This window comes from Streptomyces sp. MS191, assembly GCF_008042125.1.
Classification (GTDB): Bacteria; Actinomycetota; Actinomycetes; order Streptomycetales; family Streptomycetaceae; genus Streptomyces.
On the sequence record NZ_RDBI01000054.1, the window covers coordinates 232,662 to 276,885 of the forward strand.

At 71.5% G+C, this 44,224-nt stretch carries 41 protein-coding genes and 5 pseudogenes; 28 read left to right on the forward strand and 18 right to left on the reverse strand.

The window, feature by feature from the left end:
- The coding region (locus EAO71_RS24145; protein ID WP_147980035.1) for a sigma-70 family RNA polymerase sigma factor at positions 1–184 on the forward strand (184 nt) is incomplete at its 5' end.
- A 27-nt stretch (positions 185–211) separates the two neighbouring features.
- Here the strand turns inward: EAO71_RS24145 and EAO71_RS24150 are convergent.
- The 4 genes and pseudogenes from EAO71_RS24150 to EAO71_RS39095 all read right to left on the reverse strand — a co-directional run.
- Positions 212–769 (reverse strand): TetR/AcrR family transcriptional regulator, encoded by a 558-nt coding sequence (locus tag EAO71_RS24150; protein WP_147980036.1) that lies wholly within the window; start codon positions 767–769, stop codon positions 212–214.
- 53 nt (positions 770–822) lie between these two features.
- On the reverse strand, positions 823–1,659 hold the full coding sequence (gene whiG, locus EAO71_RS24155; RefSeq protein ID WP_147979908.1) for an RNA polymerase sigma factor WhiG: 837 nt from the start codon (positions 1,657–1,659) through the stop codon (positions 823–825).
- A 239-nt stretch (positions 1,660–1,898) separates the two neighbouring features.
- On the reverse strand, positions 1,899–3,020 hold the full coding sequence (dprA, locus tag EAO71_RS24160) for a DNA-processing protein DprA (protein ID WP_410094004.1): 1,122 nt from the start codon (positions 3,018–3,020) through the stop codon (positions 1,899–1,901).
- 2 nt (positions 3,021–3,022) lie between these two features.
- Positions 3,023–3,376: pseudogene (locus EAO71_RS39095) on the reverse strand (peptidoglycan DD-metalloendopeptidase family protein); the annotation flags it as partial.
- Between the two features lie 253 nt (positions 3,377–3,629).
- Here EAO71_RS39095 and rpsB point away from each other — a divergent pair.
- The 9 genes and pseudogenes from rpsB to EAO71_RS24205 all read left to right on the forward strand — a co-directional run bounded on the left by rpsB (position 3,630) and on the right by EAO71_RS24205 (position 12,182).
- On the forward strand, positions 3,630–4,529 hold the full coding sequence (rpsB, locus tag EAO71_RS24165) for a 30S ribosomal protein S2 (protein WP_147979910.1): 900 nt from the start codon (positions 3,630–3,632) through the stop codon (positions 4,527–4,529).
- Between the two features lie 112 nt (positions 4,530–4,641).
- A complete protein-coding gene (tsf, locus tag EAO71_RS24170; protein ID WP_147979911.1) occupies positions 4,642–5,478 on the forward strand; it encodes a translation elongation factor Ts in 837 nt (278 codons plus the stop codon).
- 158 nt (positions 5,479–5,636) lie between these two features.
- On the forward strand, positions 5,637–6,401 hold the full coding sequence (pyrH, locus tag EAO71_RS24175) for a UMP kinase (protein WP_147979912.1): 765 nt from the start codon (positions 5,637–5,639) through the stop codon (positions 6,399–6,401).
- Between the two features lie 94 nt (positions 6,402–6,495).
- Entirely contained in the window at positions 6,496–7,053 is a 558-nt protein-coding gene (frr, locus tag EAO71_RS24180) for a ribosome recycling factor (RefSeq protein WP_073819003.1), read from the forward strand.
- Positions 7,053–8,156: a phosphatidate cytidylyltransferase gene (locus EAO71_RS24185; RefSeq protein ID WP_147979913.1), complete on the forward strand. Its 1,104-nt coding sequence runs from the start codon at positions 7,053–7,055 to the stop codon at positions 8,154–8,156. The genes frr and EAO71_RS24185 overlap by 1 nt, the downstream gene beginning before the upstream one ends.
- 165 nt (positions 8,157–8,321) lie before the next feature.
- Positions 8,322–9,848: pseudogene (locus EAO71_RS24190) on the forward strand (MFS transporter); the annotation flags it as partial.
- Positions 9,793–10,350 (forward strand): annotated as a pseudogene (locus tag EAO71_RS24195) (MFS transporter); the annotation flags it as partial. The pseudogenes EAO71_RS24190 and EAO71_RS24195, both read left to right, overlap by 56 nt.
- 168 nt (positions 10,351–10,518) lie before the next feature.
- Positions 10,519–11,601, forward strand: coding sequence for a hypothetical protein (locus EAO71_RS24200; RefSeq protein WP_147979914.1), 1,083 nt, complete (start codon positions 10,519–10,521; stop codon positions 11,599–11,601).
- Between the two features lie 218 nt (positions 11,602–11,819).
- Positions 11,820–12,182 (forward strand): ArsR/SmtB family transcription factor, encoded by a 363-nt coding sequence (locus tag EAO71_RS24205; RefSeq protein ID WP_147979915.1) that lies wholly within the window; start codon positions 11,820–11,822, stop codon positions 12,180–12,182.
- 41 nt (positions 12,183–12,223) lie between these two features.
- Here the strand turns inward: EAO71_RS24205 and EAO71_RS24210 are convergent, their stop codons facing one another.
- Positions 12,224–12,997 (reverse strand): aquaporin, encoded by a 774-nt coding sequence (locus EAO71_RS24210; RefSeq protein WP_147979916.1) that lies wholly within the window; start codon positions 12,995–12,997, stop codon positions 12,224–12,226.
- A gap of 33 nt (positions 12,998–13,030) precedes the next feature.
- Positions 13,031–13,339, reverse strand: a complete 309-nt coding sequence (locus EAO71_RS24215) for an ArsR/SmtB family transcription factor (protein ID WP_147979917.1) — start codon at positions 13,337–13,339, stop codon at positions 13,031–13,033.
- A gap of 108 nt (positions 13,340–13,447) precedes the next feature.
- Here EAO71_RS24215 and EAO71_RS24220 point away from each other — a divergent pair, with 108 nt between their 5' ends.
- From EAO71_RS24220 to EAO71_RS24240, 5 genes are all read left to right on the forward strand, one after another.
- The gene (locus tag EAO71_RS24220) at positions 13,448–13,864 is read left to right on the forward strand and encodes an arsenate reductase ArsC (protein ID WP_147979918.1); all 417 of its coding nucleotides are present in this window, start codon (positions 13,448–13,450) and stop codon (positions 13,862–13,864) included.
- A 154-nt stretch (positions 13,865–14,018) separates the two neighbouring features.
- Positions 14,019–15,125: a dual-specificity RNA methyltransferase RlmN gene (rlmN, locus tag EAO71_RS24225; protein WP_147979919.1), complete on the forward strand. Its 1,107-nt coding sequence runs from the start codon at positions 14,019–14,021 to the stop codon at positions 15,123–15,125.
- Between the two features lie 241 nt (positions 15,126–15,366).
- Entirely contained in the window at positions 15,367–16,434 is a 1,068-nt protein-coding gene (locus EAO71_RS24230; protein ID WP_147980038.1) for a thiamine ABC transporter substrate-binding protein, read from the forward strand.
- Positions 16,435–16,487: 53 nt separating this feature from the next.
- Positions 16,488–18,101 carry an ABC transporter permease gene (locus EAO71_RS24235; RefSeq protein ID WP_187282802.1) on the forward strand — a complete coding sequence of 538 codons (1,614 nt, stop codon included), beginning with the start codon at positions 16,488–16,490 and terminating at the stop codon, positions 18,099–18,101.
- Entirely contained in the window at positions 18,101–19,132 is a 1,032-nt protein-coding gene (locus tag EAO71_RS24240) for an ABC transporter ATP-binding protein (RefSeq protein ID WP_147979921.1), read from the forward strand. Before EAO71_RS24235 ends, EAO71_RS24240 begins: the two co-directional genes overlap by 1 nt.
- A gap of 76 nt (positions 19,133–19,208) precedes the next feature.
- Here the strand turns inward: EAO71_RS24240 and EAO71_RS24245 are convergent, their stop codons facing one another.
- The 5 genes from EAO71_RS24245 to EAO71_RS24265 all read right to left on the reverse strand — a co-directional run bounded on the left by EAO71_RS24245 (position 19,209) and on the right by EAO71_RS24265 (position 24,326).
- Entirely contained in the window at positions 19,209–20,156 is a 948-nt protein-coding gene (locus EAO71_RS24245; RefSeq protein ID WP_261992317.1) for a DMT family protein, read from the reverse strand.
- A 196-nt stretch (positions 20,157–20,352) separates the two neighbouring features.
- Complete coding sequence (locus tag EAO71_RS24250) at positions 20,353–21,495, reverse strand: hypothetical protein (RefSeq protein ID WP_147979922.1); 1,143 nt, start codon at positions 21,493–21,495, stop codon at positions 20,353–20,355.
- Positions 21,477–22,211 carry an ABC transporter ATP-binding protein gene (locus EAO71_RS24255; protein ID WP_147979923.1) on the reverse strand — a complete coding sequence of 245 codons (735 nt, stop codon included), beginning with the start codon at positions 22,209–22,211 and terminating at the stop codon, positions 21,477–21,479. Before EAO71_RS24255 ends, EAO71_RS24250 begins: the two co-directional genes overlap by 19 nt.
- A gap of 235 nt (positions 22,212–22,446) precedes the next feature.
- Complete coding sequence (locus EAO71_RS24260) at positions 22,447–23,835, reverse strand: aspartate aminotransferase family protein (protein WP_147979924.1); 1,389 nt, start codon at positions 23,833–23,835, stop codon at positions 22,447–22,449.
- Positions 23,820–24,326 carry an Lrp/AsnC family transcriptional regulator gene (locus EAO71_RS24265; RefSeq protein WP_147979925.1) on the reverse strand — a complete coding sequence of 169 codons (507 nt, stop codon included), beginning with the start codon at positions 24,324–24,326 and terminating at the stop codon, positions 23,820–23,822. The genes EAO71_RS24260 and EAO71_RS24265 overlap by 16 nt, the downstream gene beginning before the upstream one ends.
- Before the next feature lie 178 nt (positions 24,327–24,504).
- Here EAO71_RS24265 and EAO71_RS24270 point away from each other — a divergent pair, with 178 nt between their 5' ends.
- From EAO71_RS24270 to EAO71_RS24285, 4 genes are all read left to right on the forward strand, one after another.
- A complete protein-coding gene (locus EAO71_RS24270) occupies positions 24,505–25,941 on the forward strand; it encodes a gamma-aminobutyraldehyde dehydrogenase (protein WP_147979926.1) in 1,437 nt (478 codons plus the stop codon).
- Between the two features lie 216 nt (positions 25,942–26,157).
- The gene (locus EAO71_RS24275) at positions 26,158–27,318 is read left to right on the forward strand and encodes a polyamine ABC transporter substrate-binding protein (protein WP_147979927.1); all 1,161 of its coding nucleotides are present in this window, start codon (positions 26,158–26,160) and stop codon (positions 27,316–27,318) included.
- Positions 27,315–27,845: an HXXEE domain-containing protein gene (locus EAO71_RS24280; protein ID WP_261992318.1), complete on the forward strand. Its 531-nt coding sequence runs from the start codon at positions 27,315–27,317 to the stop codon at positions 27,843–27,845. Before EAO71_RS24275 ends, EAO71_RS24280 begins: the two co-directional genes overlap by 4 nt.
- A gap of 106 nt (positions 27,846–27,951) precedes the next feature.
- Positions 27,952–28,500: a hypothetical protein gene (locus tag EAO71_RS24285; RefSeq protein ID WP_147979928.1), complete on the forward strand. Its 549-nt coding sequence runs from the start codon at positions 27,952–27,954 to the stop codon at positions 28,498–28,500.
- Positions 28,501–28,564: 64 nt separating this feature from the next.
- Here the strand turns inward: EAO71_RS24285 and EAO71_RS24290 are convergent, their stop codons facing one another.
- From EAO71_RS24290 to EAO71_RS24300, 3 genes are all read right to left on the reverse strand, one after another.
- Positions 28,565–29,740 carry a serine hydrolase domain-containing protein gene (locus EAO71_RS24290; RefSeq protein WP_147979929.1) on the reverse strand — a complete coding sequence of 392 codons (1,176 nt, stop codon included), beginning with the start codon at positions 29,738–29,740 and terminating at the stop codon, positions 28,565–28,567.
- A 95-nt stretch (positions 29,741–29,835) separates the two neighbouring features.
- The gene (locus tag EAO71_RS24295) at positions 29,836–30,552 is read right to left on the reverse strand and encodes a response regulator (RefSeq protein ID WP_147979930.1); all 717 of its coding nucleotides are present in this window, start codon (positions 30,550–30,552) and stop codon (positions 29,836–29,838) included.
- Positions 30,549–31,619 carry a sensor histidine kinase gene (locus EAO71_RS24300; protein ID WP_261992324.1) on the reverse strand — a complete coding sequence of 357 codons (1,071 nt, stop codon included), beginning with the start codon at positions 31,617–31,619 and terminating at the stop codon, positions 30,549–30,551. Before EAO71_RS24300 ends, EAO71_RS24295 begins: the two co-directional genes overlap by 4 nt.
- 30 nt (positions 31,620–31,649) lie before the next feature.
- Here EAO71_RS24300 and EAO71_RS40095 point away from each other — a divergent pair.
- Both EAO71_RS40095 and EAO71_RS40100 read left to right on the forward strand, forming a co-directional pair.
- Positions 31,650–31,838 (forward strand): annotated as a pseudogene (locus EAO71_RS40095) (response regulator transcription factor); the annotation flags it as partial.
- A gap of 59 nt (positions 31,839–31,897) precedes the next feature.
- A complete protein-coding gene (locus EAO71_RS40100; RefSeq protein WP_187282812.1) occupies positions 31,898–32,170 on the forward strand; it encodes a hypothetical protein in 273 nt (90 codons plus the stop codon).
- A 16-nt stretch (positions 32,171–32,186) separates the two neighbouring features.
- On the opposite strand, the pseudogene EAO71_RS40105 reads toward EAO71_RS40100, so the two are convergent.
- Positions 32,187–32,372 (reverse strand): annotated as a pseudogene (locus tag EAO71_RS40105) (glycerophosphodiester phosphodiesterase); the annotation flags it as partial.
- A 79-nt stretch (positions 32,373–32,451) separates the two neighbouring features.
- Positions 32,452–33,477, reverse strand: coding sequence for an adenosine deaminase (locus EAO71_RS24315; RefSeq protein ID WP_147979931.1), 1,026 nt, complete (start codon positions 33,475–33,477; stop codon positions 32,452–32,454).
- Positions 33,478–33,552: 75 nt separating this feature from the next.
- Here EAO71_RS24315 and EAO71_RS24320 point away from each other — a divergent pair, with 75 nt between their 5' ends.
- Entirely contained in the window at positions 33,553–34,185 is a 633-nt protein-coding gene (locus EAO71_RS24320; protein ID WP_147979932.1) for a DUF4190 domain-containing protein, read from the forward strand.
- 103 nt (positions 34,186–34,288) lie between these two features.
- On the opposite strand, the gene EAO71_RS24325 is transcribed toward EAO71_RS24320, so the two are convergent.
- The gene (locus tag EAO71_RS24325; protein WP_147979933.1) at positions 34,289–34,840 is read right to left on the reverse strand and encodes an NADAR family protein; all 552 of its coding nucleotides are present in this window, start codon (positions 34,838–34,840) and stop codon (positions 34,289–34,291) included.
- A 175-nt stretch (positions 34,841–35,015) separates the two neighbouring features.
- On the opposite strand from EAO71_RS24325, the gene EAO71_RS24330 reads away from it, so the two are divergent.
- The 6 genes from EAO71_RS24330 (at position 35,016) to EAO71_RS24355 (ending at position 42,242) form a co-directional block, all read left to right on the forward strand.
- Positions 35,016–36,530 (forward strand): gamma-aminobutyraldehyde dehydrogenase, encoded by a 1,515-nt coding sequence (locus EAO71_RS24330; protein WP_147979934.1) that lies wholly within the window; start codon positions 35,016–35,018, stop codon positions 36,528–36,530.
- 50 nt (positions 36,531–36,580) lie between these two features.
- Positions 36,581–37,828 (forward strand): ABC transporter substrate-binding protein, encoded by a 1,248-nt coding sequence (locus EAO71_RS24335; protein ID WP_147979935.1) that lies wholly within the window; start codon positions 36,581–36,583, stop codon positions 37,826–37,828.
- Positions 37,829–37,908: 80 nt separating this feature from the next.
- Complete coding sequence (locus EAO71_RS24340; RefSeq protein WP_147979936.1) at positions 37,909–39,060, forward strand: ABC transporter ATP-binding protein; 1,152 nt, start codon at positions 37,909–37,911, stop codon at positions 39,058–39,060.
- Positions 39,057–39,992, forward strand: a complete 936-nt coding sequence (locus EAO71_RS24345; RefSeq protein ID WP_147979937.1) for an ABC transporter permease — start codon at positions 39,057–39,059, stop codon at positions 39,990–39,992. The genes EAO71_RS24340 and EAO71_RS24345 overlap by 4 nt, the downstream gene beginning before the upstream one ends.
- Positions 39,992–40,786 (forward strand): ABC transporter permease, encoded by a 795-nt coding sequence (locus EAO71_RS24350; RefSeq protein WP_147979938.1) that lies wholly within the window; start codon positions 39,992–39,994, stop codon positions 40,784–40,786. Before EAO71_RS24345 ends, EAO71_RS24350 begins: the two co-directional genes overlap by 1 nt.
- A gap of 37 nt (positions 40,787–40,823) precedes the next feature.
- Positions 40,824–42,242 (forward strand): NAD(P)/FAD-dependent oxidoreductase, encoded by a 1,419-nt coding sequence (locus EAO71_RS24355; RefSeq protein WP_147979939.1) that lies wholly within the window; start codon positions 40,824–40,826, stop codon positions 42,240–42,242.
- Positions 42,243–42,339: 97 nt separating this feature from the next.
- On the opposite strand, the gene EAO71_RS24360 is transcribed toward EAO71_RS24355, so the two are convergent.
- Positions 42,340–44,224 (reverse strand): MMPL family transporter (locus EAO71_RS24360; RefSeq protein WP_147980041.1); only part of this gene is annotated, 1,885 nt, incomplete at its 5' end.

Genomic DNA, 44,224 nt, shown 5'->3' on the forward strand with positions numbered 1-44,224 from the left:
CCTCGCCCGCGCCATCAACACCCTCCCCGAACGGGAGAAGACCGTCGTCACGCTCTACTACTACGAGGGCCTCACCCTCGCCGAGATCGGCCACGTCCTCGGCGTCACCGAGAGCCGCGTCAGCCAGATCCACACCAAGTCCGTCCTGCAGCTCCGCGCCAAGCTGGCCGATGTAGGGCGCTGAGTCCGGAGGGCCCCCGGAAGCGTGTGGTCAGCCGCGGACGCCGCGGAGCGCCATCGCGACCGCTGCCTCGGTGATCCGTTCCGGGTCCTCGGCGGCGCCGAGCTCGATGCGGCGCACGGCCGCGTCGACGACGCCCTGGAGGAGCATCGCGCCGAGGCGGGGCTGCTCCTGGCCGAGGCCGCCGAGGGCTTCGACGATCATGGTGACGAGTCCGCCGTGCGCGGCGCGGATCTTCTCGCGGGCTCCGTCGTCCAGCTCGCTCACGGAGATCGCGACGACGGCCCGGTGGCGGCGGTCCCCGACGAGCTCCAGCTGCTTGCGGACGTAGGCCTCGACCTTGCCCTCGGAGGTCGCGGCGCCGGCCATGGCGGCTTCGACCTCCGCCGCCCAGACGGGGAAGTCGACGGCGCACAGCTCCTCGACGACGGCGGCGCGGGAGCGGAAGTACTCGTACACCGAGGACCGGGCGAGGCCCGTGCGCTCGGCGAGGGCGGGGAAGGTCAGCGCCTCCGTACCGCCTTCGGACAGCAGGGATCGCGCGGCGTCCAGCAGGGCGCCGCGCTGCATCGTCCGGTGCTCGGCCACACTGGCCGCTCGAATCCTGGGCACGGCTCCACTGTACGACCGGCCCTCCGGACTCAGCGCCCTACATCGGCCAGCTTGGCGCGGAGCTGCAGGACGGACTTGGTGTGGATCTGGCTGACGCGGCTCTCGGTGACGCCGAGGACGTGGCCGATCTCGGCGAGGGTGAGGCCCTCGTAGTAGTAGAGCGTGACGACGGTCTTCTCCCGTTCGGGGAGGGTGTTGATGGCGCGGGCGAGGAGTCTTCGCAGTTCGCGGTCCTCGGCGACCTCGACCGGGTTGTCGGCGGCGGTGTCCTCGAGGGTGTCCATGAGGGACAGGCGGTCGCCGCCCTCGCCGCCGACGTGCAGGAGCTCTTCGAGGGCGACGACGTTCGCCAGGGACAACTGGCTGAAAACGGTGTGCAGTTCCTCGAGGGTGATCTCCATCTCCGCGGCGACCTCGCTCTCGGAGGGTGTGCGGCGGAGCTGGGCTTCGAGGGTGGCGTAGGCGCGCTCCACGTTGCGGGCCTTCTGGCGTACGGAGCGCGGGATCCAGTCGAGGGCGCGCAGTTCGTCGATCATCGCGCCGCGGATGCGGGTGATGGCGTAGGTCTCGAACTTGATCGCGCGTTCGACGTCGAACTTCTCGATGGCGTCGATGAGTCCGAAGACTCCGGAGGACACGAAGTCGGCCTGTTCGACGTTGGACGGCAGACCGACGCTGACCCGGCCGGCGACGTACTTGACGAGGGGCGAGTAGTGCAGGATCAGCTGTTCGCGCAGTCGCTCGTCGCCCGTGTCCTTGTACGACCGCCACAGCTCGTCGAGCGATGTCGGTGCGGGCGGTCGCACGATGCCCCGGGCTGCTGGGGGCACCGCAGCGCGGTCAGACCCGGAGGTGTGCTGGGGCATGCGTTGCCTTGAGCCGTTCTGCCGTGGAGTGAGTCTGGCTGTGTGTCCGGTAGGGAATCCTGGTGAGCGTAGCGTGACTGGACTGTTGCGGTGAGCGAACCTCTGCGGATCGCACCGGTCCGGGGGGACGTGCTCGCCCACATCTTCGAACCCGGGCCGTGGCGCGTGTCGGCCCCTCGGGTGCGGCCGAGAGAACTCGTTTGTTCATCGGCATCACCTTTTCACCCGAATGCTCCAGGTCAAGTACCGCCTCGCCGGGCGTTCGGCCGCTGTATGGCGCGGGTCGTCAACTTCCAGTCGTCCGTGTGCCGTTCGACGAACCCGAGGGAGTGGAGTTCGTACAGCCGGGCGAGGGTGTCGTCGGGTGAGGTGCCGGCTCGGCGGGCGATCTCGGCGGCGGGGATGGCGTGGCGGGCGGGGAGGGCTTCGAGGACACGGGTGCAGCCGGGGTCGAGGAGGTCTCTGGGGACGACGGGGCCGCGTCGTTCGGGGGCGAGTTCGCCCATGTCGCCGATGAGTTCGACGATGTCGTCGACGTCGGTGACGAGGGTGGCGTCGGTGCGCAGGAGTTCGTGGACGCCTGCGGAGAGGCCGCTGCTGACGGGGCCCGGGACGCCCATGGTGTGGCGGCCGAGGCGTCGGGCGGCGCGGGCGGTGACGAGGGAGCCGCTGCGGTGTTCGGCTTCGACGACGACGGTGCCGCGGGTGAGGGCGGCGATGACCCGGTTGCGGAGGATGAAGCGGCTGGGGGTGGGGTGGCTGCCGGGCGGGAGTTCGCCGATGACCAGGCCCTGTTCGGTGATGCGTCGGATGAGGCCGGCGTGGCCGCGAGGGTAGGGGGTGTCGACGCCGCAGGCGAGGACGGCGACGGTGGCTCCCCGGGCGGCGAGTGCTCCTCGGTGGGCGGCGCCGTCGATGCCGTAGGCGGCTCCGGAGACGACGACCCAGCCGCGTTCGGCGAGGTCGGACGCGAGGGTGGTGGCGGTGTGGGCTCCGTAGGGCGTGCAGGCGCGGGCGCCGACGAGGGCGACGGAGCGCAGGGCCCAGGTGCGGAGGTCGGCTCTACCGTGGATCCAGAGGCCGATGGGCCGGGTGTCGCCGAGGTCGTCGAGTTGCCGGGGCCATTCGGTGTCGCCGGGGATGACGAGTCGGCCGCCGTGGGCGTGGATGGCGTCGAGGTCGTGTTCGGGTCGGGTGTCGGCGGCGCGTCGTCGCCAGCCGTCGAGGCGTCTGTCGCTGGTGCCGGGGAACGGTGTCGCGCCGGTGGCCGGGGGCGGATCGGGGGCCGCTGGAGGAGGAGCAGGGGGTTCAGGTAGGTGTCGCCTCTCAGCAGGCCCCAGTGCAGGCAGGACCGCGGGCAGTGCGGTGCGGTGTCCGGGAGTGGGGTGGCGACCGTGGCCACCACCTGGCCGCGGGTGACGGTGTCGCCGCGGGTGACGAGGGGCGACACCGGTCCGTAGGTGGTGCGCAGGGGTGGGTCGCCGCTGCCGGGCAGGGTGATCGTGAGGACGCCGCGGCCGGCGACGGGGCCCGCGAACGTGACCAGGCCGGGCGTCGTCGCGCGGACGTCGGTGCCCGGGGGTGCGGCGAGGTCGACGCCGCGGTGGCCCGGGGCGTACGGCCCGGCGGGTGGTTCCCAGCCGTGGAGGACGTCCGGGGGTGCGGGGCCGACGGGCCACGTGAGGGCGAGGGTGAGGATCCATGTCGTGAGGTGCATGGGGAAACGGTCTCGCGGCGGGGGGATTCGTGGGGATCATGGCGGATATCTGTGGACTACCGGCCGGCTGTGGACAGTGCCGTCACCCGGGACGCCCGGGGTCCCGTACACTTCCTATGGCGACCCGGGTCACCGGGTCGACTTCGCACGCCCCGCCTCCACCTTCACCGGTCGTGGCAGCGCCTTTCGGTCCTTCGTGGCACGGCGCGTCGGGGCGTCAGGACATAACCGAGAAACCCAAGGAGATACGGCCATGGCCGTCGTCACGATGCGGGAGCTGCTGGAGAGCGGCGTCCACTTCGGTCACCAGACCCGTCGCTGGAACCCGAAGATGAAGCGCTTCATCTTCACCGAGCGCAACGGCATCTACATCATCGACCTGCTCCAGTCGCTGTCGTACATCGACCGCGCCTACGAGTTCGTCAAGGAGACCGTCGCGCACGGCGGCTCCATCATGTTCGTGGGTACGAAGAAGCAGGCCCAGGAGGCCATCGCCGAGCAGGCGACGCGCGTCGGCATGCCGTACGTCAACCAGCGTTGGCTCGGTGGCATGCTCACCAACTTCTCCACCGTCTACAAGCGTCTGCAGCGCCTCAAGGAGCTCGAGCAGATCGACTTCGAGGATGTGGCCGCGTCCGGCCTCACCAAGAAGGAGCTCCTGGTCCTCTCCCGCGAGAAGGCCAAGCTGGAGAAGACCCTCGGTGGTATCCGCGAGATGCAGAAGGTGCCGAGCGCCGTCTGGATCGTCGACACCAAGAAGGAGCACATCGCCGTCGGTGAGGCGCGCAAGCTCCACATCCCGGTCGTCGCGATCCTCGACACCAACTGCGACCCCGACGAGGTCGACTACAAGATCCCGGGCAACGACGACGCGATCCGCTCCGTCACCCTGCTCACCCGCGTGATCGCCGACGCCGTCGCCGAGGGCCTCATCGCCCGTTCCGGCGCCGCGACCGGCGACTCGAAGCCGGGCGAGAAGGCCGCCGGCGAGCCGCTCGCCGAGTGGGAGCGCGACCTGCTCGAGGGCGAGAAGAAGGCCGACTCGGACGAGTCCGCCGAGAAGCCGGCCGAGGCTCCGGCCGCTGCCGAGGCTCCGGCCGCCGAGGCGCCCGCCGCCGAGGAGGCCCCGGCCGCCGAGGGCGAGCAGGCCTGACCCACGGCCTGACCTTCACAGGTCCGGTTGTTTCGGATGTCGACGGCGGGGGCGTGTCGCCCCCGCCGTCCACCCGTAGATCTTTCAGACTTCGAGAGAGAAACTCAGACTCATGGCGAACTACACCGCCGCTGACGTCAAGAAGCTCCGTGAGCTCACCGGCGCCGGCATGATGGACTGCAAGAAGGCGCTGGACGAGGCCGAGGGCAACGTCGACAAGGCCGTCGAGGCCCTGCGCATCAAGGGCCAGAAGGGCGTCGCCAAGCGCGAGGGCCGTTCCGCCGAGAACGGCGCGGTCGTCTCCCTCATCGCCGACGACAACACCTCCGGTGTCCTCGTCGAGCTGAAGTGCGAGACGGACTTCGTCGCCAAGGGTGACAAGTTCCAGGCCGTCGCCAACGCGCTCGCCGCGCACGTCGCCGCCACCTCCCCGGCCGACCTCGAGGCGCTTCTCGCGTCCGAGATCGAGCCCGGCAAGACCGTCCAGGCTTACGTCGACGAGGCCAACGCCAACCTCGGCGAGAAGATCGTCCTGGACCGCTTCGCGCAGTACGCCGACGGCTTCGTCTCGGCCTACATGCACCGCACCATGCCCGACCTCCCGCCGCAGATCGGTGTCCTCGTCGAGTTCGACAAGGAGAACGCCGAGATCGCCAAGGGTGTCGCGCAGCACATCGCCGCCTTCGCGCCGAAGTACCTCACCCGTGAGGACGTCCCGGCCGAGGTCGTCGAGACCGAGCGTCGCGTCGCCGAGGAGACCACCCGCGCCGAGGGCAAGCCCGAGGCCGCGCTCCCGAAGATCGTCGAGGGTCGCGTCAACGGCTTCTTCAAGGACGCCACGCTGCTCGGCCAGCCGTACGCGCTGGACAACAAGAAGTCCGTCCAGCAGATCCTGGACGAGGCCGGTGTCACCCTGAAGCGCTTCACGCGCATCAAGGTCGGCATCTGAGTCCGTACGCAACGGACGCCGGACCCCGGTAGGGTCTGAAGCGGTTGTCCGCGTTCGCGTAGGACGATCGCAGATCTGACGAGGAGGCCATTGCCGTAGGGGAAACCGCAAGGACCCACCGGCAATGGCCTTCGTCGTATGTGCACGAGGAGATCTCCATGAACCAGGGCGCCGCACAGGGCGACGACATCCACGGCAAAAAGGCCGGACGCTTCATGCTGAAGCTGTCCGGTGAGGCATTCGCCGGCGGCGGCGCACTCGGCGTCGACCCCGACGTCGTGCACAAAATCGCGCGCGAGATCGCCGCGGTCGTCCGCGACGGTGCGGAGATCGCGGTCGTGATCGGCGGCGGAAACTTCTTCCGCGGCGCAGAGCTGCAGGTGCGCGGCATGGACCGGGCGCGCTCCGACTACATGGGCATGCTCGGCACCGTCATGAACTGCCTCGCCCTCCAGGACTTCCTGGAGAAGGAAGGCATCGACTCCCGCGTCCAGACCGCCATCACCATGGGCCAGGTCGCGGAGCCTTACATCCCGCTGCGTGCCGTGCGCCACCTGGAGAAGGGCCGTGTGGTCATCTTCGGTGCGGGCATGGGCATGCCGTACTTCTCCACCGACACCACGGCCGCCCAGCGTGCCCTGGAGATCGACGCCGAGGCCCTGCTGATGGGCAAGAACGGTGTCGACGGGGTCTACGACTCCGACCCGAAGACCAACCCCGACGCGGTCAAGTTCGACGCGCTGGAGTACGGCGAGGTGCTCTCCCGCGACCTCAAGGTCGCCGACGCCACCGCCATCACCCTGTGCCGTGACAACACCCTGCCGATCCTCGTCTTCGAACTGCTCGCCGAGGGCAATATCGCGCGCGCGGTGAAGGGTGAGAAGATCGGCACTCTCGTGAGCGACCAGGGCACCCGGGCCTGAGCCTGAACCGGGTACCGCCCCGCGAGGGGATGGACAGAGCCCTGCCGGTCGTACACCGTGCAGGACAAGACGCGACGACACGCAGGAGCAAGTGGTGATCGAAGAGACCCTCCTCGAGGCCGAGGAGAAGATGGAGAAGGCCGTCGTGGTCGCCAAGGAGGACTTCGCCGCGATCCGCACCGGCCGTGCGCACCCGGCGATGTTCAACAAGATCGTGGCCGACTACTACGGTGCGATCACGCCGATCAATCAGCTGGCGTCGTTCTCGGTGCCCGAGCCGCGCATGGCCGTGGTGACCCCGTTCGACAAGAGCGCGCTGCGCAACATCGAGCAGGCGATCCGCGACTCGGACCTCGGCGTCAACCCGAGCAACGACGGCAACATCATCCGTGTGGTGTTCCCCGAGCTGACCGAGGAGCGCCGCCGCGAGTACATCAAGGTCGCCAAGGGCAAGGCCGAGGACTCGAAGATCTCGATCCGTTCCGTGCGCCGCAAGGCGAAGGAGACCATCGACAAGCTGGTCAAGGACGGCGAGGTCGGCGAGGACGAGGGCCGTCGCGGCGAGAAGGAGCTCGACGACACCACCGCGAAGTACGTCTCGCAGGTGGACGAGCTGCTCAAGCACAAGGAAGCCGAGCTGCTCGAGGTCTGATGAACGACTCTTCCTGGGGGGCCCCGGCCGGCACCACCGGCTACTGGGGACCCGACCAGGGACCCCATCCGGCGGGTCCCCTCTTCGATGGGCAGAACGCAGCGCAGACTCGGCCCATGCCCATCGTGCCCGACGTTCCGGCCGCCGGAGACCAGGATGACGACCGGGGGGCCGCTCGCCTGAGCGGTCCCCTGTTCCGTGACGAGAACCCGTCCCGTGACGAGAAGCCGCAGGAGCCCATGCCCACCCCGCACCAGCCTGCTACGGCTCCGCAGCCCCCGCAGAAGAAGAGCGCGGGGCGAGACCTGGGTGCGGCCATAGGGGTCGGCGTCGGGCTCGGCGCCGTCATCATCGCGTCGCTGTTCATCTGGAAGGCCGCGTTCGTCGGCGTCATAACGGTCGCCGTCGTCGTCGGACTGTGGGAGCTCACCTCCCGTCTCCAGGAGCGCAAGGGCATCAAGGCGCCGCTCGTACCGCTCGCGGTCGGCGGCGCGGCGATGGTCGTGGCCGGGTACGTGCGGGGGCCGGAGGGTGCCTGGGTCGCCATGGCCCTGACGGCTCTCGCGGTGCTCGTGTGGCGGATGACGGAGCCCCCCGAGGGTTACCTGAAGGACGTCACCGCGGGTGTCTTCGCGGCGTTCTACGTGCCGTTCCTGGCGACGTTCGTGGCGTTGATGCTCACCGCCGACGACGGTCCGCAGCGGGTGCTGACGTTCCTGGTCCTGACGGTCGTCAGCGACACGGGGGCGTACGCGATCGGCTGGCGCTTCGGCAAGCACAAGCTGGCGCCGAGGATCAGTCCCGGGAAGACCCGTGAGGGTCTGTTCGGGGCGGTGGCGTTCGCGATGGCGGCCGGTGCGCTGTGCATGGAGTTCATGATCGACGGCGGTGCCTGGTGGCAGGGCCTGCTGATGGGTCTCGCGGTGGCGGCGAGCGCGACGCTCGGCGACCTCGGTGAGTCGATGATCAAGCGGGACCTCGGCATCAAGGACATGGGCACCCTGCTGCCGGGGCACGGCGGGATCATGGACCGGCTGGACTCGCTGCTGCCGACGGCCCCGGTCGTGTGGCTGCTGTTCGTGATCTTCGTCGGGTCGGCCTGAGCGTTACCCGTGTGGCCGAAGGGCCCGTCGTCCTCCGGGGCGGCGGGCCCTTCGCACGTCCTCCGCGCCTCGCGGCCGGTCCCGGGGCGCGGGCGCCGGAGCGGGCCGGTCGCGGGGGAGTGCGGTCGCCGAGCCGAAACCCGGGCGTGTGGGGACAATACGGTCATGGCATCCAAGGCAGGCGCCGGCGGCGCACCCGCGGGGGCCCGTCTCGTCCTGCTGACGCTAGCGGCGGGCCAGTTCCTGATGGCGCTCGACAGCTCCGTCATGAACGTCTCGATCGCGACCGTGGCCGAGGACGTGGGCACGACGGTGACCGGGATCCAGGGCGCCATCACCGCGTACACGCTGGTGATGGCGATGTTCATGATCCCCGGTGGCAAGGTCGGCGTGCTGATCGGCCGCAGACGCGCCTTCATGATCGGCTGCTTCGTCTACGGCTGCGGTTCGCTCACCACGGCGCTCGCGCCGAACCTCACCGTGCTGCTGCTCGGCTGGGCGCTCCTCGAAGGACTCGGGGCGGCACTCATCCTGCCCTCGATCGTGGCGCTGGTGGCCGGCAACTTCACCACCGAACGGCGGGCCGCCGCGTACGGCATCGTGGCGGCGGCGGGCGCCGTGGCCATCGCGCTCGGCCCGCTGATCGGCGGCGTCGCCACGACGTACTTCTCCTGGCGCTGGGTCTTCGCCGGCGAGGTCCTGGTGGTGCTCGTCATCCTGGTGTTCGCCCGCCGCATCGCCGACGCCGTCGACGACACCCACCCGCGGATCGACCTCGTCGGTGCCCTGCTGTCCGCCCTGGGGCTCGGGATCTTCGTCTACGGCGTGCTGCGCTCCGACGAATGGGGCTGGGTCCAGCCCAAGCCCGACGCCCCCGCCTGGCTCGGTGTGTCCATGGTCGTATGGCTGATGATGGCGGGCCTGCTGCTGGTGTACCTGTTCCTGCGCTGGGAGACCAGGCTCGTCGAGGGCGGCCGGGAGCCCCTCGTCGACCCGGCCATGCTGCGGAACAGGCAGCTCACCGGCGGCCTGACGATGTTCTTCTTCCAGTACCTGGTGCAGATGGGCGTCTTCTTCGTCGTCCCGCTCTACCTGTCCGTGGCCCTCGGCCTGTCCGCGCTGCAGACCGGCGCGCGGATCCTGCCGCTGTCGCTCACGCTGCTGGCCGCCGCGGTCCTGATCCCGCGCTTCCTCCCCGACGTGTCGCCCCGGCGGGTGGTCCGCCTCGGCGTACTCGCGCTGTTCGCCGGCGCGGTCGTCCTGATGGTGGCGCTGGACGCGGACGCCGGCGCGGAGATCGTCACGATCCCGCTGCTGCTGATCGGGCTCGGGATGGGCGCCCTGGCGTCCCAGCTCGGGTCGGTCACGGTGTCCGCGGTGCCGGACCGGCAGAGCGCGGAGGTCGGCGGGATCCAGAACGCGGTCACCAACCTCGGCGCCTCGATCGGCACGGCGCTGGCCGGCTCCCTGATGATCGCCGCCCTCACCTCCTCGTTCCTCGGCTCGGTGGAGCAGAACGAGGAGATCCCGGAGCAGGTCAAGAGCCAGGCCGTCGTCGAGCTGCAGAGCGGCGTCCCGTTCCTCTCCGACGCCCAGCTGACCGCGGCCCTCGACGAGGCCGGCACCAGCCCGGAGGTGTCCCAGGCGGCCCTTCCTCCTGCTCACGCTCGCGTTCACGCTGTCGGCGTTCGCGATGTACGCCGTCGTCGTCACCCTCGTCCCGCTCCTGATCGAACGCGGCTGCACCACCGCCCAGGCCGCCTGGGCCCTCGGCCTCGGCGGCGCCGGCCAGACGCTCGGCCGCGCCCTCTACGCCCCGCTCGCCCGCCACACCGGAACGACCACCCGCACCGTCGTCCTCATCGCCCTCGGCGCCCTGACCACCGCGGCCCTCGCCGCCGTCCCCGGGCCCTACGGCCTGCTCGTCGCCGCGTCGGTCGCGGCAGGCGTGGTCCGCGGCAACCTCACCCTCCTGCAGGCCACCGCCGTCACCGACCGCTGGGGGACGCAGCACTACGGGCGGCTCTCCGCGGTCCTCGGCGCACCCGCCATGACCGCCTCCGCCCTCGCCCCCTTCGCCGCCGCCGTCATCGCCCCGCACCTCGGCGGCCTCCCTCAGCTCTTCCACCTGCTCGCCGCCCTCGCCCTGGCGGCCGCCCTCGTGGCCGCCGGCACCGCCCGGGGCCGGGGCTGATCCAGGGAGCGGGTGCGACGCACACGCCGGTCGGCCCGGGCCGCCCTCGGATCGGGTCACCCTCGGACCGGACCGACGATCCGCCGGTCGGCGCGAGCCCCGACCTCGCATAATCGACACACCATCAGCAGCAGGTCAGGGGGACGAGCCGTGCCGATCACCAGAGTCTTGGCCAGGACTCACCCGAGCGTCGCCCGGGCCCTGGCACGCGAACGTCTTCAGGAGCGGCGCTCCTGCCGCGCAGCGAGCGGGCAGGCGCTCACGAACCTTGATCACGCCGTCACGTGCCTGGGGCTCACCACGGACGGCCTGCCGCACACCCGCACCGGGCTCGCCGCCTGGTACTCGGTCCCCGGCCACCGCGGAGTCCGCACCCTTGCGGCGGGCGCCTTCGCCGGCTTGCTCACGGCCGCACTGCTCACGCAGTGGTTGTTCCCTCTGGAGATCGACGCCCTGCGCCCGGTCGTCTCCGCCGAGTTCGCCGACCAGGCGCTCCTCGCATTGGAATACCAGAGCGTGTCCGACCTCCTGCAACACCCCGGCGCGCCCCTCGCCCCCGTCGTGACGGCCCTCGTGATCATGCTGGCCACCCTGGTCGCCCTCCTCACGGCCCTCGGCTACCCGCTCGTCGCACAGTTCCGCCGTCGCCGCCCCGACTTCCCCTACGCACTCCTCGGCAACACGGCGCGCGCCCTCAGCCTGTGCGCCGTCCTCTACCACTCAGCCCCCGCTGACCGGCACCGGACGATGCGTGAGCTCGACAGCCGCTCCCGCCGGATCGAGGAGAACGTGCTCAGCGCCTACCGCGACTCCCGCCTCATCCCCCGCCGATCACACCGCATCGCACCCGCCCGGCAGCACGGCCGGCACGTCGCCGCAGCGCTCAGGCAACAGCTCGCCCGCATCGACGTCGATCCCCGCCAGGGAGCCCACGACTACGCCGCGATGGTCGCCGAGATCGGGGAACGCTACGCCCAGGGCAAGGTGGGCGGCCTCCTGCCCGAGGAACAGCTCGCCCACGTCACGCCACCCTCCCCGGCCCTGACCGCCGTCCGCGAGACACTCCACATCGCCGGCGGCATCGCCGCAGCGGTCATGGCCGCCATCGCCACCGCGGCGCTCCTGCCTCGACTCGGCTTCATCCCCGAGGACCTCCGCCCCTGGCTGGTCGCCGGCGTCGCCGCCGTCGCCGGGATCCTTACCGCGGGATGGCACCGAGTGGCCCGCCTCGTACCGCTTTTCGGACCCTGAGACTGGGCAGGTCCGGATCGACTGTGGTGGAGGCCTGGCGCAGGCCGCCCTCACGATGCCCGCGAAGCCTCCAGCTCAGGGGGGCTCCACCTTCGGCGGCGGCACCGCCGACGAGCTCCCCGCCCGCGCGGTCCGTGGTCCGCGGTCCGGGGCCGGGATCCGGGGTCCGGGGGTGCCGCGCCCTGGGCGCTTGGTTCGACATGTGTCAACATAGACGTATGTCGAATGTGAAGGTGCTGCCGCTGCTGGAGCCCGAGGTCGAGCCCTGCTGCCCGCCGCTGGACGAGCGCCCGCTGACGGCGGAGGAGGCCGAGCGGACCGCGGTCATGTTCAAGGCGCTGGGTGATCCCGTCCGGCTGCGGCTCTTCTCCGCGGTCGCCTCGCACGAGGGCGGCGAGGCCTGCGTCTGCGACATCTCCGACGTCGGCGTCTCCCAGCCCACGGTGTCCCACCACCTGAAGAAGCTGAAGGAGGCCGGCCTGCTCTCCTCCGAGCGGCGCGGGACCTGGGTCTACTACCGCGTCGAGCCCGCCGTACTCGCCGCGATGGGGCAGTTGCTCACCAAGGCCGCCAAGGCCTGAGATCCCGGACCTGCCCGCGCTTCACCGGCAAGGAGAGCGTGTCAGTCGGTGCCGGCGCCCGTGGTGCCGCGTACGAAGACGATCGCGACCAGGGCCAGGCCCACGGCGGCGCCGACCAGTTGCGCGCCGATGAAGGCGGGGACGGAGCCGGGGGTGATGCCGGCGAAGGTGTCGGTGAAGGCGCGGCCGATCGTCACCGCGGGGTTCGCGAAGGACGTGGACGACGTGAACCAGTAGGCGGCGCCGATGTACGAGGCGACCGCGACGGGGGCGAAGCGGAGCCGGTCGGTACGGGCCAGGCCGAAGATCAGGAGGATCAGGCCGGCCGTCGCCACGACCTCGCCGAGCAGCAGGTTCCCTGCCGAGCGGTCGTGGGTGGACCACTTCACGAGCGGCTCGCCGAACATGGCGTCCGCCAGCACCGCGCCCGCGATCGCGCCGACGGTCTGGGCGGGGACGTAGACGGCGAGCTCGCGCACGCCGACCCCGGTGCCGCCGCGGCGGGCGGTCCACCACTCGGCCAGGGTGACGGCCGGATTGAAGTGGGCGCCGGAGACCGGCCCGAACAGGGCGATCAGGACGCCGAGGCCGAAGACGGTGGCGGTGGAGTTCGCGAGCAGCTGCAGCGCGACGTCGTCGGTGAGCCGGGTGGCCTGGATGCCGGAACCGACGACGACCGCGACGAGGGCCGCGGTGCCGACGAGCTCGGCGGCGCCGCGGGCGGCGAGCGGCACGGGCGAGGTGGCGCCCGGCGCCGGCCGCGGCGACGTGTCGGTAACTGCGGCATCGCTCACGGCGGGCTCGGTGGCGGTCACGTGCGGGGTCTCCTCGGCAGGTGGGGCGAGAGGCTACGGGCAGGCTCTCTTGGTGTCGGCGTGGGTGCGCGCGGTCTCGGCGAGGGCGGCGAACCGCCCGGCCAGGTTTTCGATGACGTCCGGCCTGAGCCGGTAGTAGGTGAACCGGCCGCAGGGCTCCGTCTCGACGACCCCGGCCTCGCGCAGCACCTTCAGATGGTTGGAGAGGTTGGTCTGCCGGGCGCCGGTCTCCTCCACGAGATGGGTCGTGCACAGCGTCTCGCGTGCCAGCAGGGTCACGATCTGGAGGCGCAGGGGGTCGGCCAGAACACGGATCAGATCAGTATCGACTGACGTCAGCATGGGCTGATACTGTCACATCACTTGGGGCTGATGCCAGACCTGGCTGATCTCTTTGCCTGCCCGGTCGGCACTCCCCGCCGCGACCGCGCCGTCCCCGAGGATGAACCGATGACTGCTCCGCTCGCCTCCGTCCTCTTCGTCTGCGTCCACAACGCCGGCCGCTCCCAGATGGCCGCCGGCTTCCTGGACCACCTCGCCGGAGACCGGATCGAGGTCCGGTCCGCCGGTTCGATCCCGGGCGACCAGGTCAACCCGGCCGCCGTCGAGGCCATGGCCGAGGTGGGCGTCGACATCTCCGACCGGAAGCCGAAGGTCCTCACCACCGAGGCGGTCCGGGCGTCCGACTACGTCATCACCATGGGCTGCGGCGACGCCTGCCCGGTCTTCCCCGGCAAGAAGTACCTCGACTGGGCCCTGGAAGACCCGGCCGGCCAGGGCGTCGACGCCGTCCGCCCCATCCGCGACGAGATCAGGACCCTCATCGAGGGCCTCGTCGCCGAGATCGACGCGCAGCGCAGGGCCTGACCACCGGGGCCGCCCGACCGGGCCCCGCCACCGCCGCCGCACAGCCGCCGGCGGTGCGGGCGACCCTGCCGCACACCCCGGACGACCTGCGACGACCACCACCCCCCGCTTCCGCCCCAGGCCACCGGCTTCCGTCTGCGACACTGGTAGCACCATGCCCAAGCCCGGAGAACTCACTTTCGTCGCCCCGCGCGGAGCCAAGAAGCCGCCGCGGCACCTCGCCGACCTCACGCCCGCCGAGCGCAAGGAAGCCGTCGCCGCGATCGGTGAGAAGCCGTTTCGCGCCAAGCAGCTGTCCACGCACTACTTCGCGCGGTACGCCCACGACCCCGCCGAGTGGACCGACATCCCCGCCGCCTCCCGCGAGAAGCTGCAGGGGGAGCTGCTGCCCGACCTGATGTCCGTGGTCCGGCACATCTCGTGCGACGACGACACCACCCGCAAGACGCTGTGGCGGCTGCACGACGGCACCCTCGTCGAGTCCGTGCTCATGCGCTACCCGGACCGGGTCACCATGTGCATCTCCTCGCAGGCCGGGTGCGGGATGAACTGCCCGTTCTGCGCGACCGGACAGGCCGGCCTCGACCGGAACCTGTCGACCGCCGAGATCGTGCACCAGATCGTCGACGGCATGCGCGCGCTGCGTGACGGCGAGGTGCCCGGCGGCCCCGCGCGGCTGTCCAACATCGTCTTCATGGGCATGGGCGAGCCGCTCGCGAACTACAAGCGCGTCGTCGGCTCCATCCGCCGCCTCACCGACCCCGAGCCGGACGGCCTCGGGCTCTCGCAGCGCGGCATCACCGTCTCCACCGTCGGCCTCGTGCCCGCGATGCTGCGGTTCGCCGACGAGGGCTTCAAGTGCCGTCTCGCCGTCTCGCTGCACGCCCCCGACGACGAGCTGCGCGACACCCTGGTCCCCGTCAACACCCGCTGGAAGGTCCGCGAGGTCCTCGACGCCGCCTGGGAGTACGCGGAGAAGTCCGGCCGCCGGATCTCCATCGAGTACGCCCTCATCCGGGACATCAACGACCAGGCATGGCGGGGCGACCTGCTCGGCCGGCTCCTCAAGGGCAAGCGGGTGCACGTCAACCTCATCCCGCTGAACCCGACGCCCGGATCCAAGTGGACCGCGTCCCGCCCCGAGGACGAGAAGGCGTTCGTCGAGGCCATCGCCTCCCACGGCGTCCCCGTCACCGTCCGTGACACCCGCGGTCAGGAGATCGACGGTGCCTGTGGACAGCTTGCGGCGGCGGAGCGCTGACCTTGTAGCCTGGGCTCGAACATTTGCATATTCCGACAGGGGAGCGCCACAGCGCTGAGAGTGCGGCACCGTCAGGCCGCAGACCCTCTGAACCTTGCCCAGGTCATTCTGGGTAGGAAGTTCGGTCGATACTCGAGCTGTTGCGCCCTGCCCGCGCGGCCATGGACCTCCATGGCCGCGCGGGCAGGGCCGCGTCTCTTCCTGGTCACACCCAGGAGGAAATCCAGTGAGCACCAAGAAGATGGCCGCCGCGGCGCTCGCCGCCGCGCTCGGCGTCAGCACCCTCGCCGCCTGCGGCGGGTCCGACGGCAAGGACACCGCGGGCGCCGCGCCCAAGACGGTGAAGCTCGTCAGCCACGACTCCTTCAACGCCTCCAAGGAGGTCCTGGCGGAGTTCACCCGCCAGACCGGCCTCAAGGTCGAGGTCCTCAAGAGCGGCGACGCCGGCGAGGCCGTCAACAAGGAGATCCTCACCAAGGGAAGCCCGCAGGGCGACGTCTTCTTCGGCGTCGACAACACCCTGCTGTCCCGCGCCCTCGACAACGGCATCTTCGTCCCCTACGAGGCGAAGGGCCTGGACCGGGTCCCGGCCGCGCTCCGGCTCGACAAGGAGAACCGGGTCACCCCGATCGACTCCGGCGACATCTGCGTCAACTACGACAAGAAGTACTTCGCCGACAAGAAGCTCGCGCCCCCGCAGACCTTCGACGACCTGGCGAAGCCCGCCTACAAGGACTTGCTCGTCGTCGAGAACCCCGAGCGGTCCTCCCCGGGCCTCGGCTTCCTGCTCGGCACCGCCGCCCAGTACGGCGACCAGGGCTGGCAGGACTACTGGACCAGGCTGAAGGCCAACGGCGTCAAGACCGTCGACAGCTGGGAGCTCGCCTACAACCAGGAGTTCTCCGGCTCCGCGGGCGGCCGGAAGGCCAAGGGGGACCGGCCGCTGGTCGTCTCCTACGCCTCCAGCCCGCCCGTCGAGGTGCTGTACTCCGAGCCGCAGCCGGAGACCGCCCCCACCGGCGTCTCCACCGGCACCTGCTTCCGGCAGACCGAGTTCGCCGGCCTGCTCGACGGGGCCGGGAACCCCGAGGGCGGCAAGCTGCTGATCGACTTCCTGATCTCCAAGAAGTTCCAGGACGACATGCCGCTGCAGATGTTCGTCAACCCGGTCGCCCGGGACGCCACCCTGCCCGAGCTCTTCACGAAGCACGGCGTGGTCGTCGACAAGCCGCAGACCATGGCCCCCGAGAAGATCGCGGAGAACCGTGACGAGTGGATCAAGTCGTGGTCCTCGCTCGTTCTGAAGTAGAACGCGAAGCCCGGCGACGGGACGTGCGCGGGAGCGCGGCGCGGCTCGGCCTGATGGCCGTGCCCGTCGCGTTCTTCGGGCTGTTCTTCGCCTGGCCCGTCGCCTCCATCGTCGAGCGCGGGCTCGGCGCCGACGGCGGCCTGCGGTTCGACGGCTTCGCGCGGACCCTGGGCCGGCCGGAGATCCTCGACGTGCTGTGGTTCACGCTCTGGCAGGCGCTCGCCTCCACCGCGCTGACCCTGCTGATCGCGCTGCCCGGCGCGTACGTCTTCGCCCGCTTCGACTTCCCCGGCAAGGGCGTCCTGCGCGCCGTCGTCACCGTCCCCTTCGTGCTGCCCACCGTCATGGTCGGCACGGCCTTCCTGGCGCTCGTCGGCCGCCGCGGGCTCCTCGACGAGCTGTGGGGCGTCCGCCTGGACACCGGCGTCTGGGCGATCCTCCTGGCCCACGTCTTCTTCAACTACGCCGTCGTCGTCCGGACCGTCGGCGGGCTCTGGGCCCAACTCGACCCGCGTCAGGAGGAGGCGGCCCGGGTCCTCGGCGCCTCCCGCTGGACCGCCTGGCGGAAGGTGACCCTGCCGGCCCTCGTCCCGGCCGTCGGCGCCGCCGCCCTCATGGTGTTCCTCTTCACCGCCGGGTCCTTCGCCGTCGTCCAGATCCTCGGCGGACCGACGTACTCCACCCTGGAGACGGAGATCTACCGGCAGACGGTCGACCGGTTCGACCTCGGCACGGCCGCCGTGCTCACGATCGTCCAGTTCGTCGCCGTCGGGGCGATCCTCGCCGTGCACGCCCGGACGGTCCGGCGACGGGAGACCGCGCTGCGACTCGTCGCCCCCGAGCGGACCGCGCGACGCCCCCGGGGCCTCGGCCAGTGGACGCTGTTCGGGGCCGTCCTGCTCTCGATCGCCCTGCTGCTCGTCCTCCCGCTCGCGGTCCTCGTCGAACGGTCCCTCGACACCCCGCAGGGGTACGGGTTCGGCTACTACCGGGCGCTGCAGGAGGTCGACGCCTCCGGCACCTTCCTCGTCCCGCTGACCGACACCCTCGCGAACTCCCTCCAGTACGCCGTCGTCGCCACCGCCATCGCCGTCGTCATCGGCGGACTGGCCGCGGCGGCGCTGACCCGGCGGGCCGGTCGCTTCGTCCGGGGCTTCGACGCCCTGCTGATGCTGCCGCTCGGGGTCTCCGCCGTCACCGTCGGCTTCGGCTTCCTGATCACCCTCGACGAGCCGCCGTTCGACCTGCGGGCCAGCTGGATCCTCGTCCCGCTCGCCCAGGCGCTCGTCGGCGTCCCCTTCGTCGTCCGCACGATGCTGCCCGTGCTGCGCGCGGTGGACGACCGGCTCCGCGAGGCGGCGGCCGTGCTCGGCGCCTCGCCCCTGCGCGCCTGGCGCGAGGTGGACCTGCCGCTGGTGCGCCGCGCCCTGCTCATCGCGGCCGGCTTCGCGTTCGCCGTCTCCCTCGGCGAGTTCGGCGCGACCGTCTTCATCGCCCGCCCCGACCGACCCACGCTGCCGGTCGCGGTGGCGCGGCTGCTCGGCCGGCCCGGTGAGCTGAACTACGGCCAGGCCATGGCCCTCTCGACGATTCTGATGGTGGTGTGCGCGGTGTCCCTGCTCCTGCTCGAACGGCTGCGCACCGACCGCACCTCCGGGGAGTTCTGATGCTGACCCTCACGGACGCGACCGTACGGTTCGGCGACCGCGCGGTGCTCGACGCGGTGGACCTGGAGGTCGCCGAGCACGAGATCGTGTGCGTGCTCGGGCCGAGCGGCAGCGGGAAGTCCACCCTGCTGCGGGCCGTCGCCGGCCTCCAGGCGCTGGACGCCGGCCGGGTCCTGCTCGGCGGCACCGACCAGGCCGGCGTGCCGGTGCACCGGCGGGGCGTCGGCCTGATGTTCCAGGACCACCAGCTCTTCCCGCAGCGCGACGTCGCCGGCAACGTGGCCTTCGGCCTGCGGATGCACGGCGTCGGCCGGGCCGAACAGCAGGCCCGGGTGGCCGAGTTGCTCGACCTCGTCGGACTTCCCGGCGCGGGGCGGCGGGCCGTCGGCTCGCTCTCCGGCGGCGAGCAGCAGCGGGTGGCGCTGGCCCGGGCCCTCGCGCCACGGCCCCGGCTGCTGATGCTCGACGAGCCGCTCGGCCAGCTCGACCGCGGGCTGCGGGAACGACTGGTCACCGAACTGCGCGACCTCTTCGGCCGGTTGGGGACGACGGTGCTGGCCGTCACCCACGACCAGGGCGAGGCGTTCGCCCTCGCCGACCGCGTCGTGGTGATGTGCGACGGCCGGATCGCCCAGTCCGGCACGCCGCTCGACGTCTGGCAGCGGCCGGCCTCCGAGTTCGTGGCGCGTTTCCTCGGCTTCGACAACGTCGTGGCGGGGACCGTGGACGGCGGCTCCGCCGACACGGTGTGGGGCCGGATCCCGGTCCCGGACGGGTCGCCGCGCGGCGCCGCCCGGCTCCTGGTGCGCCCTGGCGGTGTCCGGCTCGGCGCCCCGGCGGACGGCCTGACCTGCACGGTCGAGGCCCGGACCTTCCGCGGCAGTCGCGTGGCGGTACGGCTCCGCCCGGACGACGGGCCCGCGCTGGACGCGGAGTGCGCCCTGCACGACGCGCCGGAGCCCGGAGCCAGGGTCGGCGTGTCCTTCGCGCCGGCCGAGGTCGTGCTGCTGGCGGCCGCCACCACCGGCTGACCGCGCGCCCGGGCCGTGCACCGGGGGCCGGGCGCACGGGGGAGTGGCCCGGCGGCCTCCGGTGGTGCGGCCGCGGTCACGGAGTCGCGGCGGGCTCCCGGGCCGCGGGCGCGGTGCCGTCGCCCCGGCGGGCGTCCGGCACCGGTGCACCGGCCGCCGGCTCGCCCTCCGGCGACCCGAACCAGGCCACCGCCACCGCGCCGGCCACCGCCAGGACGAACCCCGCCACGGCGAGCCAGGCGAACCCGGGGCGCGAGGCGTCGCCCAGCCACCAGACGCCGATCATGCCGGGGAGCACGGTCTCGCCGACCACCAGCGCCGCCGTCGCCCCGTTCACCGAACCGATCTGCAACGCGACCGTGTGCAGGTACATGCCGCCGGCACCGGCCACGAGGATCGCGTACAGCGCCGGATCGGCCAGCAGCGCGACCGGGTCGAAGGGGTCGACGCCGTTCAGCACCCGGACCCCGACGCCCAGCGCGCCGAAGCCGAGACCCGAGAGGAGACCCGCCAGGACCGCAGCGCGGGCGCCGAGCCGGCGGACGAGAACGGTGCCGCCCGCCATCAGCAGGACGGAGACCGCGAGCAGCCACCCGTGCGTGGCGAGGGACGTGTGCCCGCTGCCCTCGGGGCCCGCGGCGCTCGCCAGCAGCACCAGCGCCGAGCAGACCACCCCGATCGAGGTCCACTCCGGGCGGGTGAGGCGGATGCCGAGGAGCCGGATGCTCAGGACCGCCGTGATCACCAGATTGGCGCTGATCACGGTCTGCGAGAGGAACAGCGGCAGCATCCGGGCGGCCAGGGCCCCGAGACCGAAGCCGACGAAGTCCAGGATCGTGCCGACGATGAACTCCCAGGTCATCGCCGCCTTGGCGGTCGAGGACAGGCTCGGCCCGCCGTGCCGGCTGAGCTGTCCGGCCGCCGCCTCACGGCGGGCGGACCTGCGGGAGCCGACCGCCTGCAGGACCGAACCCGTGCCGTAGCAGAGCGAGGCGGCGACCGCGGTGAGCAGTCCTGTGAGCACTGGGGGCTCCGTTCCCGTCGTACGGCATTCCCGCCGTGTGCCGTTCCTGTGTCGTCCCCGGGACAGACGGGATACCGGGCGCCGAAGTTGCCTCCGGCCGCCGGACGGGACGGGCGGGAGCCGGGCGGTCCGGGGCGTCGGCCCCCGGTCGTCGCCGTCGGGCGGCGGGCGCCGGGAGCCGGGATCGCGCGGCCGGTCAGCCGCCCAGCGGGACGGCCGCGAGCGCTCCGACCAGCCAGGTCAGGGGCAGGAAGACCACCAGCAGGGCGCCCGCCCGCAGCAGCGCGGCGGTGCGCAGCACCGTGGGCGGGGCGCCCAGGCGCAGCAGCGCCTCGGTGGTGTGGGCGCGGCACTGCTTCGATTCGAGGGTCGCCGTCAGCAGCGTCGCCGTCGTGCAGGACATCACCAGCGCCGCGCCCAGGCCGGTCAGCGGGCCGAAGTCGCCCGTCCCGGACCCGTACAGGGTGACCGCGGCCACCGCCCCGGACGCCACCGCGCACACCACGCCCAGGGGGCGGCCGATGCGGCGGGACTCGTCCATCAGGACGCGGCCGGCCAGCAGCCGGACCGCGCCGGGCCGGACCGCCTGCAGGAGGCGTCCGCACCAGTGGGTCAGGCCGGGTCCGGCCATCGCGAGACCGACGGCCGTGAGGACCCAGCCGGCGAGGACGCCTCCCGGGCTGGCCTCGAAGCGGCCCGGCAGCGGGAAGTCGCCGTTCCCGCCGCCCTGGCCGGCGTACGTCTCCACGGCCAGCCCCACGGCGAGCAGCGCGACGCCCCAGGGCAGTCCCGACGGGACCGTCCGCTCCGCGCCCTCGGGCGCGGCGGGCTTCCGCGGCCGCAGGGCGAGCCCGGCGGCCGTCGAGGCGACCACCGGCAGGATCGCGAGCAGGGTGAGCGCGGCGGCCAGCGGGAGGGGCTGGTCGGCGGCGAGCAGCTCGGCCGCGGCGCCGTCGAAGGGCAGGCCGGTGATGTCGCCGCGCAGGTGCAGGTAGAACAGCAGGGCGAGCATCGAGCCCAGCGTGCAGGAGACCGCCGTCGACGCGGCGGCGAGCGCCGTCAGCCGGGCCGGGCCGAGCCCGATCGCCGAGAGCCCCGGCCGCGGCCGGGTGCTGGGGTCCGTACGGGCCACCGCCACCGCGAAGTGCGCGGTCGCGGCCAGCGGGATCGCGCACCACAGCAGTCGCAGCACGGACGCGGCCGACCGGTCCGGATGGCCCACGGCGTACCCCAGCGTGCACAGCAGAAGGAAGCCGACCCCCGCCGCGGCCGTGGCGACCAGGAGCCGCCGCAGCAGGACGAGGGGATGGGTGCCGCGGACTAGACGGAGAGCGAGCACGCGGCGACGCCCTCCGCCCCGTTCGTCGGCGGCAGGGAGCCGGCACTCACGCGGCGCCCGTCCAGCAGGCCGACCGCGCGGTCGGCGAGGGTGGCCACCTCGGCGTCGTGGGTGGCGAGCAGCACCGTGATGCGGTGCGAGCGGGCCGCGGCGGTGAGGGTGCGCAGCACCTGCGCGCCGTCGGCGCTGTGCAGGGAGGCGGTGGGTTCGTCGGCGAAGAGCACGGTCGGGGTGGTGACCAGGGCGCGGGCGATCGCGATCCGCTGCCGCTGCGACTGGTTGAGGGCGTGCGGGCGCCGGCGCGCGCACATGCCGATGTCGAGCCGCTCCAGCCACTCGACGGCGGCGGCCTTGGCGCTCCGGTGCGACACCCCGCGCAACAGGAGCGGCAGGGCGGCGTTCTCCCAGGTGGTCAGCTCCGGCACGAGTCCCGGCTCGGGGTCGATCCAGCCGAACCGGTCCCTGCGGAGCCGCTCGCGCTGGGGCCCGGTCATGGTGTGCACGGGACTGCTGTTGAACCAGACCTCGCCCTGCTGGGCGACGGCCTGGCCGGACAGGCACTGCATCAGCGCGGTCTTGCCGCTGCCGCGCGGGCCGACCAGGGCGAGGATCTCGCCTTCGCGGACCCCGAGGGAGACCCCGCTCAGCGCGGTCGATCCCCCCAGGGAGTAGTGCAGGGAACGCGCCCAGAGCACGTCGTTGTCCGGTGGGGCCATCGCGTACACCTCGAAGTCGGATCGAGTCGGATCGGAGGAGGGTCGGATCTGGTGTGGTCCCCCGTGCTTCCCCCGTCCGGGGGAACGAAGAGACGGTCCTGTCGGTCACTGGGCACCGTAAGGATTCGGATCCGCCGGTACGGACAGCACGCGGCCCGGGCACCCCGTCATCCACTCGGATGGCGGCATGCCCGGGCCGTTCACGCCGTGAGGGCGGCGTGGGTCGCGAGGCGCCCTACAGCTTCGTCCAGGCCTCCGTGAGGGTCTCGCGGAGGATCCGCTCGATCTCGTCGAAGGTGGACTGGTCGGAGATCAGCGGCGGGGCCAGCTGGATGACCGGGTCGCCACGGTCGTCGGCGCGGCAGTACAGGCCGTTCTCGAAGAGCGCCTTCGACAGGAAGCCGTACAGGACGCGCTCGGTCTCCTCGTCGTTGAAGGACTCCTTGGTGACCTTGTCCTTGACGAGCTCGATGCCGTAGAAGAAGCCGTTGCCGCGGACGTCGCCGACGATCGGCAGGTCGTGCAGCTTCTGCAGGGTCGACAGGAAGTTGCCCTCGTTGTCGAGCACGTGCTGGTTCAGCTTCTCCTTCTCGAACAGGTCGAGGTTGGCGAGGCCGACGGCCGCGGAGACCGGGTGGCCGCCGAAGGTGTAGCCGTGCAGGAAGGTGTTGTCGCCCTTGTAGAACGGCTCCGCGAGCCGGTCGGAGACGATGCACGCGCCGATCGGGGAGTAGCCCGAGGTCATGCCCTTCGCGCAGGTGATCATGTCCGGCACGTAGCCGAACTTGTCGCAGGCGAAGGTGGTGCCGAGGCGGCCGAAGGCGCAGATGACCTCGTCGGAGACGAGCAGCACGTCGTACTGGTCGCAGATCTCGCGGACCCGCTGGAAGTACCCGGGCGGCGGCGGGAAGCAGCCGCCGGCGTTCTGCACCGGCTCCAGGAAGACGGCGGCGACGGTGTCGGGGCCCTCGAAGAGGATCTCCTGCTCGATCTGGTCGGCGGCCCAGCGGCCGAAGGCCTCGGGGTCGTCGCCGAAGAGCGGGGCGCGGTAGATGTTCGTGTTCGGCACCTTGTGCGCGCCGGGCACCAGCGGCTCGAAGGGGGCCTTCAGGCCGGGCAGGCCGGTGATCGACAGGGCGCCCTGCGGGGTGCCGTGGTAGGCGACCGCGCGGGAGATGACCTTGTACTTGGTGGGCTTGCCGACCAGCTTGAAGTACTGCTTGGCCAGCTTCCAGGCCGTCTCGACGGCCTCTCCGCCACCGGTGGTGAAGAAGACCTTGTTGAGGTCGCCCGGGGCCTCGTGGGCGAGGCGCTCGGCCAGTTCGACGGCCTTGGGGTGGGCGTAGGACCACACCGGGAAGAAGGCGAGCTCCTTGGCCTGGCGGGCGGCGGTCTCGGCGAGCTCCGTGCGGCCGTGGCCGGCCTGGACCACGAACAGGCCGGCGAGGCCGTCGAGGTACTTCCTGCCCTTGTCGTCGTAGATGTAGGTGCCCTCACCGCGGACGATGGTGGGGACGGGGTTGTTCTCGTACGACGACATGCGGGTGAAGTGCATCCACAGGTGGTCGTAGGCGGACTTGGAGAGATCGCTGCGGGAGTTGCTCACGGCTATCGGGTTCCCCACATATAGGTCTGCTTCTTGAGCTTGAGGTAGACGAAGCTCTCGGTGGAGCGCACGCCGGGGAGGGTGCGGATGCGCTTGTTGATCACATCCAGCAGGTGGTCGTCGTCCTCGCAGACGACCTCCACCATCAGGTCGAAGGAGCCCGCGGTCATCACCACGTACTCGCACTCGGCCATGGCCGTCAGCGCGTCCGCCACCGGGTCCAGGTCGCCCTCGACGTTGATGCCCACCATCGCCTGCCGCCGGAAGCCCACGGTGAGCGGGTCGGTGACGGCGACGATCTGCATGACGCCCTGGTCGAGCAGCTTCTGGACGCGCTGCCGCACGGCGGCTTCGGACAGGCCGACGGCCTTGCCTATCGCCGCGTAGGGACGGCGACCGTCCTCCTGTAGCTGCTCGATGATCGCCAGGGAGACGGCATCGATCGTCGGGGACGAACCGGATCCGGTCCTGGAGTTAGCGCTTTGACTGGCCACGACCTCACTGTGCACCGGGACTCGTCTGTCTGGCAAGCCCGGAGCGATGAAATTCGTTGTTTCAGCTCCATCATCTCACCGAATCCGAAGTTGGGGGCTGTCGGGCCTGTCGAAAGCGTCCGCCGAGCGACTACTGTGGGGGTGTCTCACCCATCGGGACAGAATGAACTCTGAACGACAGGAGGGGTGGCAAGTGACCACCGAGCTGCGCCGGCTGCGTAACTACATCAACGGGGAGTTCCGGGACGCCGCCGACGGGCGGACCATCGATGTGGTCAACCCGGCCACGGGCGAGGTCTTCGCCACGTCTCCGCTCTCCGGCCAGAGCGACGTCGACGCCGCCATGGACGCCGCCGCCGCGGCGTTCCCGGCCTGGCGCGACACCACGCCGGCCGAACGCCAGAAGGTCCTCCTCAAGATCGCGGACGCGTTCGAGGAGCGGGCCGAGGACCTGATCGCCGCCGAGGTCGAGAACACCGGCAAGCCGGTCGCCCTCACCGCGAGCGAGGAGATCCCGCCCATGGTGGACCAGATCCGCTTCTTCGCGGGTGCCGCCCGGCTGCTCGAGGGCCGCTCGGCCGGCGAGTACATGGAGGGCATGACCTCGATCGTCCGCCGCGAGCCGGTGGGTGTCTGCGCCCAGGTCGCGCCGTGGAACTACCCGATGATGATGGCCGTGTGGAAGTTCGCCCCGGCGCTCGCCGCGGGCAACACGGTCGTCCTCAAGCCCTCGGACACCACCCCCGCCTCGACCGTCCTGATCGCCGAGATCATCGGGCAGATCGTCCCCAAGGGCGTCTTCAACGTCATCTGCGGTGACCGGGAGACCGGCAAGGCGATGGTCGAGCACCCGACCCCGGCGATGGCCTCCATCACCGGCTCGGTACGCGCCGGCATGCAGGTCGCCGAGTCGGCGGCCAAGGACGTCAAGCGCGTCCACCTGGAGCTCGGCGGCAAGGCCCCGGTCGTCGTCTTCGAGGACACCGACATCGCCAAAGCCGTCGAGGACATCTCGGTGGCGGGCTTCTTCAACGCCGGCCAGGACTGTACGGCCGCCACCCGCGTGCTCGTCCACGAGTCCATCCACGACGAGTTCGTGGCCCAGCTCGCCAAGGCCGCCACCGACACGAAGACCGGCCAGCCGGACGACGAGGACGTGCTCTACGGCCCGCTGAACAACGCCAACCAGCTCGCGCAGGTCAGCGGCTTCATCGAGCGCCTCCCGGCCCACGCCAAGGTCGAGTCCGGCGGTCACCGCGTCGGCGACAAGGGCTACTTCTACGCCCCGACCGTCGTCTCGGGCCTGAAGCAGGACGACGAGATCGTCCAGAACGAGGTCTTCGGCCCGGTCATCACGGTGCAGTCGTTCCGTGACGAGGGCCAGGCCCTGGAGTTCGCCAACGGCGTGGAGTTCGCCCTCGCCTCCTCGGTCTGGACGAAGGACCACGCCCGCGCGATGCGCATGTCGAAGGCCCTCGACTTCGGCTGCGTCTGGATCAACACCCACATCCCGCTCGTCGCGGAGATGCCGCACGGCGGCTACAAGAAGTCCGGCTACGGCAAGGACCTCTCGGCGTACGGCTTCGAGGACTACACGCGCATCAAGCACGTGATGACGTCCCTGGGCTGAACCCCCTGAACACGGACGGGCGGTCGGGTTCCTCCCCGGCCGCCCGTCCGCGCGTCCGGACCGGACGGAACGGGCGTCGGCCAGGGCGCACCACCTGCGTCGCCCGGTGATCGACAAGGTGTCGGGGCAGGGGCCGCGGGGGAGACGGAGCGTCCATTGCCCCGGTGCGCGGCGCGGGGGGAGGCTGCTCGGGTGAGAGCGACAGCGAGGAACACCATGTCCCGCCGGACCCTGCTGCGCGGACTCGGCGGCGCCGCGGCCCTGACGGCGACGGCCGCCTGCGGGGTGCCCGCCGCCTATGTGGAGCCCGGCCGCCGGTCCGGTCGCGACCTGTCCGCACGCGACCGGGTCCTCGACTTCGCCAACTGGCCCCTCTACATCGACACCGACGACGACACGTCCAAGCGCCCCACGCTCGACGCCTTCGCCGAGCGGACCGGGATCTCCGTCCGGTACACCGAGGAGATCAACGACAACGACGAGTTCTTCGGCAAGGTGAGCCCCGCGCTGATGAACCACCAGGAGACCGGCCGGGACCTGATCGTCGTCAGCGACTGGATGGCCGCGCGCTTCGTGCGGCTCGGCTGGGTGCAGGAGATGGACCGCTCCCGGCAGCCGAACATCACCCGGCACCTCGATCCGCAGCTGCGCGGCCCCGCCTTCGACGAGGGCCGGCTGCACAGCGTGCCCTGGCAGTCCGGGATCACCGGCATCGCCTACAACCGCCGGAAGCTGGGCCGGGAGATCCGCTCGACCACGGACCTCTGGGCCGGCGACCTGCGCGGCCGGGTCACCCTGCTGTCCGGGCTCGACGAGTCCTTCGCCCTGCTGATGCAGGGCAACGGCGTGGACGTGACCCGCTGGACCGGCGACGACTTCCACGCGCTGTGCGAACAGGTCGAGGGGCTCGTACGGCGCAGGCACATCCGCCGCTTCACCGGGAACGACTACATCAAGGACCTCTCCACCGGTGACGTCCTGGCCTGTCAGGCCTACTCCGGTGACGTCATCCAGCTCCAGGCCGACAACCCCGACATCGAGTTCGTGGTCCCCGAGGAGGGGGCCGAGCTGTGGGCCGAGTCGCTGATGATCCCCAACCTCGCCTCGCACAAGGCCAACGCCGAGGCCCTGGTCGACTACTACTACGAGCCCGAGGTGGCCGCCGAGCTGGCCGCCTGGGTCAACTACGTCTGCCCGGTGCCCGCCGCCCGCGACGTCCTCGCCGACTCCGGCGACGAGGAGCTGGCCGGGCTCGCCGAGGACCCGTTGATCTTCCCGGACGACGCGATGCGCCGCCGGCTCGCCATCGCCCGGGACATCACCTCCGAGGAGCGCGCGGAGTTCGCCAGGAGGTGGAACTCGATCGTCGGGCTGTGAGTTCTCCCCTCGTGAACACGACTGTGACGTACGGCCTGTTCGTGGCCTGGGCGCTGCACGACGCCGAGGAGCTCGCGCGCGGACCGCGCTGGGTCCGGGAGCGGCTGCCGGAGCTGCGCGAGCGGTTCCCCGAGGTGCCGGAGGCCGTCTGGACGGCCATGGAGGGTGTGGACGAGCGGGAGTTCGCGACCGCCGTCGCCGTGATGGGCGCCGTGGTCGCCGCCGCGGCCGTCGCGGGAGCGCGCTCGCAGGGGCGGTCCGCCTTCTTCCAGGCCGCGTTGAACGGCTTCGGGCTGCACGGGCTCGTCCACCTCGCCCAGGCCGCCGTGGTCCGCGGCTACACGCCCGGCTCGGTCACCTCGCCGCTGCTCGTCGTTCCCTTCACGCTCTGGGCCAGGGGGCGGCTGAAGCGGGCGGGGGTCCTGCGGCCGGCCCGGGCGAGGGACGCCGTGACGGGACTCGCGGTGGCCGCGGGTGCCACCGTCGCCGCGCACGCGGTGGCGCGGCGGGTGACCCGGCGCGGGTGAGCGGCCGGGCGATCGCGGGGGCGGAGGCCGGGCGATCGCGGGGGTGGGCGGAGCCATGGCCCCACCCGGTTTTTGAACACGTTCATGAGGGGCGTAGGGTGCTGCCATGAGCGACACGAACGGGCCGAGAGCCCTCCTCAAGCGCATCCGCGTCTGGCTGGTCGTCTTCATCGTCTGCCTGGTGCTCAGCGGCCTCACCGCCTTCCCGCTGGTCACCGAACTCCACCTGGCCGAGAGCGCGCTGACGTCCTGGGCGAGCCCCGTCGCCGACCTCTTCCCCGGACTCCTCGACTGGATCCGGCGGGTGCGCGACGGCCTCGACACCGCCGACGCGGAGTACCCCTTCGTGCTGTACGGCACCGACTGGCTGGCCTTCGCCCACCTCGTCATCGCCGTCGCGTTCGTCGGGCCCTACCGCGACCCGGTCCGCAACATCTGGGTCGTCGAGTTCGGCATGATCGCCTGCGCCGGCATCATCCCGCTCGCCCTGATCTGCGGACCGATCCGGGACATCCCCTTCTGGTGGTCGGTCATCGACATGTCGTTCGGTGTCTTCGGCGTGGTCCCGCTGCTCGTCGTCCGGAGGATGATCAAGCGCCTGGAGGCCCTGACGGACGCCCCGCCGACCGCGCGGCCCGCGGCCGCGGTCTCCTGAGCCGGTGACGGAGAGGCGGCGGCACCGGCCGGTGGTTCCACCGCCGCGCCGGGGCCGCCGGCCGTCAGGCGGAGGGCGGGCCGTAGGCCGCCACCATGACGTTCAGCGCGACCCTGTTCACGTCCTGGCCCTTGGCGTCCGTGGAGTTGACGCTGTACACGAGGGTGCGCGAGCCGTCGCGGGTCGAGGCGATCGCCGCGTTGTAGCCCCACCGGCCGCCCGTCTTGCCCCACACCTCGCGGCCGCCCAGCTTCTTCATCGACAGCCCCACCGAGTAGGCCGCCGGGGCGCCGGTCCTCAGGTCCGCGACCCTCGGCAGCGTGAACATCTCCTCCAGGAGCGGGCCGCGCACCACGTCGCCCCGGAACAGGGCCCGCGTGAAACGCTCCAGATCGGCCGTGGTGGAGACGATGTCCCCGGCCGCCCAGCCGTCCGTCGTCCCCCACACCGTCACGTCCCGCAGCCCCGTCGTCCCGTCGGCCAGCCGCATCGTCTGGTAACCGTGGTTGTGGCGGCCGGCGATGTGCGGGTCGGCCCCCGGGAAGGACGTGTCCCGCAGACCCAGCGGCCTGAGGACGCGGGTGGTGACCTGGTGCTCGTAGGAGTCGCCCGTCACGCGCTCGATCAGCAGGCCGGCGACCGTGTAGCCGATGTTGAGGTAGTGCTGCCTCGTCCCGGGCGCGAACTCCGGCTCCTTCGCCGTCGCCGAGCGCACCATGTCCCGGGGGTCGTGGACGTCGAAGCGGTGCGCGTACCACTCCTCGACCGTCTCGCCCGGGAAGTCCGCGGCCGGGATGCCGTGGGTGTGGTCGAGCAGCTGGCGGACGGTGACCGCGCCGTAGCGGGCGGGGACCAGGTCCGGCAGGTACGAGCGGGCCGTCCGGTCGAGGTCCAGCCTTCCCTCGGCGGCCAGTTGCAGGGCGACCGCCGCCGTGAAGACCTTCGTCACCGAACCGGCCCGGAAGCGGGCGCCGGGGTCGGCCGGTCGGCCGGTCCGCAGGTCGTGCACGCCCGAACTGCCCCGCCAGACGCCTTCGGTGCCGCCGACCCGGACCAGCGCCGCCGTCGCGTCGGCCGTCGGCAGCCCGGCGATCGCCGCCTCCAGGGCCGGGCCGAGCGGCGGGGCGGTCGCCGCGGTGGCGGTCTCCGGGCCGGCGGCCACCGCCGGGACGACCGCCGGACCCGCGGCGACCCCGAGGGCCAGGGTGGCGGCGAGCAGGATGCGGGTGGTGCGCTGCATGGTCAACTCCGTGGTGTGAGCCGTTGTTCTCGATGGCTCCATCCTGCTGACCTGCGACGTCGGGCGGATCGCCCGCACCGGGGGTCTTCCCCGGGTCAGGTCCTCGCCGACGCGGGGGAGCCCGCGCCCGCCCCGCCTCCCCCGGCCGGGGGAGCGGCCGCGCCCGCCGCGACCAGTCCCGTCTCGTACGCGCAGATCACCGCCTGGATCCGGTCGCGCAGCCCCAGCTTGGCGAGCACGTTCCCGACGTGCGTCTTGACCGTGTGGTCGCTGACCACCAGCTCCGCCGCGATCTCGGCGTTCGACAGGCCGCGCGCGAGCAGCAGCAGCGTCTCCCGCTCCCGCCCGGTCAGCGCGTCCAGGGCCGGATCGGTCCGGCGCGGCCGGGCCGCGGGGCGGGTGTACTGCTCCACCAGCCGCCGCGCCACCGACGGCGCGAGCAGCGAGTCGCCCCGCGCCACCACCCGCACCGCGTGCACCAGGTCGTCGCGGCGCACGTCCTTCAGCAGGAAGCCGCTGGCACCCGCGTGCAGCGCCTCGTACACGTACTCGTCGGAGTCGAAGGTCGTCAGCATCACCGTCCGGCAGTCGCTCCGCTCGCTGATCGCCCGGCAGGCCTCGATGCCGTCGGTCCGCGGCATCCGGATGTCGAGCAGCGCCACGTCCGGCGCGAGCCGGAGCACGGCCTCCACCGCCTCGGCGCCGTCGCCCGCCTCGGCGACGACCTCGATGTCCGGCTGGACGTCCAGGATCATCGCGAAGCCGCTGCGGACCAGTTCCTGGTCGTCCGCCACCACCACACGGATCGTCAACTCCCCACCTCCGCACCCGAGGTTACGGGGATTACGGGGATCTCCACCCGCACCTCGAAGCCCCGGCCGTCCGGACCCGGACCGGTGACCGCCGTGCCGCCGTGGGCCGCCGCGCGTTCCCGTATGCCCACGAGTCCGTGCCCGGCCGACCCCGGCTGGGCCCCGCGCCCGTCGTCCGACACCACGATCCCCACGACACCCTCCGCGTACCTCAGCCGGACCGAGGCGCTGCGCGCGTGCGCGTGCCGGACCACGTTCGTCAGCGCCTCCTGCACGATCCGGTAGACGGTCGCCCCGGTCGCCGCGGACAGCGTCCGCACCCCGCCGGACGTCTCGTACCCGACGTCGAGCCCGCTGGCCCGCACCCGCTCCACCAGCTCGTGGAGCGCCGCGATGTCCGGCTGCGGAGCACGCGGGGACTCACCGGGACCGTCGCCCTCCCGCAGGACCCCCAGCATCCGGCGCAGCTGCGCCATCGCGTCCCGGCCGGTCTCGGAGATCGCGTCGAACGCGGCCTCCGCCCGTTCCGGAGCCGTCCGGACCGCGACCGGCCCGGCCTCCGCCTGCACGATCATCAGGCTCACCGCGTGCGACAGGATGTCGTGCATCTCCCGGGCGATCCGGGCCCGTTCGCGCGCCGCGGCCTGCTCGGCCTCGACCCGGTCCGCCCGCCGGCGGGTGACGGTCAGCCGGCCGAACACGTAGGCCGCGGCGAAGACGAAGAGGGAGAAGGTCAGTTCGCGGGCCGACTGGGTGTTGAGCCAGACGGACCACGGGACGGCGACGGCCATCAGCAGCGCGGTCACGAGCCGCTGCCACGGCGGGGCGAGCATGGCGATCGTGTAGACGATGACGAGCCCGGTGTAGGGCAGCGGCTGCCCCGGGCCCTCCACGGCCACCCGGTACAGGCCGCTGGTGGCCAGGATCGCGAGCAGCACGGTCAGCGGCGCACGGCGCCGCCAGACCAGCGGGACCACCGTCAGCGTCGTCAGCCCGTACGCCGGCCAGGTCGCCGGCTCCAGCTCGGCCGGCCGGGGCTTCGAGGTGCGGGTGGAGATCCCCGTAATCCCCGTAACCTCGGGTGCGGAGGTGGGGAGTTGACGATCCGTGTGGTGGTGGCGGACGACCAGGAACTGGTCCGCAGCGGCTTCGCGATGATCCTGGACGTCCAGCCGGACATCGAGGTCGTCGCCGAGGCGGGCGACGGCGCCGAGGCGGTGGAGGCCGTGCTCCGGCTCGCGCCGGACGTGGCGCTGCTCGACATCCGGATGCCGCGGACCGACGGACGTACGACGGTGTCCCCACCCTGCGCGAGGGCGACCTGACGTACGACGGTGTCCGGCTGATGATCGACCTGCCGGGCGGCGACGAGAGCTCCGTCCGCACCGTCGTCGGCATCGTCCGCGAGTGCGGCGCGTCCGAGCGGGTCGTCTACTGCGCGGGAGGTGTCGCCATGCTCCACGTGCGGGCCGCGGACCCGTCCGCCGAGATCGCGCTGACGTGGACGTCGCTCGCCCCGCCGCGGGCCGCGCTGCTCGGAGCGGACCGGCCGCGATCAGCGCCTCGCGCAGGGTGGGGACACCGTCGTACGTCAGGTCGCGGACCTGCTCCAGGGTGAGGTCGGACAGCGCGAGGTCGTGGCCCCACAGCCGTTTCAGCCCGTCGTCGTGGAGCAGGACGGGCACGCCGTCCTCGGTGAGCCGTACATCGATCTCGACGGTGTCCGCGCCCCCCTCGATCGCCGAGACGATCGAGGGGACGGTGTTCTCCCGCACGCGGTACGGGTCGCCGCGGTGGCCTACGACAGTGACGTGGTCCATGGGGCCATTGTCACGGCATCCCCGGCCCGGCGTCCGGATCCGGCGGGGTGCGCGCGGCGGCCGGCGCCCTCCCGGAGGGTCAGCGGGACAGCCACTTCTCGGTGTAGTCGTCGATCTCCGCGGCGAGCCGGGCCTTGCCCGCCGGGTCGAGGAAGGAGGCCTCGACCGCGTTCTTGGCGAGGGCCGCCAGGCCCCGCTCGTCGAGCTCCAGCAGACGGGCGGCGACCGCGTACTCGTTGTTGAGGTCCGAACCGAACATCGGCGGGTCGTCGCTGTTGATCGTCACCAGGACCCCGGCCTTCACCATCTCCTTGACCGGGTGCTCGTCCAGGTCCAGGACCGCCCGGGTGGCGATGTTCGAGGTCGGGCAGACCTCCAGCGGGATCCGGTGCTCGGCCAGGTACTTCAGCAGCTCGGGGTCCTGCACGGCGCTGGTGCCGTGGCCGATGCGCTCGGCGCCCAGCTCGTTCAGCGCGTCCCAGATGGTCTCGGGGCCGGTCGTCTCGCCGGCGTGCGGGACCGAGTGGAGGCCGGCCGCGATCGCCCGGTCGAAGTAGGGCTTGAACTGCGGGCGCGGGACGCCGATCTCCGGGCCGCCGAGCCCGAAGGCGACGAGACCCTCGGGGTGCAGGTCGACGGCGAGGCGGGCGGTCTCCTCGGCGGCCTCCAGGCCGGCCTCGCCGGGGATGTCGAAGCACCAGCGCAGCACGACGCCCAGCTCGGCCTCGGCGGCCCTGCGGGCGTCCTCGATGGCGTCCATGAAGGCGCGCTCGTCGATGCCCCGGCGGGTCGAGCTGTACGGGGTGATCGTCAGCTCGGCGTACCGGATGTTCTGGCGGGCCATGTCACGGGCGACCTCGTAGGTCAGCAGCCGGACGTCCTCCGGGGTGCGGATCAGGTCCACGACGGACAGGTAGACGTCGATGAAGTGGGCGAAGTCGGTGAACACGAAGTAGTCGACGAGGGCCTCGGGGTCCGTGGGGACCTTGGAGTCCGGGTGGCGCGCGGCCAGCTCGGCGACGATCCGGGGGGAGGCGGAGCCGACGTGGTGGACGTGCAGCTCTGCCTTGGGAAGCCCCGCGATGAAGGGGTGGAGATCGGTCATCGGGTCATCGTAGGCCGGGCCGTTCGCCTGTCGGAGGGAGGTCGTAGCATGGCGTGACCACGATGGGGGAGGCCCATGTCTGACAACAGCGACCAGCCGCAGGGCGGGTACGACCCGGCGGACCCGTGGGCTCCGCCGAACCGCGACGGTGTGGAACTGAGCAAGCCGTCGCCCTCGCCTGCGACACCGCCGGTGCCGCAGGTGCACGACCAGCCGACGATGACGTCGATGCCGACCGGGGAGGTGCCGCCGCCTCCGGTCGCTCCGGGCGGCTACGGCTACCCCACGGCGCCGACCCCGCCGGTGGCCCCGGCCTCGTCCGGGTACGGATACCCCGGCTACCCCTCCTACGGCGGCGGGGGCTACGCCGGCCAGCCGGGCTGGCAGCAGCAGCCGTCGAACGGCATGGGCACGGCCTCGATGGTGCTCGGCATCATCGCGACCGCGGGCTTCTGCCTGTACGGCCTGGGGGCGATCCTCGGCATCCTGGCGCTGATCTTCGGCGTCATCGGCCTCAAGAAGGCGGGCCGGGGCGAGGCGACGAACCGGGGGATGGCCATCGCGGGCATCGTGCTCGGCGCGATCGGCACGCTCGTCAGCGCCGTGTTCCTCGGCTTCATCATCTGGGCGATAGCCCAGGACTCCTCGTCCTTCGACGACGAGGACGACCCGTTCGCGACGCACCTGGTCGTGGAGACGCGCCGGTAGGGCGTGTCCCGGGCGAGTCCGGAACGAGGGGCGCGTGATCACCGATCACGCGCCCTCGGCATGTGCGGCGGCCCCCGTCACGGCCGCGTCCGCACGGTCCCGGTCACGCCCCCGTGCGCAGGCGCTCCCGGGCCTCCATCAGGGCGAAGCCCAGCAGGTTCAGGCCGCGCCAGCGGGCCGGGTCCTTGGCCCGGGCGTCGTCCGCCGCCAGGCCGATGCCCCAGATGCGGTCCAGCGGGCTCGCCTCCACCAGGACCCGGCCGCCCGTGCCGAGGAGGTATCCGCGCAGCGCCTCGTCCGACGAGAACTTGTGGACGCTGCCCGCCACCACGATCCCGAAGCGCTCCCGCTCCCAGACCGCGTTGTCGAAGCCGCGCACCAGCCGCCCCGCGTTCTTCGCCTGCGCGGGCGTCGCGGCGTCCAGCGCCGCCCGCTCGGCCTCCGCGTCCCCGAAGAGCCGCGCCTTCGACGCCATCATCCAGTGCTCCGCCGTCGCGTACCGCACGCCCTCGACTTCGAAGGGTGACGGCCACCACTGGCTCAGACAGCTCGCCGAGAGCCTGCCGTCCGGCATCGGCCGGTGCCCCCAGAAGAGCAGCCACTTCACGCGTTCACCCCGGCTGACCTGCTCCGTCAGCTGTTCCAGATTCCCCATGCACGCGAGTCTGACAGCCGCCACGGACACTCCGTACGCTGAAGTGACCGACCCCTCGACACTTGGTCGACCGATTCCGTCGCGTAACCAAAAGGCAACAACGGAATCACTTGTTGGACGGTTATCCCTCTGTCAGGATCGGCACTCAATTCGAGCTGGAACAACGGAGAGCGTCATGGGCAACCGCTTCCAGGCAACGGACCGCTTCGCGGACGGCGCGCAGTACATCGGCGGGCGTCTGCGACCCGGAACCTCAGGTCAGGAGCACAGCGTCGTCGACCCGGCGACGGGCGAGCGCGTGCTCACCTACGAACTCGCGTCCACCGCGGACGTGGACGCCGCCGTGGCCGCCGCGCGGGACGCCTTCCCCGGCTGGTCCGGGGCGACCCCGGGCGAGCGCTCGGACGCCCTGCACCGGTTCGCCGGCGTCCTGGCCGAGCAGGCCGACGACCTCGCCCGCGCCGAGTCGCTCCAGTGCGGCAAGCCCGTCAAGCTCACCACCGAGTTCGACGTCCCCGGCACCGTCGACAACACGGCCTTCTTCGCGGGGGCGGCCCGCCACCTCCAGGGCCAGTCGGCCGGCGAGTACAGCGGCGACCACACCTCGTACGTACGGCGTGAGGCGATCGGCGTCGTCGGATCCATCGCCCCCTGGAACTACCCGCTCCAGATGGCCGCCTGGAAGGTCCTGCCGGCCATCGCCGCCGGCAACACGATCGTCCTCAAGCCGGCCGAACTCACCCCCCTGACCTCGCTGATGTTCGCCCAGGCGGCCACCGAGGCCGGGATCCCCGACGGCGTCGTCAACATCGTCACCGGCGCCGGCCGCACCACCGGCGAGCACCTCGTCGGCCACCCCGACGTGGCCATGACCTCGTTCACCGGCTCCACCCCGGTCGGCCGGCGCGTGGCCGAGATCGCCACGGCCACCGTCAAGCGCCTCCACCTCGAACTCGGGGGCAAGGCGCCCTTCGTGGTCTTCGACGACGCCGACCTGGAGGCCGCCGCCCACGGCGCCGTCGCCGCCTCGCTCATCAACAGCGGCCAGGACTGCACCGCCGCCACCCGCGCCTACGTCCAGCGTCCGCTGTTCGACGCCTTCGTCGCGCGCGTCGCCGAGCTGATGGAGACCGTCCGGCTCGGCGACCCCTTCGACCCCGCCACCGACCTCGGCCCGCTGGTCAGCCACGTCCACCGCGACCGCGTCGCCGCGTTCGTCGACCGCGCCCGCGGCTACGCCACCGTCGTCACCGGCGGCGAAGCGCCGGGCGGTGACCTCAAGGACGGCGCGTACTATCGTCCGACCCTGATCACCGGCGCCGCGCAGGACAGCGAGGTCGTGCAGTCGGAGATCTTCGGCCCGGTCCTGGTGGCCCTGCCCTTCGACGGCGACGACGAGGGCCTCCGGCTCGCCAACGACACCCCGTACGGCCTCGCCGCCTCCGCCTGGAGCCGCGACGTCTTCCGGGCGAACCGCGCCACCCGCGAGCTCAGGGCGGGCTGCGTGTGGATCAACGACCACATCCCGATCATCAGCGAGATGCCGCACGGCGGCTACAAGGCCTCCGGGTTCGGAAAGGACATGTCGTCGTACTCCTTCGAGGAGTACACGCAGGTCAAGCACGTGATGTACGACAACACGGCGGTCGCCGCGAAGGACTGGCACCGCACGATCTTCGGGGACCGATAGCAGCCCGTCGCCCGACCAGCGGCGAACACCATCCCGAAAGGGCACAGCGCATGGAGCAGTACGAGCCCGACAGCCTGTCCGCGGCGCAGCTGGCCGCGATGCGGCGCAGCCTCACCAGCGGCCGGGGCGCCCTCAGCCGCCGTTCGATGCTGCGCGCCGGCGGTGTCGGTGCGCTCACCATCGGCTCACTGGCCGGTCTGAGCGCCTGCGGCATCCCGCCGGCGAAGCGGGAGGGCCAGGGGCCCGCCTCCACGGACTTCTCGGCCAAGGAGAGGCAGGTCGCCTTCTCCAACTGGACCGAGTACATGGACGTCAGCGAGGACGAGAAGTCCCGTCCGACCCTGGAGGCCTTCGCCAAGCGCACCGGGATCAAGGTCAAGTACACCGAGGACATCAACGACAACGTCGAGTTCTTCGGCAAGATCAAGCCGCAGCTCGCGGCGGGCCAGGACACCGGCCGTGACCTGATATGCGTCACGGACTGGCTCGCGGCCCGGATCATCCGGCTCGGCTGGGCGCAGAAGCTGGACCCGGCCAACCTGCCCAACGCCTACGCGAACCTGTCCGCGCAGTTCCGGCGCCCCGACTGGGACCCGGGCCGCTCGTACTCGTACCCGTGGACCGGCATCTCCACGGTCATCGCGTACAACGCGAAGGCGACCGGCGGGAAGAAGGTCGACTCCGTCACCCAGCTGCTGGACGACCCGTCCCTCAAGGGCCGGGTCGGCTTCCTCACCGAGATGCGCGACTCGGTCGGCATGACCCTGCTCGACATGGGCAAGGACCCGGGCGCGTTCACCGACGCCGACTACGACGCGGCGATCGGGCGGCTCCAGAAGGGCGTCGACAAGAAGCAGATCCGCCGCTTCACCGGCAACGACTACACCTCCGACCTGGACAAGGGCGACATCGCCGCCTGTCTCGCCTGGGCCGGCGACATCATCCAGCTGCAGGCCGACAACCCGGACATCAAGTTCTCCATCCCGTCGGCCGGCTACATCACCTCCAGCGACAACCTGCTGGTCCCCGCCCAGTCGCGGCACAAGACCAACGCCGAGAAGCTCATCGACTACTACTACGAGCTTCCGGTCGCCGCCCAACTGGCCGCCTACATCAACTACGTCTGCCCGGTCGACGGGGTGAAGGACGAGCTCGCCAAGATCGACCCGGAGCTCGCCGCCAACACGCTGATCCTCCCCGACAAGGCCATGGCCGCGAAGTCGCACGCCTTCCGCTCGCTCACCAGCGCGGAGGAGACGGCGTACGAAGAGAAGTTCGCCAAGCTCATCGGCGCCTGAGCACGGGCGCCGAGCCCGGCGCCCGTACCCGCAGGCCATGTACGCCGTCCACTCCTCACCACGACCTGGGACCGCAACCCATGACTGACACGAACACCGGCGGCGATGTCCGTCTCACCGGGATCAGCAAGACCTACGGCTCCTTCCACGCCGTCCGGCCGCTCGACCTGACCGTCCCGCAGGGCTCGTTCTTCGCCCTCCTCGGCGCCTCCGGCTGCGGCAAGACCACCACCCTGCGGATGATCGCCGGCCTGGAGGACCCCACCACCGGCACGGTCTTCCTCGGCGACAAGGACGTCACCGACCTGCCGCCGTACAAGCGGCCGGTCAACACCGTCTTCCAGTCCTACGCGCTCTTCCCGCACCTGGACATCCAGGAGAACATCGCCTTCGGTCTGCGCCGGCGCGGCGTCAAGTCGGTGAAGAAGCAGGTCTCCGACATGCTCGACCTCGTCCAGCTCGGCGACAAGGCCCGGCACAAGCCGCACCAGCTGTCCGGCGGTCAGCAGCAGCGCGTCGCCGTGGCCCGCGCACTCATCAACCACCCGCAGGTGCTGCTCCTCGACGAGCCGCTCGGCGCCCTCGACCTCAAGCTGCGCCGCCAGATGCAGCTGGAGCTCAAGCGGATCCAGACCGAGGTCGGCATCACCTTCATCCACGTCACCCACGACCAGGAGGAGGCCATGACCATGGCCGACCAGGTCGCGGTGATGAACGGCGGCCTGGTCGAGCAGCTCGGCGCCCCCGCGGACCTGTACGAGAACCCGCGGACCACGTTCGTCGCGAACTTCCTCGGCACCTCCAACCTGATCGAGGCCGAGGTCGCCGAGAGCGGCGGCGCGGACCTCGTCGTCACGGCGGGCGGGGGCAAGCTCCGGCTGCCCGCCGACCGCTGTTCCGCGACGGTCCGCACCGGCGGCAAGGTCCTCGTGGGCGTCCGCCCCGAGAAGATCTCGCTCGCCCACGCCGACGACGCGGGGCGGATAGCCGACGGCCGCAACAAGGTCACCGGCCGGATCGTCGACTCCTCCTTCATCGGCGTCTCCACCCAGTACGTGGTGAACTCGCCGGCGGGCGCCGAACTCCAGGTCTACGAGCAGAACATCGAGCGCGACGCGCGCCTCGTCCCCGGGGCCGAGGTCGTCCTGCACTGGAACCCGGCGCACACCTTCGGGCTCGACGCCGATCAGGACATCGACGCGGGCGTGGAGACGGTGGAGGACGCCGGATGAGCACGACGACCCTCACCAAGGAGGACGCGGCGCCGCCCGTGGCGGAGCTTCCGGTGCGCAAGGCCTCCACCCGCAAGCGGCTCGTCCCGTACTGGCTGCTGCTGCCCGGCATCGTCTGGCTGCTCGTCTTCTTCGCGCTGCCGATGGTCTACCAGGCGTCGACCTCGGTGCAGACCGGCTCGCTGGAGAAGGGCTTCGAGGTCACCTGGCACTTCCAGACCTACTGGGACGCCTTCCAGGAGTACTGGCCGCAGTTCGTCCGCTCCCTGCTCTACGCCGGCACGGCCACGCTGCTCTGCCTGCTCCTCGGCTACCCGCTGGCGTATCTGATCGCCTTCAAGGCCGGCCGCTGGCGGAACCTGCTGCTGGTCCTGGTGATCGCCCCGTTCTTCACCAGCTTCCTCATCCGCACGCTGGCCTGGAAGACGATCCTGGCCGACGACAGCATCGTGGTCGACGCGCTGAACGCCCTGCACGTCCTGGACGTGACCAGCTGGCTCGGCTGGACCGAGGGCGACCGGGTCCTCGCCACCCCGATGGCGGTCGTCTGCGGTCTGACGTACAACTTCCTGCCGTTCATGATCCTGCCGCTCTACACCTCGCTGGAGCGGATCGACGGCCGGCTCCACGAGGCCGCCCAGGACCTGTACGCCTCTCCCGCGACGACCTTCCGGAAGGTGACGTTCCCGCTCTCCACGCCGGGCGTCGTCTCGGGCACCCTGCTCACCTTCATCCCGGCGAGCGGCGACTACGTCAACGCCGAACTGCTGGGCTCCACCGACACCAAGATGGTGGGCAACGTCATCCAGTCGCAGTTCCTCCGGGTGCTCGACTACCCGACGGCGGCCGCGCTGTCCTTCATCCTCATGGCGATCGTGCTGGTCATGGTCACCGTCTACATCCGCCGCGCCGGAACGGAGGATCTGGTCTGATGCGCTGGATACGACAGCACCTGGTCGTCATCGCGGGTCTGCTGACGCTCGCGTACATGATCCTGCCGAACATCGTCGTCATGGTGTTCTCGTTCAACAAGCCGAACGGGCGCTTCAACTACGCCTGGCAGAAGTTCTCGCTGGACGCCTGGAAGGACCCGTGCGGCGTCGCCGACATGTGCGGCTCGCTCTCCCTGTCGCTCCAGCTGGCCGCCTGGGCGACGCTGGGCGCCACCGTCCTCGGCACGATGATCGCCTTCGCGCTGGTCCGCTACCGCTTCCGGGCGCGCGGCGCGATCAACTCGCTGATCTTCCTGCCGATGGCGATGCCCGAGGTCGTCATGGCCGCCTCGCTGCTCACGCTCTTCCTCAACATGGGCGCCGAGCTGGGCTTCTGGACGGTCCTGATCGCCCACATCATGTTCTGCCTGTCCTTCGTCGTCACCGCCGTCAAGGCCCGCGTGATGTCGATGGACCCGCGCCTGGAGGAGGCCGCCCGCGACCTCTACGCCGGCCCGGTGCAGACCTTCGTCCGGGTGACGCTGCCGATCGCCGCCCCCGGCATCGCGGCCGGCGCGCTGCTCGCCTTCGCGCTCTCGTTCGACGACTTCATCATCACCAACTTCAACGCGGGCTCCACCGTCACGTTCCCCATGTTCGTCTGGGGTTCGGCGCAGCGCGGCACGCCCGTCCAGATCAACGTCATCGGCACGGCGATGTTCATCATTGCCGTACTGGTGGTGGTATCCGGTCAGATCGTCACGAACCGGCGCCGTAAAGCGGCAGCACAGTGAGCACGACCCCGAGCACGCCCTGAAGGAGTTGGAAACCATGGCCCCAGTCGCCATGCGTATCGCTGCACAATCTCTCTCGGACGCCCAGCCCGTCCCCTTCTGGCTGGAAGACCCCGGCAAGCCCGGCGCCCTCCCCGCCCTCACCGGCACGGAGAACTGCGACCTCCTGGTGGTCGGCGGCGGCTACAGCGGCCTGTGGACCGCGCTCCTCGCCAAGGAGCGGGAGCCGGAGCGGGACGTCGTCCTGATCGAGGGGCGCGAGGTGGGCTGGGCCGCCTCGGGTCGCAACGGCGGCTTCTGCGCCGCTTCCCTCACCCACGGGTTCGGCAACGGGCTCGCCCGCTGGCCGGACGAGCTGGCCACGCTGGAGGGGCTCGGCGAGCGCAACCTCGACGCCATCGAGGAGGCGGTCGCCCGCTACTCCCTCGACTGCGACTTCGAGCGCACCGGCGAGATCGACGTCGCCACCGAGCCGCACCAGGTCGAGGAGCTCGCCGAGGTCCACGAGACGGCCCGCCGGCTCGGTCTGGGCGACGGACTGGAACTCCTCGACCGGGACGCGGTCCGCGCGGAGGTCGACTCCCCGACGTTCCTCGGCGGCCTCTGGGACCGCCGCGGAGTCGCCATGCTCAACCCGGCGAAGCTCGCCTGGGGGCTGAAGCGGGCGTGCCTGGAGCTGGGCGTACGGATCTTCGAGAACACGCCCGGCCTGGAACTGGTCCCCGTCGGCGCCGGCATGGGCGTGCGCACCCCCTACGGCCGGATCGTCGCCCGCCGGGTCGCGCTGGGCACGAACGTCTTCCCGTCGCTGGTCAAGCGGGTCCGGCCCTACACCGTCCCGGTCTACGACTACGCCCTGACGACCGAGCCGCTCAGCCCCGGACAGCTCGCCTCCATCGGCTGGAAGAACCGCCAGGGGCTCGGGGACAGCGCCAACCAGTTCCACTACTTCCGCATCACCGCCGACAACCGGATCCTGTGGGGCGGCTACGACGCGGTCTACCCCTTCGGCGGGCGGATGAGCGCGGAGATGGACCACCGTCCCGAGACGTACCTCAAGCTCGCCGAGCACTTCTTCCAGTGCTTCCCGCAGCTGGAGGGGCTCCGCTTCAGCCACGCCTGGGGCGGCGCGATCGACACCTGCTCGCGCTTCTCGGCGTTCTTCGGCACCGCCCACCGCGGCAAGGTCGCCTACGCGGCCGGGTTCACCGGCCTCGGCGTCGGCGCGACGCGGTTCGGCGCCGACGTGATGCTCGACCTCCTCGCGGGGGAGCGCACGGAGCGGACGGAGCTGGAGATGGTGCGCTCCAAGCCGCTGCCGTTCCCGCCCGAGCCGATCGCCTGGGCGGGCATCGGCATCACCAAGTGGTCGCTGGCCCGCGCCGACGAGAACGGCGGCCGGCGCAACCTGTGGCTGAAGGCGATGGACCGCCTGGGACTCGGCTTCGACAGCTAGGGGGCGTCCTGTCGGGCCCCGTCCGCCCGGACCGGGCCCGGGTTCCACCACCCGAGGGGACACCGCGTGCGAGGTGTCCCCCCGGGTCCCGCCGGAGTCACGGCGCGGGCCGCGGCCCCGTCCCGCTCGCGGCGGCCAGCTCGCCCTCGCCCTCGGTGTCCACGTGCGGCAGGATCCGGTCCAGCCAACGGGGGGTCCACCAGGCCCATTCGCCGAGCAGCGTCATCACGGCGGGCACCAGCAGCAGGCGCGCGATCGTCGCGTCGATCAGCACGCTCGCGGCGAGGCCGAGCCCCATCATCTTGATCACGATGTTGTCGCTCACGATGAACGCGGCGAAGACGCTGACCATGATGAGCGCCGCGCAGGTGATGACGCGGGCCGTGATCTCCAGGGCGTGCGCCACGCTCGCCTTGGCGTCGCCGGTGCGCAGCCAGGCCTCGTGCACGCGGGACAGCAGGAAGATCTCGTAGTCCATGCTCAGGCCGAAGACGATGGCGAACATCATCATCGGCACGTAGCTCTCGATGGGGACGTCGCCGGACACCCCGAGCGCGGGGCCTCCCCAGCCCCACTGGAAGACGGCGACGACGACGCCGTACGAGGCGGCGATGGACAGCAGGTTCAGGACCGCGGCCTTCAGGGCGACGAGCGGCCCCCGGAAGACCACCAGGATGACCAGGAACGCCAGGCCCACGACCACGACGATGATGATCGGCAGGCGGCTGGAGACGATGTCGAGGAAGTCGATCTGGGCGGCCGTGGTCCCGGTGACGTAGGTGGCGGCGGTCGTGCCGCTGACCGCCTGCGGGAGGACGTCCTCGGAGAGGTGGTTGGTGAGCGACGTGGTGAGCTCGTCCTGCGGTGCGGCCACCGAGTAGGCCGTGGCGATCAGGACGTCGCCGTCCGAGGTCGGGGTGAGCGGGGTGATCAGGGCGGCGTTCGGGACCCCGGTGAGCGCCTTCTGCGCCTGGCTCGCCAGCGCGGACCGGTCGGCCGCCGGAACCGAGGTCTGGTCGATGACCAGGGTCAGCGGTCCGTTGGAGCCCGGTCCGAAGGCCGTGGACATCAGGTCGAACGCCCGCCGGTCGGTGAACGACTTCGGATCCGCTCCGTCGCCGATGTGTCCGAGCTGGATGAAGAAGAGCGGGATGGAGAGCACGGCGAGGACGACGACGCCCGCGGTCAGGAACCACCAGGGGCGGCGCTCCACGCGCAGGGCGTAGCGGTGCCAGGTGCCGTGGGCCTCGTCGGTGCCGGGTTCGGTCTCGGCCACCGGCTTGCGCAGGTGGAGCCGGTCGATGTGACGACCGATCAGGCCGAGCATCGCCGGCACGAGGGTGAGGGCTCCGATGACCGCCGTGACCACGGTCGAGGTCGCGGCCAGACCGAGCAGGCCGATGAAGCTCAGCCCGGACACCCACAGCCCGCACAGGGCGATGACGACCGTGCAGCCCGAGACGAGGACGGCCCGGCCGCTGGTCGCGGTGGCCACCCCGGCGGCGGACACCGGGTCCATGCCGTTCATCAGGAGTTGCCGGTGCCGGGTGATCAGGAAGAGGGCGTAGTCGATGCCGACGCCGATGCCGATCATCGTGGCCAGCGTGGGGGAGACGGTGGCGAAGGTCCACACGGCGGCGAGGAGGCCGAGCACGGAGAGGCCGCAGAGGGCCGCGACCAGCGCGGTGACCAGGGGCAGTACGGCGGCGATCAGGCTGCCGAAGCCGATGATGAGCACGACGATGGCGACCGCGAAGCCGATCGTCTCGCTGACGCGGTCGTCGGGCTCGGGCCGGGCCAGCTCGCCGAGCGAGCCGCCGTACTCGACCTCGACACCGGCGGAGCGCAGCGGCTGCACGGCGGCGTCCACCCCGGCCAGGTAGCCGTCCCCGAGGGTGCCGGGCTGGACGTCGAAGCGGACGGTGATGTACCCGGTCTTGCCGTGGACGTCGAAGCGGACGGTGATGTACCCGGTCTTGCCG

Bases quoted from the DNA above. Each gene is read 5' to 3' on its own strand.
- whiG (WP_147979908.1), bottom strand. From the start codon at position 1,659: ATGCCCCAGCACACCTCCGGGTCTGACCGCGCTGCGGTGCCCCCAGCA.
- EAO71_RS24290 (WP_147979929.1), bottom strand. From the start codon at position 29,740: ATGCAGCGCACCACCCGCATCCTGCTCGCCGCCACCCTGGCCCTCGGG.
- EAO71_RS24325 (WP_147979933.1), bottom strand. From the start codon at position 34,840: ATGGGGAATCTGGAACAGCTGACGGAGCAGGTCAGCCGGGGTGAACGC.
- EAO71_RS24340 (WP_147979936.1), top strand. From the start codon at position 37,909: ATGACTGACACGAACACCGGCGGCGATGTCCGTCTCACCGGGATCAGC.
- EAO71_RS24345 (WP_147979937.1), top strand. From the start codon at position 39,057: ATGAGCACGACGACCCTCACCAAGGAGGACGCGGCGCCGCCCGTGGCG.
- EAO71_RS24205 (WP_147979915.1), top strand. From the start codon at position 11,820: ATGTCGAATGTGAAGGTGCTGCCGCTGCTGGAGCCCGAGGTCGAGCCC.
- EAO71_RS24235 (WP_187282802.1), top strand. From the start codon at position 16,488: ATGGCCGTGCCCGTCGCGTTCTTCGGGCTGTTCTTCGCCTGGCCCGTC.
- EAO71_RS24355 (WP_147979939.1), top strand. From the start codon at position 40,824: ATGGCCCCAGTCGCCATGCGTATCGCTGCACAATCTCTCTCGGACGCC.
- rpsB (WP_147979910.1), top strand. From the start codon at position 3,630: ATGGCCGTCGTCACGATGCGGGAGCTGCTGGAGAGCGGCGTCCACTTC.
- pyrH (WP_147979912.1), top strand. From the start codon at position 5,637: ATGAACCAGGGCGCCGCACAGGGCGACGACATCCACGGCAAAAAGGCC.
- EAO71_RS24220 (WP_147979918.1), top strand. From the start codon at position 13,448: ATGACTGCTCCGCTCGCCTCCGTCCTCTTCGTCTGCGTCCACAACGCC.
- EAO71_RS24315 (WP_147979931.1), bottom strand. From the start codon at position 33,477: ATGACCGATCTCCACCCCTTCATCGCGGGGCTTCCCAAGGCAGAGCTG.
- EAO71_RS24335 (WP_147979935.1), top strand. From the start codon at position 36,581: ATGGAGCAGTACGAGCCCGACAGCCTGTCCGCGGCGCAGCTGGCCGCG.
- rlmN (WP_147979919.1), top strand. From the start codon at position 14,019: ATGCCCAAGCCCGGAGAACTCACTTTCGTCGCCCCGCGCGGAGCCAAG.
- EAO71_RS24275 (WP_147979927.1), top strand. From the start codon at position 26,158: ATGTCCCGCCGGACCCTGCTGCGCGGACTCGGCGGCGCCGCGGCCCTG.
- EAO71_RS24330 (WP_147979934.1), top strand. From the start codon at position 35,016: ATGGGCAACCGCTTCCAGGCAACGGACCGCTTCGCGGACGGCGCGCAG.
- EAO71_RS24285 (WP_147979928.1), top strand. From the start codon at position 27,952: ATGAGCGACACGAACGGGCCGAGAGCCCTCCTCAAGCGCATCCGCGTC.
- EAO71_RS24215 (WP_147979917.1), bottom strand. From the start codon at position 13,339: ATGCTGACGTCAGTCGATACTGATCTGATCCGTGTTCTGGCCGACCCC.
- EAO71_RS24230 (WP_147980038.1), top strand. From the start codon at position 15,367: ATGGCCGCCGCGGCGCTCGCCGCCGCGCTCGGCGTCAGCACCCTCGCC.
- EAO71_RS24185 (WP_147979913.1), top strand. From the start codon at position 7,053: ATGAACGACTCTTCCTGGGGGGCCCCGGCCGGCACCACCGGCTACTGG.
- EAO71_RS24255 (WP_147979923.1), bottom strand. From the start codon at position 22,211: ATGGCCCCACCGGACAACGACGTGCTCTGGGCGCGTTCCCTGCACTAC.
- EAO71_RS24320 (WP_147979932.1), top strand. From the start codon at position 33,553: ATGTCTGACAACAGCGACCAGCCGCAGGGCGGGTACGACCCGGCGGAC.
- tsf (WP_147979911.1), top strand. From the start codon at position 4,642: ATGGCGAACTACACCGCCGCTGACGTCAAGAAGCTCCGTGAGCTCACC.
- EAO71_RS40100 (WP_187282812.1), top strand. From the start codon at position 31,898: ATGATCGACCTGCCGGGCGGCGACGAGAGCTCCGTCCGCACCGTCGTC.
- EAO71_RS24350 (WP_147979938.1), top strand. From the start codon at position 39,992: ATGCGCTGGATACGACAGCACCTGGTCGTCATCGCGGGTCTGCTGACG.
- EAO71_RS24240 (WP_147979921.1), top strand. From the start codon at position 18,101: ATGCTGACCCTCACGGACGCGACCGTACGGTTCGGCGACCGCGCGGTG.